Source organism: Nocardia altamirensis NBRC 108246 (genome assembly GCF_001612685.1).
Taxonomy (GTDB): Bacteria; Actinomycetota; Actinomycetes; order Mycobacteriales; family Mycobacteriaceae; genus Nocardia; species Nocardia altamirensis.
Map to the genome: position 1 here is coordinate 113,388 of NZ_BDAY01000005.1, position 57,671 is coordinate 171,058.

At 66.5% G+C, this 57,671-nt stretch carries 53 protein-coding genes (1 of these 53 only partly in view); 36 read left to right on the plus strand and 17 right to left on the minus strand.

The window, feature by feature from the left end; translation table 11 throughout:
* Positions 1–14, plus strand: the 3' end of a protein-coding gene (locus NA11_RS02580) for a response regulator (protein ID WP_069160061.1). It extends 634 nt beyond the left edge of the window; the window shows 14 of its 648 coding nt (coding positions 635–648); the start codon falls outside the window, past its left edge; its stop codon occupies positions 12–14.
* Between the two features lie 21 nt (positions 15–35).
* Here the strand turns inward: NA11_RS02580 and NA11_RS02585 are convergent, their stop codons facing one another.
* A complete protein-coding gene (locus tag NA11_RS02585) occupies positions 36–395 on the minus strand; it encodes a DUF952 domain-containing protein (protein ID WP_069160062.1) in 360 nt (119 codons plus the stop codon).
* Between the two features lie 272 nt (positions 396–667).
* On the opposite strand from NA11_RS02585, the gene NA11_RS46495 reads away from it, so the two are divergent.
* The gene (locus tag NA11_RS46495; protein WP_029903635.1) at positions 668–862 is read left to right on the plus strand and encodes a DUF7455 domain-containing protein; all 195 of its coding nucleotides are present in this window, start codon (positions 668–670) and stop codon (positions 860–862) included.
* 292 nt (positions 863–1,154) lie between these two features.
* Here NA11_RS46495 and NA11_RS02595 read toward each other — a convergent pair whose 3' ends face one another.
* Complete coding sequence (locus tag NA11_RS02595; RefSeq protein WP_245745683.1) at positions 1,155–1,937, minus strand: TetR/AcrR family transcriptional regulator; 783 nt, start codon at positions 1,935–1,937, stop codon at positions 1,155–1,157.
* Between the two features lie 118 nt (positions 1,938–2,055).
* On the opposite strand from NA11_RS02595, the gene NA11_RS02600 reads away from it, so the two are divergent.
* Together NA11_RS02600 and NA11_RS02605 are read left to right on the plus strand one after the other, a co-directional pair.
* Entirely contained in the window at positions 2,056–3,834 is a 1,779-nt protein-coding gene (locus tag NA11_RS02600; RefSeq protein WP_069160063.1) for a DEAD/DEAH box helicase, read from the plus strand.
* Positions 3,835–3,880: 46 nt separating this feature from the next.
* Positions 3,881–4,438: an SWIM zinc finger family protein gene (locus NA11_RS02605; RefSeq protein ID WP_069160064.1), complete on the plus strand. Its 558-nt coding sequence runs from the start codon at positions 3,881–3,883 to the stop codon at positions 4,436–4,438.
* A gap of 202 nt (positions 4,439–4,640) precedes the next feature.
* Here the strand turns inward: NA11_RS02605 and NA11_RS02610 are convergent, their stop codons facing one another.
* Entirely contained in the window at positions 4,641–5,210 is a 570-nt protein-coding gene (locus tag NA11_RS02610; RefSeq protein ID WP_069160065.1) for a class I SAM-dependent methyltransferase, read from the minus strand.
* A 56-nt stretch (positions 5,211–5,266) separates the two neighbouring features.
* Between NA11_RS02610 and NA11_RS02615 the strand changes: the two genes are divergently transcribed.
* Complete coding sequence (locus NA11_RS02615) at positions 5,267–6,034, plus strand: AraC family transcriptional regulator (RefSeq protein ID WP_141717356.1); 768 nt, start codon at positions 5,267–5,269, stop codon at positions 6,032–6,034.
* 148 nt (positions 6,035–6,182) lie between these two features.
* Here NA11_RS02615 and NA11_RS02620 read toward each other — a convergent pair whose 3' ends face one another.
* Positions 6,183–6,923, minus strand: a complete 741-nt coding sequence (locus NA11_RS02620; RefSeq protein ID WP_069160066.1) for an SDR family NAD(P)-dependent oxidoreductase — start codon at positions 6,921–6,923, stop codon at positions 6,183–6,185.
* 106 nt (positions 6,924–7,029) lie between these two features.
* Between NA11_RS02620 and NA11_RS02625 the strand changes: the two genes are divergently transcribed.
* A complete protein-coding gene (locus NA11_RS02625; protein ID WP_069160067.1) occupies positions 7,030–7,629 on the plus strand; it encodes a TetR/AcrR family transcriptional regulator in 600 nt (199 codons plus the stop codon).
* Positions 7,630–8,062: 433 nt separating this feature from the next.
* Here the strand turns inward: NA11_RS02625 and NA11_RS02630 are convergent, their stop codons facing one another.
* On the minus strand, positions 8,063–9,751 hold the full coding sequence (locus tag NA11_RS02630) for a DEAD/DEAH box helicase (RefSeq protein ID WP_069160201.1): 1,689 nt from the start codon (positions 9,749–9,751) through the stop codon (positions 8,063–8,065).
* 260 nt (positions 9,752–10,011) lie between these two features.
* Here NA11_RS02630 and NA11_RS02635 point away from each other — a divergent pair, with 260 nt between their 5' ends.
* Complete coding sequence (locus tag NA11_RS02635; RefSeq protein WP_439957037.1) at positions 10,012–11,196, plus strand: YihY/virulence factor BrkB family protein; 1,185 nt, start codon at positions 10,012–10,014, stop codon at positions 11,194–11,196.
* Here the strand turns inward: NA11_RS02635 and NA11_RS02640 are convergent.
* Positions 11,169–11,414 carry a DUF3039 domain-containing protein gene (locus NA11_RS02640; RefSeq protein WP_167837548.1) on the minus strand — a complete coding sequence of 82 codons (246 nt, stop codon included), beginning with the start codon at positions 11,412–11,414 and terminating at the stop codon, positions 11,169–11,171. The genes NA11_RS02635 and NA11_RS02640 overlap by 28 nt on opposite strands.
* Before the next feature lie 307 nt (positions 11,415–11,721).
* On the opposite strand from NA11_RS02640, the gene NA11_RS02650 reads away from it, so the two are divergent.
* The gene (locus NA11_RS02650) at positions 11,722–12,075 is read left to right on the plus strand and encodes a DUF3099 domain-containing protein (protein WP_069160203.1); all 354 of its coding nucleotides are present in this window, start codon (positions 11,722–11,724) and stop codon (positions 12,073–12,075) included.
* A 21-nt stretch (positions 12,076–12,096) separates the two neighbouring features.
* Here NA11_RS02650 and NA11_RS02655 read toward each other — a convergent pair whose 3' ends face one another.
* On the minus strand, positions 12,097–13,392 hold the full coding sequence (locus tag NA11_RS02655; protein ID WP_069160070.1) for an MFS transporter: 1,296 nt from the start codon (positions 13,390–13,392) through the stop codon (positions 12,097–12,099).
* 150 nt (positions 13,393–13,542) lie between these two features.
* Between NA11_RS02655 and NA11_RS02660 the strand changes: the two genes are divergently transcribed.
* The 3 genes from NA11_RS02660 to NA11_RS02670 all read left to right on the plus strand — a co-directional run bounded on the left by NA11_RS02660 (position 13,543) and on the right by NA11_RS02670 (position 17,457).
* Complete coding sequence (locus NA11_RS02660) at positions 13,543–14,283, plus strand: VOC family protein (protein WP_069160204.1); 741 nt, start codon at positions 13,543–13,545, stop codon at positions 14,281–14,283.
* A 495-nt stretch (positions 14,284–14,778) separates the two neighbouring features.
* The gene (locus NA11_RS02665) at positions 14,779–16,296 is read left to right on the plus strand and encodes a DUF7782 domain-containing protein (RefSeq protein ID WP_069160071.1); all 1,518 of its coding nucleotides are present in this window, start codon (positions 14,779–14,781) and stop codon (positions 16,294–16,296) included.
* A 192-nt stretch (positions 16,297–16,488) separates the two neighbouring features.
* Positions 16,489–17,457, plus strand: a complete 969-nt coding sequence (locus NA11_RS02670; RefSeq protein ID WP_014986732.1) for a sigma-70 family RNA polymerase sigma factor — start codon at positions 16,489–16,491, stop codon at positions 17,455–17,457.
* A gap of 2,634 nt (positions 17,458–20,091) precedes the next feature.
* Here the strand turns inward: NA11_RS02670 and NA11_RS02675 are convergent.
* Positions 20,092–22,770 (minus strand): bifunctional acetate--CoA ligase family protein/GNAT family N-acetyltransferase, encoded by a 2,679-nt coding sequence (locus tag NA11_RS02675; RefSeq protein WP_141717357.1) that lies wholly within the window; start codon positions 22,768–22,770, stop codon positions 20,092–20,094.
* Between the two features lie 69 nt (positions 22,771–22,839).
* Here NA11_RS02675 and NA11_RS02680 point away from each other — a divergent pair, with 69 nt between their 5' ends.
* The 16 genes from NA11_RS02680 to NA11_RS02745 all read left to right on the plus strand — a co-directional run bounded on the left by NA11_RS02680 (position 22,840) and on the right by NA11_RS02745 (position 37,199).
* Positions 22,840–24,465 (plus strand): recombinase family protein, encoded by a 1,626-nt coding sequence (locus tag NA11_RS02680; protein ID WP_084653992.1) that lies wholly within the window; start codon positions 22,840–22,842, stop codon positions 24,463–24,465.
* Positions 24,466–24,593: 128 nt separating this feature from the next.
* Positions 24,594–24,812, plus strand: coding sequence for an XRE family transcriptional regulator (locus NA11_RS44600; RefSeq protein ID WP_141717358.1), 219 nt, complete (start codon positions 24,594–24,596; stop codon positions 24,810–24,812).
* A gap of 882 nt (positions 24,813–25,694) precedes the next feature.
* On the plus strand, positions 25,695–25,958 hold the full coding sequence (locus tag NA11_RS43710) for an HNH endonuclease (protein WP_084653994.1): 264 nt from the start codon (positions 25,695–25,697) through the stop codon (positions 25,956–25,958).
* 463 nt (positions 25,959–26,421) lie between these two features.
* Positions 26,422–26,787 (plus strand): hypothetical protein, encoded by a 366-nt coding sequence (locus NA11_RS02690; RefSeq protein ID WP_069160073.1) that lies wholly within the window; start codon positions 26,422–26,424, stop codon positions 26,785–26,787.
* Positions 26,720–28,144 (plus strand): terminase large subunit domain-containing protein, encoded by a 1,425-nt coding sequence (locus NA11_RS02695; protein WP_218023225.1) that lies wholly within the window; start codon positions 26,720–26,722, stop codon positions 28,142–28,144. The genes NA11_RS02690 and NA11_RS02695 overlap by 68 nt, the downstream gene beginning before the upstream one ends.
* Before the next feature lie 213 nt (positions 28,145–28,357).
* On the plus strand, positions 28,358–29,515 hold the full coding sequence (locus tag NA11_RS02700; protein WP_069160075.1) for a phage portal protein: 1,158 nt from the start codon (positions 28,358–28,360) through the stop codon (positions 29,513–29,515).
* Positions 29,512–29,658, plus strand: a complete 147-nt coding sequence (locus NA11_RS45445) for a hypothetical protein (RefSeq protein WP_167837539.1) — start codon at positions 29,512–29,514, stop codon at positions 29,656–29,658. Before NA11_RS02700 ends, NA11_RS45445 begins: the two co-directional genes overlap by 4 nt.
* Positions 29,655–31,193, plus strand: coding sequence for a phage major capsid protein (locus NA11_RS02705; RefSeq protein WP_069160076.1), 1,539 nt, complete (start codon positions 29,655–29,657; stop codon positions 31,191–31,193). Before NA11_RS45445 ends, NA11_RS02705 begins: the two co-directional genes overlap by 4 nt.
* 12 nt (positions 31,194–31,205) lie before the next feature.
* Positions 31,206–31,541 (plus strand): hypothetical protein, encoded by a 336-nt coding sequence (locus NA11_RS02710; protein ID WP_084653996.1) that lies wholly within the window; start codon positions 31,206–31,208, stop codon positions 31,539–31,541.
* A 3-nt stretch (positions 31,542–31,544) separates the two neighbouring features.
* The gene (locus tag NA11_RS02715; RefSeq protein ID WP_069160078.1) at positions 31,545–31,901 is read left to right on the plus strand and encodes a hypothetical protein; all 357 of its coding nucleotides are present in this window, start codon (positions 31,545–31,547) and stop codon (positions 31,899–31,901) included.
* A 12-nt stretch (positions 31,902–31,913) separates the two neighbouring features.
* Positions 31,914–32,336, plus strand: coding sequence for a hypothetical protein (locus tag NA11_RS02720; RefSeq protein ID WP_069160079.1), 423 nt, complete (start codon positions 31,914–31,916; stop codon positions 32,334–32,336).
* Complete coding sequence (locus NA11_RS02725; protein ID WP_069160080.1) at positions 32,336–32,710, plus strand: hypothetical protein; 375 nt, start codon at positions 32,336–32,338, stop codon at positions 32,708–32,710. Before NA11_RS02720 ends, NA11_RS02725 begins: the two co-directional genes overlap by 1 nt.
* A gap of 2 nt (positions 32,711–32,712) precedes the next feature.
* Entirely contained in the window at positions 32,713–33,006 is a 294-nt protein-coding gene (locus NA11_RS02730; RefSeq protein WP_069160081.1) for a hypothetical protein, read from the plus strand.
* Between the two features lie 129 nt (positions 33,007–33,135).
* Positions 33,136–35,268, plus strand: coding sequence for a phage tail family protein (locus tag NA11_RS02735; protein ID WP_069160082.1), 2,133 nt, complete (start codon positions 33,136–33,138; stop codon positions 35,266–35,268).
* Position 35,269: 1 nt separating this feature from the next.
* Complete coding sequence (locus NA11_RS02740; RefSeq protein ID WP_069160083.1) at positions 35,270–36,610, plus strand: hypothetical protein; 1,341 nt, start codon at positions 35,270–35,272, stop codon at positions 36,608–36,610.
* Positions 36,611–36,797: 187 nt separating this feature from the next.
* Positions 36,798–37,199 (plus strand): hypothetical protein, encoded by a 402-nt coding sequence (locus NA11_RS02745; RefSeq protein ID WP_069160084.1) that lies wholly within the window; start codon positions 36,798–36,800, stop codon positions 37,197–37,199.
* Between the two features lie 61 nt (positions 37,200–37,260).
* Here NA11_RS02745 and NA11_RS43715 read toward each other — a convergent pair whose 3' ends face one another.
* Together NA11_RS43715 and NA11_RS02750 are read right to left on the minus strand one after the other, a co-directional pair.
* On the minus strand, positions 37,261–38,436 hold the full coding sequence (locus NA11_RS43715) for a helix-turn-helix domain-containing protein (protein ID WP_245745696.1): 1,176 nt from the start codon (positions 38,434–38,436) through the stop codon (positions 37,261–37,263).
* A gap of 440 nt (positions 38,437–38,876) precedes the next feature.
* Entirely contained in the window at positions 38,877–40,115 is a 1,239-nt protein-coding gene (locus NA11_RS02750) for an acetoin utilization protein AcuC (protein WP_069160207.1), read from the minus strand.
* A gap of 228 nt (positions 40,116–40,343) precedes the next feature.
* On the opposite strand from NA11_RS02750, the gene NA11_RS02755 reads away from it, so the two are divergent.
* Both NA11_RS02755 and galE read left to right on the plus strand, forming a co-directional pair.
* Complete coding sequence (locus NA11_RS02755) at positions 40,344–41,030, plus strand: iron-dependent transcriptional repressor DtxR (RefSeq protein WP_069160085.1); 687 nt, start codon at positions 40,344–40,346, stop codon at positions 41,028–41,030.
* Positions 41,031–41,033: 3 nt separating this feature from the next.
* Entirely contained in the window at positions 41,034–42,014 is a 981-nt protein-coding gene (galE, locus tag NA11_RS02760) for a UDP-glucose 4-epimerase GalE (protein ID WP_069160086.1), read from the plus strand.
* 362 nt (positions 42,015–42,376) lie between these two features.
* Here the strand turns inward: galE and NA11_RS02765 are convergent, their stop codons facing one another.
* Positions 42,377–44,335: a DUF4192 domain-containing protein gene (locus NA11_RS02765; RefSeq protein WP_245745684.1), complete on the minus strand. Its 1,959-nt coding sequence runs from the start codon at positions 44,333–44,335 to the stop codon at positions 42,377–42,379.
* Positions 44,336–44,616: 281 nt separating this feature from the next.
* On the minus strand, positions 44,617–45,309 hold the full coding sequence (locus NA11_RS02770; protein WP_245745685.1) for a DUF5642 family protein: 693 nt from the start codon (positions 45,307–45,309) through the stop codon (positions 44,617–44,619).
* Between the two features lie 248 nt (positions 45,310–45,557).
* On the opposite strand from NA11_RS02770, the gene NA11_RS02775 reads away from it, so the two are divergent.
* The 4 genes from NA11_RS02775 (at position 45,558) to speD (ending at position 51,534) form a co-directional block, all read left to right on the plus strand.
* Positions 45,558–46,508, plus strand: coding sequence for a proteasome assembly chaperone family protein (locus NA11_RS02775; protein ID WP_069160210.1), 951 nt, complete (start codon positions 45,558–45,560; stop codon positions 46,506–46,508).
* 45 nt (positions 46,509–46,553) lie between these two features.
* Positions 46,554–49,052, plus strand: coding sequence for a DEAD/DEAH box helicase (locus tag NA11_RS02780; RefSeq protein ID WP_069160087.1), 2,499 nt, complete (start codon positions 46,554–46,556; stop codon positions 49,050–49,052).
* Positions 49,053–49,222: 170 nt separating this feature from the next.
* Positions 49,223–50,323 (plus strand): type III PLP-dependent enzyme, encoded by a 1,101-nt coding sequence (locus tag NA11_RS02785; RefSeq protein ID WP_069160088.1) that lies wholly within the window; start codon positions 49,223–49,225, stop codon positions 50,321–50,323.
* 8 nt (positions 50,324–50,331) lie between these two features.
* A complete protein-coding gene (speD, locus tag NA11_RS02790) occupies positions 50,332–51,534 on the plus strand; it encodes an adenosylmethionine decarboxylase (protein ID WP_069160089.1) in 1,203 nt (400 codons plus the stop codon).
* A 350-nt stretch (positions 51,535–51,884) separates the two neighbouring features.
* Here the strand turns inward: speD and NA11_RS02795 are convergent, their stop codons facing one another.
* The 3 genes from NA11_RS02795 to NA11_RS02805 form a co-directional block, all read right to left on the minus strand.
* Positions 51,885–52,088: a tautomerase family protein gene (locus tag NA11_RS02795; protein ID WP_069160090.1), complete on the minus strand. Its 204-nt coding sequence runs from the start codon at positions 52,086–52,088 to the stop codon at positions 51,885–51,887.
* A complete protein-coding gene (locus NA11_RS02800) occupies positions 52,088–52,822 on the minus strand; it encodes an SDR family NAD(P)-dependent oxidoreductase (protein WP_069160091.1) in 735 nt (244 codons plus the stop codon). Before NA11_RS02800 ends, NA11_RS02795 begins: the two co-directional genes overlap by 1 nt.
* Before the next feature lie 76 nt (positions 52,823–52,898).
* The gene (locus NA11_RS02805; protein WP_069160092.1) at positions 52,899–53,489 is read right to left on the minus strand and encodes a TetR/AcrR family transcriptional regulator; all 591 of its coding nucleotides are present in this window, start codon (positions 53,487–53,489) and stop codon (positions 52,899–52,901) included.
* Between the two features lie 823 nt (positions 53,490–54,312).
* On the opposite strand from NA11_RS02805, the gene NA11_RS46505 reads away from it, so the two are divergent.
* On the plus strand, positions 54,313–54,720 hold the full coding sequence (locus tag NA11_RS46505; RefSeq protein WP_245745697.1) for an endonuclease domain-containing protein: 408 nt from the start codon (positions 54,313–54,315) through the stop codon (positions 54,718–54,720).
* Positions 54,721–54,740: 20 nt separating this feature from the next.
* Here NA11_RS46505 and NA11_RS02815 read toward each other — a convergent pair whose 3' ends face one another.
* Both NA11_RS02815 and NA11_RS02820 read right to left on the minus strand, forming a co-directional pair.
* Entirely contained in the window at positions 54,741–55,181 is a 441-nt protein-coding gene (locus tag NA11_RS02815) for a gamma-glutamylcyclotransferase family protein (protein WP_069160094.1), read from the minus strand.
* 56 nt (positions 55,182–55,237) lie between these two features.
* Positions 55,238–56,146, minus strand: a complete 909-nt coding sequence (locus NA11_RS02820; RefSeq protein WP_069160095.1) for a hydrogen peroxide-inducible genes activator — start codon at positions 56,144–56,146, stop codon at positions 55,238–55,240.
* Between the two features lie 124 nt (positions 56,147–56,270).
* On the opposite strand from NA11_RS02820, the gene NA11_RS02825 reads away from it, so the two are divergent.
* Positions 56,271–56,858, plus strand: coding sequence for a peroxiredoxin (locus NA11_RS02825; RefSeq protein WP_069160096.1), 588 nt, complete (start codon positions 56,271–56,273; stop codon positions 56,856–56,858).
* A gap of 164 nt (positions 56,859–57,022) precedes the next feature.
* Positions 57,023–57,562, plus strand: a complete 540-nt coding sequence (gene ahpD / locus NA11_RS02830; RefSeq protein ID WP_069160097.1) for an alkylhydroperoxidase, AhpD family — start codon at positions 57,023–57,025, stop codon at positions 57,560–57,562.
* Positions 57,563–57,671 lie beyond the last annotated feature (109 nt).

The window sequence follows — 57,671 nt, forward strand, 5'->3', positions numbered from 1 at the left end:
CGCGGGAGCGGTAGGTCAGCAGGCCCGCCGAGCGATCACCTGGCGAGCGGGGCGAACACGCCGTCCTCGTCGGGCCGGAACTCTTCGACGGCGATCACCGCTCCCGTCGGCAACGGCCCGTAGAGGTGCGGGAACAGCATCGACTCCGGGTCGGTCGGCACGCCGGGTTCCCACTTGACCGGTGCGCCGAGGCGGGCCGGATCCAACCGGAGCAGCACCAGATCGCGGCGGCCCGCGAACAGGCGGTTGGCGGGCAGGTGCGCCTGCTGCGGCGCGGACAGGTGGATGAACCCGACCTCGTCCAGCGACGGCGCGCGGTATTCACCGGTTTGCCGGGCGGAAAGCCACTCGCTCAAAGTGCATATGTGAACAAGCGTGTGAGTGTCATAGGTCACGGGTAATCTCCCGGTAGACAACTGGATCGGCCTGTTCGAGGTGGTGATCTGACCGAGTTCGAAGCGTGACCTGCGCTGTTCGCCAGTAGCGAAATCCCAGGTCGTGTTATCGAAAACACACAGAATCACTCACGGGAACAAAGCCCCCGTCCCGAACGTCTGACAGAGTAGTCATACCACTGCTGGGAAGTAGCGGTAGCGAGCCCGCGGAGTGACCACGGGCCCCACACCAGGCGAATGGTCTGCGAACCAGGAGCCAGGACGGAGGAGTCATGCCAGGAACCCTGACTAGCACCCCACTGACCGCGGTCGATCGTTGCGACCGCTGCGGGGCGGCAGCACGAGTGCGCGCCGTTCTGCCCGCAGGTGGAGAGTTGCTCTTCTGCCAGCACCACGCGAACGAACACATGGATCGATTGCGCGAGTTGGAAGCCGTGATCGACACGGAGTCCGCACCCGCCCTCTGATCAACTCCTCGCGTCCTGACACAACAGCATCGAACAACAGAACACCGATTTTCCGCAGCGGGCGATCCACGGATCGCCCGCTGTTGGTGTGTTCGGGGGAAGGGTGGATTGCCGCGGATGACCGAAGCGCGGCAGCTCGAGCGTGGCTCGGCAGCTGCACGACGACTCAGGCGCGACACGGCAGCGCACGGCGACCCAGGCGCGACACGGCGGCAGCTCAGGCGCGACACGGCCGCAGCAAGCGCGACACGGCGGCTCAAGCGCGGCGCGAAAGCGAGACCCCGACGAGGGCTCAGGTGTGGCTCGAAGGCGAGTCCATAGTGCGGATCGACAGGTCGCCGAGGATGCCGTCGAGCAGGCGGGCCAGGCCGAACTCGAAGGCGCCGTCCGGGTCGGCAGGGGCCTGATACAGCTCACCGACCGCGGACCCGACTCGCGACGCCAGCGGAAACGACGCGGGCGGGATGGCCTGGGTGAGCAACGGGCCGTGCACTTCCCACCATTGGGCATCGGTCATCACCTGCGTCTCGCGGTGCGCGGCCACCGCCATCCGCGCGTTGCCGGTGGCGAACTCCGTCAGCACGGCGACCACCCTATCCATCTCGACATCCGACAGGCCCATCCCCTCGATCGCTGCCAGCTGCCGTTCGAATCGGCGCATCAGGCCTGGGCCGAGCACCAGCCGCCACGGCGACACCTCGAGCAGCCAGGGATGGGCGAGCAGTTCTGCCCGCGCCTGCCTGGCGATGGCGGCCATCCGTTCGCGCACCGGCAGCTCCGACGGGATGGGCGCGTCCTCGTCGGCAACAGCGTCCGCCATCAAGACCGCGAGGGCTTCCTTGCTCGGCACGTAGGTGTACAGGCTCATCGGGCGTAGGCCCAGCTCTGCCGCGACCGTGCGGATGGACACCTTCGCGTACCCGTCTCGATCCGCGAGCGCGACCGCGGCCTTGACCACCGCGTCGACGCTGACGGTCGGTTTGGGCCCGCGCCCGCCTTGTTTGCGGGGCAGCTCGTGCCGCCACAGCAGGCTCACCAACTGTTTCGCCTGCTCGACGGTGGATTCAGCGGACAAGGGACTCCTCGGAACAAACTCGGTACTCTGTACGTTGTTCAGATACTTCGTACACCATACGCCGATTAAGGGGTTCGCTCTGCCAAGCACACAGGCCACGTATCTGCCCGACCGGCACATGTTCGCGCTGTGGACATGGACCGGGGACGGCCACGGTCCCGCGCCTGCCGAGTTCGGCGACCGGGAAATCGTCGCCCTCGCGGTTCCGGTCGGCGCCGACGGTGCGATCGAAGTCTCGGAGGTCGACTGCGTGTTGATCGATCCGGACAGGTTCGCAGACGCCACGATCGCCGATGCGGGACTGTCCGTCCACCGCTGGCAAGCGGTGCTGCATGCCGACTCCGGCACGGCAGCCACCGAGACGAGCTCGCCCGCCGAGGAACTGAGTGGCGAGATCGTGTTGCCCGTTGCGGCACACGCCGTTCCCGATGCGGTGGGCACCTCGATCCTCTCGGCCGCGCGCGCGGTGCGGGTGGTGCGTGAAACGCAGGGAGCGGCAGCGGAATTGCGATCGGCCCTGAAAGCCGATCTGCGGCCCTATCAGGTGCGCGGGGTCAGTTGGCTACGGGAGACGACCGCAGCCCACGCAGGGGCGGTGCTGGCGGACGAAATGGGGCTCGGAAAGACCGTGCAGACCATCGGTTTCCTGCTCGGGCGCGCGGCGGGCGGTGCACAGCTCGTGGTGTGCCCCACCTCGCTCGTCGGGAACTGGGCGCACGAGATCGACCGGTTCGCGCCAGGGCTACAGGTGCGCGTGTGGCGCGGTGGTGAATTGGACGCGGACGCGGGGACTGTCGTGATCACCGGGTACCCGACGCTGCGACTGCACGGGCACCTGCTCAGCGATCAGCGATGGGCGACGGCGGTTTTCGACGAGGCGCAGGCCCTCAAGAATCCCCGCACGCAGCTCGCCAAGGCGGCGCGCGAACTCGACGCCGAAGTGCGCGTCGCACTGACGGGTACACCGGTAGAGAACCACCTGGAAGAGCTGTGGGCACTGTTGAACCTAGTGGCGCCCAGGCTGTTCGGGCACCGGACCCAATTCCGGCGGCGGTTCGTCCGGCCGATCCAAGAAGGCTCCGCCGCCGCGGCGGCACGGCTGCGCGACGCGATCGAACCCGTCGTGCTCGCGCGCAAGAAGGCCCAGGTGGCCGCGTCGCTGCCCGCGAAGATCCACGCCGACCTGCTCTGCGACCTCACCGACGAGCAGGAAGGCCTGTACGACAAGCTGCTCGACCGGGCCATCGACGACGGATTCGGATCCGGCGCACAACGACAGAGTCGGGTGCTCGCGGCACTGACCGCGCTCAAACAGGTCTGCAATCATCCCGGCCTGATCACCGGCGAGCTCACCGAGCTCGCGGGCCGCTCCGGCAAGCTCGACCTGTGCACCGACATTCTCGCCAACAACCTCGAGATCGGCGCTCCGACACTGATTTTCACCCAGTATCGGCAGACCGGCGAGCTGCTGATCCGCCACCTCGCCGAACAGTTCGACGTCGCGGCACCCTTCTTCCACGGCGGACTGGACCAGGCCGAACGCGCCGCCATCGTCACCGGCTTCCAAGCCGAAGACGGGCCGCCCGTGCTGATCCTCAGCTTGCGCGCCGCAGGCACCGGTCTCACGCTGACCCGCGCCGCCGACGTCATCCACTTCGACCGCTGGTGGAATCCGGCGGTGGAGGCGCAGGCCTCGGATCGGGCGCACCGCATCGGCCAGACCCGCACGGTCACCGTCACCACGCTCACCTCGACCACCACCGTCGAGGAGCACATCGCGCGCATGCACGACCGCAAGTCCGCGCTGTCCGACCTCGGCGACTCCGCGGGCATCGCCGCCCTGGCCCGTCTCGACGACGATCAACTCGTCGAGATCTTGCGCCGCAAACGCGGGTGACACCAGGTCGATCGCAGACCCACCGACTACCAGACAGGGAGAACCCTTGGCAGACAACGAGTTCGGCTACACCGCGTGGGGCATGGGCTGGGTCAGGCTCGCCGAGCCGCTCCGCCAGACCCGGCCCGAGCCGCTCCTCCCCCGCGCGCGCAGCATCGCCCGCAACAACGGCGTGCAGGCGACCATCGAGGGGCGCATCGCGCGCGCCGCCATTCATCGCGGCGGCGAGGCTTCGGTCACGCACCTGGAAGTGGCGCCGCTGCCTCGCGCCTCGATCACCGCGATCGGCGAGATCATCCCGGACACCACCGTGCTCACCGACGAGATGCACCGCGAGGTCGCCGCGGCGGGTGTCACAGTCGCACCAGTTCTGGTCGGCATCGACTGCTCGTGCAAGGCGCGGTCGACGCGGTGCCTGCACGTGCTTGCCACGTTCTATGACATGGCGCGCCGAGTGGACGAGAACCCTCGTCTTGCGCTGGCGGTGCAGGGTTATTTCGAAGCCGCACAAGATGATTCAGCCGTGCAGGTGGAGATTCCCCGCTGGACTCCGATCAACACACTGGACCCGGCCGACTATTTCGGACAACTAACACCCCGGTGACCCACCACCTCGACTATGTCCGTTCGACCTTCGCGGCCCCGGCAGGTCAGGTAGAGGTTCAGCGTGCCGCCGCTACCGTCGGCGCCACCTCCCCCGGTCGTATCACTGGCTCCGCCGCCGCAGACGGTAAGGGCGACCGCCGCGACCGAGTCGCCGGATGTGGCCCGCACCGGCCGCTCACGAGGGCTGCGGTAGGCGCGGCTCAGTTCGGTCGATAGCCGCGGAAGCGGAAACTGCCTGCGCCCACTTCGATTTCGACATCGGCGAAGCCCACCCGCCACAGCCGCTCGACGGCGGTGTCGGGTGGGACGGGGACACAGGTATCGCCGACGTGGACCAGGCGAAACATCCGGCTATCGAGTCCGTCACTACCCGCGAACACGCCACCGGGCCGCAGGACGCGCAGCGCATCGGCGAACAGCGCGTCCTGCAGGTCGGGCGTCGGCACGTGATGCAGCATGGTGAAGCACACCACCGAGTCGAATTGCTTTGCCTCGAAAGGCATGTCGGTGCCGTCACCGTCGACAACGGCGATTTCCGAGCCCCGCTTGACCCGCAACCGTGCGGCGAGATCGGGGTCGATCTCGACACCGGTGAGCGAGGCGGTTCGCGCGCGCAGTGCTCGCACGTTCGCGCCGTAGCCGGGGCCGATCTCCAGGGCCGACGCACCGAGGTCGACGCCGGACAGCGCCCACGGCACGATCCGCGTCGAACTGGCCCGTTCCCACATCGAGGAGCGGCAGCACAGCTGGTGGAAGAGGTTCATCGCCATGCCCCCAACGCTAGGGAGCGGACAAGCGTGACCACGACAAGCTACGGTGACACATTATGTCGCAAAACGGCCACACCTACCTGCAGGCCGCCCCGCCCGGCCCCACCGCGATGGTGTTCGGGGCAGGGGTGCTGCCCGCGCACTTCTGGTTCGGCGTACACGAGCATCCGCAGCACCAGATCGCTTGGGCCGCACGGGGAGTGATCGTCGTCGAGGTCGGTGACGACCGCTGGGTGCTACCGCCGACCAGGGCGTTGTGGATTCCCGGCGGCATCCCGCACGAGACGGGCACCGCCGAGGGCGCCGAAATGCGCGGCATCTACGTCGAACCCGACCGCTGCCCGGTGCATTTCGCCGCGCCCGCGATGCTGCGCGTCACCCGCCTGGTCCGCGAACTGTTCGAACACCTCGGTGCGCCAGGCACCGAGGCCGCCCGTCGAGAACGCGCCGAGGCCTTGCTCTTCGACCTCCTGGAACCGGTCGATGTGATCCCGATCGGCGCACACCCGCCCACCGATCCCCGCGCCAGACAGGTCGCCGACGCCCTGACCGACGACCCGTCCGACCCGCGCACCCTCACCGAATTCGCCGCCGCGACCGCCACCAGTCCCCGCACCCTGGCCCGCCTGTTCGTCGACGAAACCGGAGTCAGCTTCGGCCACTGGCGAACTCAGATCCGCCTGGCCGCCTCGCTCCCCTTGCTCGCCGCAGGCCTCCCGATCGCCCGCATCGCGGGCCGGGTCGGCTACGCCACCCCCAGCGCCTACGTCGCCGCCTTCCGCCGCGCCGTCGGCGTCTCCCCCGGCAAGTACTTCACCGGCTAGTCAGCCGACGAGTGGCACACCACGGAGAGATCTTCTCGACGTTTGCCGCAGCCATGTGCCACTCGTGTTCTGTGAGTGGACCCTTCCGAGGGGATGTTGCCAGTGCCAGGCAGGGATTTGCCCGGATAACGTCCCGGTAGTGGACTTTTCAGGCGTTGGTGCCGCCGTCGACGGTGAGGATCGCGCCGGTCACGCTGCGGCCGGTGTCGCCTGCGAGGAAGCCGACCATGGCGGCCATGTCCTCGGGGCGCGCGAAGTGGCCGAGGGCGGTGAGCCCGACCTGATGGTCGTAGTGGTCGCCGTCGAGCGGATTCATGTCCGTCACAGTCGATCCGGGCTGCAGCAGGTTCACGGTGATGGCGCGCGGGCCGAGTTCGCGCGCGAGCGCCTTGGTGAAGCCGTTCAGCGCCGACTTGCTCAGGTTGTAGAGCGACAGTCCGCCGAACGCGGCGCGCTCGGAAAGGTTGGTGCCGATCGAGATGATCCGGCCACCGTCGTTCATGTGGGCGACGGCCGCCTGAGCGCCGACGAACGCAGCGCGGGCGTGAATGTTCAGTGCGCGATCGACTTCCGCGAGGGTGAACTCTTCGAAGGGCTTGGCCGGGAAGATGCCTGCGTTGTTCACCAGGATGTCCAAGCGGCCCAGATCGGCGGCGGCCTGGTTGACCGCGTGCACCACGTCCTCGGCCGCGCCGCTGTCCGCACGGATCGCCACCGCGCGCCGACCGAGTGATTCGACCTCCGCGACAACGGATTTCGCCTGAACCTCGGCGCTCTGGTACGTGATCGCAACGTCCGCGCCGTCCGCGGCGAGCTTGCGCGCGATCGCCGCCCCGATCCCTCGGCTACCGCCGGTCACCAGTGCCACCTTGCCCGTGAGATCCGACATCGGTCCTCCTCCAATTCTGTGCCGATCAATACATAAATAGCTAAGCGCACGGATGGCGGTGGCGTCAAGGGTTATATTTAACGATCGACACAGAAAGGATCGGGCCATGGCTGAACGGGGACGACCGCGCGCGTTCGACCGCACGACCGCGCTGCGCGCTGCCATGGAGGTGTTCTGGGAGCACGGCTACGAAGGCTCGTCGATGGGCGACCTCACCTCCGCGATGGGCATCAACTCGCCGAGTCTGTACGCCGCGTTCGGCTGTAAGGAGGCGCTGTTCCGCGAGGCCGTCGACCTGTACGGGCAGACCGACGGCAGCTACACCGAGCGGGCGCTCAGGGAAGAACCCACCGCACGGGCCGCGATCGAAGCGATGTTGCGGGACAACGCAATTGCCTACACGGTCGAAGACAAGCCACACGGCTGCATGGTCGTCCTCGCCGGTTCGACCTACACAACGCGCAGCGAGAGCATCCGCGACTTCCTCGTCGAAAAGCGCAGGGAGACAACCGAAGACCTCCGCAAACGACTGGACCGCGGTATCGCGGACGGCGATCTACCCGCCGGAGTCAACACGAGCGCCCTGGCTCGCTTCTACACCACCGTCCTGTACGGCCTGTCCATCCAAGCCAGAGACGGCGCCGCACACAGCGAACTAACCGAATCCATCGATTGCGCAATGGAGGCATGGCCGACAACGGCGTGAGCCGACCCGCGCCAGACCCCATCTCACGCCAAGCCATGACCCGCGCACCAGGCATGTCCCGCACCGGGTCCTCGTCTGGCATCAAGCCTCATCCCGCACCAGGCGCAGGTCCGCACAGGACAGTGCCCTGCATCCAACCCAGCCCCGCCCCGCACCAGATCCCATCTTGCGCCGGGCCTGTCACGCACGAGGCCCGTCTCACGCCAGGGCCCGCAGGAGAGTGCCCGGCATCTCTGGCCCTCCGCACCAAGCCCTGCCCCCACTAGATCTCACGTCGCGCCAGGCCTCGCCCGCGCTGGGCATTGCCCTGTCCCGGAACAGATCTCACCTCGCGCCAGGCCCCACTTGCGCTGGACAGTGCCTGCGCAGCGTGAGAGCGCGCTGTGCGCCAGGTCCGTCCGCGTCCGACGCCTCATACCGCCAGCGCAGAGTTCTACATCCGACGCAGCGCGGCGATGCGCTCGACCAGCTGGTCGGCCGAGGCCAAAGCTGTTGGCGGGCCGCCGCATTCGCGCCGCAGTTCACCGTGGATCACGCCGTGTGGCTTGTTGGTCCGGTGATGATGCATGGCGACCAAGCTGTTGAGCTCACGCCGTAGCTCGCCGAGGCGATCGGCGGTCGCGACCCGCTCGACCGCGCTGGCAACCTGCGGGCCGGGATCGGGGGCGGCCGCCGCCTCCCCGCGATCGGCGATCTGACGCGACTGCCGTTCCCGCAGCAACGCACGCATCTGATCGGCATCGAGCAACCCGGGAATCCCGAGATAGTCGGCCTCCTCGTCACTGCCGGCGAAAGTGGCGGTGCCGAAGGAAGATCCGTCGTAGATCACCTGATCGAGCTCGGCGTCGGCGGCCAGCGCGACGAAGGACTTCTCCTCTTCGCCCGGCTCGTCCTGCTGCTTGTTCGCGTCGATCAGCAGCTCGTCGTCGAGCCCGTCCTTCTCCCGGTGCGCCTTGCCGATCACGTGGTCGCGCTGCAACTCCAACTGCGCGGCCAGATCGAGCAGCACCGGCACCGACGGCAGGAACACGCTGGCGGTCTCGCCGGCTCGCCGCGCACGCACGAACCGGCCGATGGCCTGCGCGAAGTACAGCGGGGTCGAGGCACTGGTCGCATAGACCCCGACCGCGAGACGCGGCACGTCGACGCCTTCGGACACCATGCGCACCGCGACCATCCACGGCTGGTTGCTCGCCGCGAATTCGCCGATCCGGTCCGAGGAGCTCGGATCATCGGACAACACCAGCGCGGGCTTCTCGCCCGAAATGTGTTCCAGCAGTTCGGCGTAGTCGCGGGCCCGGTCCTGGTCGGTGGCGATCACCAGACCGCCCGCGTCCGGCATGCCGGTGGTGCGCAGCTGGCGCAGCCGCATGTCGGCGGCGCGCAACACGGCGGAGATCCAGTCGCCTGCCGGGTCGAGCGCGGTGCGCCAGGCACGCGCGGTCTGTTCGGCGTTGAGCGGCTCGCCGAGGCGGGCGGTGTGCTCCTCACCCGCGCTGTCGCGCCAGTGCGCCTCACCGGAGTAGGCAAGGAACACCACGGGCCGGACGACACCGTCGGCGAGCGCCTCGGAGTAGCCGTACGCGTGGTCGGCGCGCGAGCGCGGGAAGCCGGACTCGTCGGGTTCGTAGGTGATGAACGGGATCTGGCTGTCGTCGCTACGGAACGGCGTGCCGGTCAACGCGAGGCGGCGGGTCGCGTCGCCGAACGCGTCCGCGGTCGCCTCGCCCCAGCTCTTCGCGTCGCCCGCATGGTGGATCTCGTCGAGAATGACCAGGGTCCTGCGGTTTTCGGTGCGCACGCGATGCCGGGACGGATGCGAGGCGACCTGAGCGTAGGTGACGACGACGCCGTGATAATCGCCGGAGGTGCCGCCGGTCGCGTTGGAGAACCGCGAGTCCAGCTGGATGCCCGAACGGGCCGCGGACTGTGCCCACTGATGCTTGAGGTGTTCAGTGGGGGCGACGACGGTGATCTGGTCGACGGTGCGGTCGGCGAGCAATTCAGCAGCGACCCGCAGCGCGAACGTGGTCTTACCGGCGCCCGGTGTAGCCACCGCGAGGAAGTCGCGCGGCTTCGACGCGAGGTATTTGGTCAGTGCCCGACGCTGCCAGGCTCGCAGCGTTCCGCTGCTCGATGAACCGGAGCTGTTCGGTCTCCCCGAGGCATCGGGTGTTACCGAATCGCCCGGTGTCTCCGCTTGTCCCGCCACAGCGGCGCCACCCGACCCAGTCACTCTGACGACCATACTTGGCCGCACCGGCGTGTTGCCAAACCGACGCGGCGTTGGCGATAGGCGTCACATGTTCACTCGGCGACTCGCCGTAATTCACGTGTTGCCCGACGACACGTCGCCCCCGGAATCCAGTGCGGTAGCTGTCCGTGAGCAATGCTGTAGTCACGATGAACGACGAGAACACCCTGCCGAGCGCCCCGCCGCCGCCCGACTTACCGTCGCTCAGCGGTGGACTCGCCGCGCGCAGGCTGACGTGGGCGCAGCGGGTGCTGCTGTGGTTGCGGCGTATCCGCAGGCAGAGCGTTCGGCTGGTGGTGCGCGTCGCCGTGAAGGCCTGGGACGACTCGATCTTCGCTAAGTCGGCGGCCGCGGCGTTCTGGCAAACGCTGTCGCTGGCGCCGCTGCTGCTCGGGGTGCTCGGCAGTCTCGGTTACGTCGGCGGGTGGTTCGGGCCGGACACCGTTGACATCGTCGAATCCAAGATCATCTCGTTCAGCAAGGACCTGTTCAGCTCGACCGTGGTGACGGATCTGATCGAGCCGACCGTCAAGGACGTGCTCGGGCGCGGACGCGGCGCAGTGGTGTCGTTCGGTTTCGTGCTGTCGCTGTGGGCCGGGTCGTCGGCGATGGCGACGTTCGTCGACGCGATCGTGGAAGCACACGACCAGCAGGACGCGCGACACCCGGTGTGGCAGCGCATCTTCGCGCTGCTGCTGTATGTGGCGTTCCTGGTGGCCTCGGTGTTCATCCTGCCGCTGGTTGCGCTCGGGCCGGCGCTGATCGGGCGGGTGCTGCCGGACCCGTGGAAGGCGACCGGGATGCAACTGCTGGACTTCTTCTACTACCCGGGTGTCGGGCTGCTGCTGATCGTCGTGCTGACGACGCTGTACAAGCTGGCGCTGCACACTTCGCTGCCGTGGCACCGGCTGTTCCTCGGTGCGCTCGTGGCCGCGGTGTTCTTCATGGCGGCCAGCGAAGGGCTGCGGCAATACCTGTCGTGGATCACGAAGACCGGCGTGAGTTACGGCGCGCTGGCGACGCCGATCGCGTTCCTGCTGTTCACGTATTTTCTCGGTTTCGCGGTCGTGCTCGGCGCGGAATTCAACGCCGCGGTGCAGGAATTCTGGCCGGCGCGGGCGACCAGGATGGAGCAGGTGAAGGAGTGGCTCAGCAATCAGCTGAGCGGTGACTCGACCGACGAGGACGAGCCGAAGACAGCAGCCGACGAGACGGCGGAGGCGTCCCCGCCGTCGGCGGTCGACACCCGTTCAGGCGCGGCGCCCGCACAGACGCCGCAGCCACCTCAGTCGCCCTTTTTCAGCCCGTCGTAGATCTTCTTGCAATCCGGGCACACCGGAGAGCCGGGCTTCGGGGACCGCGTCACCGGAAAGACCTCACCGCACAGCGCGACCACATGAGTGCCCATGACGGCGCTCTCCGCGATCCGGTCCTTCTTGACGTAGTGGAAGAACTTGGGGGTGTCATCGCTCGTCGACTCATCGGTGGTCGAATCCGGGCGAACCATGGTGTCGGTGCTCACCCGTTCCATGATGCCGCATCGGCGTCCCGGAAGCGGTATCGGTGTGATCACCTGCCCGCGGGTCTGTCGCACCGACCACAGCGTGCGCGCCCAGACATCACCCTGGCACACGGTCCGCGGACGTCTGACCATCCGCCTACGGTGCCTGCGGGTCTATCGCGCAGACCACAGCGTGCGCGCCTCGGCCGCACCGGTGGACGTCTGACCACCCTGTGTGCACTGGCGCTCCGACAATGGAAGACTCGACCTTATGCAGCAGCACGGCGACTCCTCCAACGCCGACGACATCGGCCGTGGCGAGGGCCCGGACGTGACGATGCCGCCCGCTTCCCCCAAATCGTCCGGCTACTTCCCCGGCTCCGATGACAAGCATCCGGTGTTGATCACCGAGGCCCAGCCGTCGCTCGAGGACCAGCACCGTTCCCGGGTCCGCCGGTACACGATCATCATGGCGTTCCGCATCCCCTGCCTCGTGCTGGCGGCGATCGCCTACAGCTCCTTCGGCAGTGCCCTGCTGTCGATCCTCATCATCGCGGTCTCCATCCCGCTGCCGTGGATCGCCGTCCTCATCGCCAACGACCGTCCGCCGCGCCGCAAAGACGAACCGAGCCGCTGGGACGAGCCGCGCCCCGCCCTCGAATCCCGGCCGCACAAGGCCATCGACAGCTGATCGTCGCTCGTCCGTTGTGGCTCAATAGGTTTGGGCCAGCGTCATGCGACGGATGAACGCCGACATCACCGCGGCGATGCCGCAGAGCGCACCCGCCAGGTACCAGGCGAGGTCGTAATTGCCTTGGACATCGCGGATTACGCCAGCGCCGGTGGCCGCGACCGCCGAACCGATCTGGTGGGAGGCGAAGACCCAGCCGAACGCGACCGGGCCGTCGTTGCCGAACAGTTCGCGACAGAGCATGACGGTCGGCGGCACGGTGGCCACCCAGTCCAGGCCGTAGAAGATGATGAACACCCACAGGCTCGGCTGGGTGTGCGGCCCGAGCAGCGACGGCAGAATCAGCAGCGACAGTCCGCGCAGCGTGTAGTAGCCGATCAACAGGAATCGCGGATCAACGCGGTCGGTCAGCCATCCGGAAGCGATGGTGCCCGCCACATCGAAGATGCCGACGACGGCGAGCAGACTTGCCGCAGCGGTCGGCGGCATGCCGTGATCATGTGCGGCGCTGACGAAATGGGTGCCGACCAGACCGTTGGTCGAGGCGCCGCACACCGCGAAACCTCCTGCCAGCAGCCAGAATCCGGGGGTACGCGCGATCTTCGCCAGTACCGTCACCGCGCGGGACGCACCGGCACCCGCCGACGTGCGCACGCCGACAACACTCCCCTGCTCCGCGCCATAGGCCAGCACACCGACATCGCTCGGAAAATCCCGAATAAACAGCAGCACCAACGGCACAACGGCCAGCGCCGCTCCGGCGACGATCAGCGACGGCAGCCGCCACCCGTGCGCGTGCGCGAGCATCGACACCAGCGGCAGGAACACCAGCTGACCGGTCGCGCCTGCCGCGGTGAGTATTCCGGTGACCAACCCGCGCTGCGCCACGAACCACCGTCCGGTGATGGTCGCCACGAAGGGCATCGACATCGAGCCGACGCCAACGCCGACCAGCAGACCCCAGGTCGTCATCAGCTGCCACGGCTGCGTCATGAACACGGTGAGTCCACTGCCCGCCGCGACAAGCAGCAGCGCGCACGCCACCACCTTGCGGATCCCGAACCGGTCCATCAGCGCCGCGGCGAACGGCGAAATCAGCCCGTACAACAACAGATTCAGCGAAACAGCCGCACCGATCGTGCCGTGCGACCACCCGAACTCCGCGTGCAGCGGATCCATCAACACACTCGGCACCGAACGGAACGCGGCGGCCCCGAGCAGCGCGACGAAGCCGACCCCGGCAACGATCCACGCGGGATGCACACGGCCGCCAGGCGTCACGCTCTTCGCCCCTGCCGGCGTCTGCAGTTCTGTCACCCGACGAGCGTGCCGGAAATTTGCTTCGCCAACGAGTGGCCGGAATGCCACAAAGCGTCAGTATCGTGCCAACCCGCGCGACACGCGAATATTCTCGACAGCGCGCGAGGCATTCCCTAGGGTGTCCCCGGGAACACGACAGGAGTGAACATGATTCGGTGGATGTGGGCGTTCCTGGACCGCCCCACACAGCGATTCGACGACTGCGCCAAGTTCTGGTCGACGGTCACCGGAACCGAACTGTCCGCGCGCCGCGGCGAGAACGACGAATTCCTCACGCTCCTCCCCGATCCCGCGCTCTTCGCCGCCGCAGGCGTGAAGATGCAGGCCGTCACCGGCCTCGGCGGCGTGCACCTCGACCTCGACGTCGACGACATCCCCACCGCTGTGCGCACCGCACTCGACCTCGGCGCCGAACTCGTTGCCAACCACCCCGACTACGCGGTGCTGCGCTCCCCCGGCGGCCAAACCTTCTGCTTCACCCCGAGCGGCCGCGCCACCAGCACCCCGGCGCCCGCGGTGGCCGCCCCCGACGGCACACTCACCCGCCTCGACCAAGTCTGCCTCGACATCGGCCCCACCGACTACGCCACCGAGACAGATTTCTGGAAGTCGTTGACCGGTTGGCCCTTCCACCAGGCCAGGCTGCCCGAGTTCGCCCGCCTGAAGTCCACCGAGCCACTCCCCATCCACCTGCTGCTGCAACGGCTCGGCGAGGACCGCCCCACCAGCGCACACATCGACATCGCCGCCGCCGACATCGACGCCTCCGCTCTCTGGCACGAATCCCTCGGCGCCACCATCGTCGACCGCCACGAACACTGGATCGTCATGAGCGACCCCGCCGACGCCCCCTACTGCCTAACCAGCCGCACCCCAACCCCCAACTGACCATCCAATACCGTTCAACACCAACGACACCGGAGCGGAAGCGCAGCAGTCCGCGTCCCAGAGTCGGCGGCGGGTGCATCCACAGAGACTCAGCACTGTTCACAGAGGTTGCAGCGCCTGTGAACAGTAGACACGGTATGTGGACGTCGAGAATGGGCGTGGGCACAGCAGCTTTGGACTGAGCGCACCGGATGGGATCGGCTCAGCGTCGGTGCAATGGCGGCGATGCCGAGAAGGAGCCGATGCCTAGGTTGTATCGGCGAGGACGACAACACAGCCCGACTGCGATCCGACCCCAGGGGCGCCAGCGGGCCTTCGACACAAGCACTGACCGCGCGACGGTGACACCGCCGATGCCGGGGATGTATCGGCGACAACGAGAACGCGGCCAGGCGATCCAGCCTGGAGGCGCAAGCTGAGGCTTCGACACAGGTCCTGACCGCGTGACGCCGACACCCGGCGGGTGCTGATTGGTTGCGGTGGCAGAGTACCGATGTGCCTACGACATCGACGACGACCGGATCGCTGCTCACCGCGCTGTGCCCGGAACTGCGGGCTGCGCTGACACGGGTCGGCTATGACGCCGACAACCTGCTCGAGGTTCTCGGCGCGGATGTGCACGCGGCGCTCGGCCGCTCGGAGCCGGTGCCGGTGCGGCGGATGGCCAGGACCGCGGGCGAGCTCGGCACCCTGATCCGGTTGCTGTTGCTCGGGGACGCGCTGCCCGAAGGGGACGTCGCGGCCGCCCTCGCGCCGGTGCGCATCGACCGTGCGATCGCCGCTGGACTGTTGGAACGCGACGGCGACTTGGTCCGCGCCGCCCTCGATCTGCGCCCGCTGGACGCCGGGGCAGGCACCCGCTGGATCCTGTCCGATCTCGACGATTCGATGCGCAGGCGCACCTTGACCGAAGAGCACGTGCTCGGCGTCGGCCATGCCTCCCTGTCCCTCTTGCGCGCCACCCCGACCCGCCCGGTCGGGTCCGTACTCGATCTCGGCACGGGCTGCGGCGTCCAGGCCGTCCACGCCGCTTCCTATGCGAACCAGGTGACCGCGACCGACGTGAATCCGAGGGCGCTGTGGCTCGCCGAAGCCACCGCCGCGCTCAACGGGCTCGATATCGAACTCGTCGAGGGCTCCTGGTTCGAGCCGGTGGCCGGACGTCGCTTCGATCAGGTGGTCGCCAATCCGCCGTTCGTCGTCGGCCCGGCCAGGATCGAGCACACCTACCGTGATTCCGGGCTCGCCCTCGACGGCGCGAGCGAATTGGTGATCGGGCAGGCGGCGGACCTCCTCGCGCCGGGCGGCACGGCCGCGATGCTGGCGGCCTGGGTGCACGTCGACGGCGAGGACTGGCGGCATCGCGTGTCGTCCTGGCTGCCGACGGACGGGGTGGATGCCTGGGTGGTGCAACGCGACGTCGCCGATCCCGCGCTCTATGTCGGCACCTGGTTGCGCGACGCCGGCCTCGACCCGCGCGATCCCGCCGCCCAGGCACGCGCCGAACAGTGGCTCGACGCCTTCACCGCGGCCGACGTCGATGGCATCGGCTTCGGCTTCGTCTACCTGCGCGCCATCGACGGCCCGACCGAACTGCTCGCTGAGGACCTCACGCACGGCTTCGACGATCCGCTCGGCGACGAGGCGAGCCGCTATTTCGAACGCTCGGCCTGGTTGCGCGCCGTCGCGCGCGACGAAAAGCTGGCTTGGACTTCACGTTTCGTGGTCGATCCGGCCACCGCCCTGGAACGCGTCGCGCTGCCCGGCCCTGACGGCTGGACTGAGCGAGTGGCCCGGCTACATCGTGGCGACGGACCGCGCTGGCAGCACGAGGTGGACGAGACAACTATCTCTCTGCTTGCGGGAATGCGCGCGGATGGCCTCCCGTTATACGAGCTGATCGAACTGCTGGCGGTTGCCTACGGATCTGATGAAGTGACCACGGAGTTCGCGGCCGATGCGTTGGCCGTGGTGGCCGGACTGGTGCAGCACGGGTTGGTGCGGCCGGTGTAGTTGGGCAATCGCGGGTAGGTCGGTGCAGAGCATCGGACAGGGTCGGTTCCATGGCACGGCGCTTCTCAGGAACTTCTCAGACGAGAGTGATGAAAACCGCACGTCAGAGCGGTTTATCTGAGCCGTGGCGGGGAACTTTTACCCTGTCGGGTCCGTTGTTCGGAGTGAGACACCACCGACAGGAGGCAAGTCATGACAAGCCCCGCCACCACTCGTGTGCGCACCAGCGATCAGGACCTCGACGCCCAGAGCCCCGCAGCCGACTTGGTACGCGTGTACCTGAACGGAATCGGCCGTACCGCGCTGCTCACGGCTGCCGACGAGGTCGAGCTGGCCAAGCGTATCGAGGCGGGCCTCTACGCCCAGCACCTGCTGGAGACCGGCAAACGATTGTCGGCCACCCGCAAGCGTGATCTGGCCCTCATCGTTCGCGAAGGCCAGGCCGCCCGGTCGCACCTGCTGGAAGCCAACCTCCGCCTCGTCGTCTCGCTCGCCAAGCGCTACACCGGCCGCGGCATGCCGCTGCTCGACCTCATCCAGGAAGGCAACCTGGGTCTGATCCGCGCTATGGAGAAGTTCGACTACGCCAAGGGCTTCAAGTTCTCCACCTACGCCACCTGGTGGATCCGTCAGGCCATCACCCGTGGCATGGCTGATCAGAGCCGCACCATCCGGCTGCCAGTCCACCTGGTCGAACAGGTGAACAAGCTGGCCAGGATCAAGCGGGAACTGCATCAGCAACTCGGCCGCGAAGCCACCGACGCGGAACTGGCCAACGAGTCCGGCATCCCGGTCGACAAGATCTCCGATCTGCTCGACCACAGCCGCGACCCGGTAAGCCTGGACATGCCGGTCGGCAACGACGAAGAGGCACCGCTCGGCGACTTCATCGAAGACTCCGAAGCCACCTCCGCCGAGTCCGCCGTCATCGCAGGCCTGCTGCACCACGACGTGCGCAGCGTGCTCGCCACCCTCGACGAGCGCGAACAGCAGGTCATCCGCCTGCGCTTCGGCCTCGACGACGGCCAGCCACGCACCCTCGACCAGATCGGCAAGCTCTTCGGGCTCTCCCGCGAGCGCGTCCGCCAGATCGAGCGCGAGGTCATGTCCAAGCTGCGCAAGGGCGAGCGGGCCGACCGTCTCCGCGCCTACGCCAGCTGATCGACTGCGTCGGGTGATCGACGACGCCAGCTGATCGACCAGGCCGGGCGATGGAGCGCGTCAGGTGGATCGAGCAAGACAGGTGATCGACCATGTCAGGTGGATCAACCGGGCCAGGTGGATCGACCAGGCCAGGTCATTGACCACGCCAGGCAAATCAACCGGGCCAGGCGGATCGACCACACCAGCTGACTGAGCACACCAGCCGATCGACCACGCCGGGTGATTGAGCGACTCTGTGCCGGGTAACTCCGGCACGCGACGCCGGACCACAACCCCGAAGTCAGTCCGGCGTCTGACCGGGTGCCCCTCGGGGTCACCTGCCACGCGGCTGGTCGACCAAACCAAGTGCTTGAGCAGGCCAGGTGATTGAGCAACTCTGTGCCGGGCAGCTCCGGCACGCGACGCCAGACCACAACCCGAGGCCAGTCCGGCGTCTGACCCGGTGCCCCTCGGGGTCACCTGCCACGCGGCTGGTCGACCACGCCAAAGGCTCGAACAGGCCAGCTGATTGAGCAGGTCAGGTCGTCGACCAGGCCAGGTGATTGCGCAACTCCGTGCCGGGCAGCTCCGGCACACGACGCCAGACCACAACCCGAGGCCAGTCCGGCGTCTGACCCGGTGCCCCTCGGGGGGCCACCTGCCACGCCGGCTGGTCGACCACGCCAAAGGCTCGAACAGGCCAGCTGATTGAGCAGGTCAGGTGATCGACCGCACCGGGTGATTGAGCAACTCCGTGCCGGGCAGCTCCGGCACACGACGCCAGACCACAACCCGAGGCCAGCCTGGCGTCTGACCAGATGACCCTCGGGGTCACCCGCCGCGCCGGCCGGTCGCCCAAGCCAAGTGCTCGAGCAGGCCAGGTGATCGACCACACCAGGCGATCGACCAGGCCAGGTCGTCGACCAGGCCGGGCGATTGACCAGGCCAGGTGATTGAGCCACTTCGTGCCGGGTAGCTCCGGCACACGACGCCAGACCACAACCCCGAGGCCAGTCCGGCGTCTGACCGGGCGCCCCTCGGCTCACCTGCCACGCCGGCTGATCGACCAAGCCAGGTGCTCGAGCAGGCCAGGTGATCGACCACACCAGGTCGTCGACCAGGCCAGGTGATTGAGCAACTCCGTGCCGGGTAACTCCGGCACACGACGCCAGACCACGACCCGAGGCCAGCCTGGCGTCTGACCCGATGGCCCTCGGCTCACCTGCCACGCCGGCCGGTCGCCCAAGCCAAGTGCTCGAGCAGGCCAGGTCATCGACCACACCAGGGGATTGCGCAACTTCGTGCCGGGTAACTCCGGCACACGACGCCAGACCACAACCCCGAGGCCAGTCCGGCGTCTGACCGGGCGACCTTCGGCTCACCTGCCACGCCGGCTGATCGACCAAACCAAGTGATTGAGCAACTTCGTGCCGGGTAACTCCGGCACGCGACGCCGGACCACAACCCTGAGGCCAGTCTGGCGTCTGACCCGGTGACCCTCGGGGTCACCTGCCACGCCGGCCGGTGCCCGCGCGCCCCGCCCCCTCCGGGGCTTGCGCGACCCGGTCGGCGTAATCCGTATGCGACCCGCGTTCCCTGCCGGACGTACGAATTCCGCTCGTGCCGCACGCTTCACCATGCAGGACGAGCGTGCTGTGTACGCCGAGAACGTGCTGTGCACATCGAGAAGTGACAGCACGAGCGTGCCGCGCACATCAAGAAGCGCCAGGGCAGGAAGCGCGAGCGACGGGAAGCGTTGTCAAACTCCAACATTCAATGCATTGACCGTCAATCTAGAACCCCCTTCCGTGGATCCGCACCGGTTCTGCAGTTGGTCGGTTGATCACCGGGCACTGGTGGCGGCATCGCCCGAGAAGCCCCCGCCACCAGTTCCCACTCGGCACGAAACCACCCTCCTCCATCCCACATACCGGGATCACCGGCGGCCCCTGAGACCGACAACCGCGGCCAGCCCCGGCGCAACGCCGAAATCCGCACCCCAACTGGGGATCAGCACCGGTTCCCGAGCTGGTCGGTTGATCACTGGGAACTGGTGGCGGCATCGCCCGAGTAGCCCCCGCCACCAGTTCCCACTCGGCGCGCAACCACCCCCTACGACCCCACATACCGGGATCGCGGGCACCCCCGTGACCGACAACCGCGGCCAGCGCCGCCCGAACGCCGAAATCCGCACTCTAACTGTGGATCCGCACCCCTTCTGGACGCCCAGAACCAGTGCGTATCCACAGAACGAGTGCGGATCCGATTCATCGATCGTGTAACCTCTGAACCTGCACACCTTCTGCCCTCCCACACACGATTTCGTCGGTGATTCGCTGTGCGGGGAACTCGAAAAGTATGCGAGACAGCGTCTTCGATCCGGTCCAAAGATCGGGAAGTGATCTTGGGAAGTTGACGGGAGAGAAATGGTGCGTGTCGCAGGGCGTGTTGCAACCATAAGACTCCGCTCAACGCGGATCAGCAACCATTAGACTCCCGTCAACGAAGCTCAGCAGGCGGCCAGTCGGAAATGGTTGGGCGGCGCGACTACCGGATTCGCGCCGCAAACTCGACTGGACCGAGCCCAGCTCACCGTCGAGCGCAATCAGCACGTCCACGACTACGACCTCCGCCCGGTCCACCACACCGACCTCAGCCGAGGCGGCGGGGGCCGGTGTCGAAGCGGCTCGGTTCGGGGCCGATTCGACCTCGGGCGTAGAGGATTTCGGCGGAGTTGGTGGAGACCAGGACGGGGTCGAAGGAGAGTTCGCGCATTTGTGGGAGGTCGTCGAAGAGAGCCGAGATGCGTTGGGCCAGTTCGGCAAGCGCTGCTTTGTCGACCGCGGGACTGGCCGGGGTGCCAGATAGGAGTGGGGCGGCGCGGGGCGCGTCGATGAGGGCGGTTGCTTCGTCGGCGGTGAGCGGGAGGGCGCGGTAGGCGCGGTCGCCGAGAAGTTCGATGATCAGGCCGGAGAGTCCGAACTCGATGACCGAGCCGAACGACGGGTCGTCTTGGACGCGCAGCACACAGCCGACGCCCTTGGTCGCCATCTTCTGGATGTGCAGCACCGGGTCACCGCACAGTTCGGCCAGGTCCGCATACCCCTGACGCACCGCCTCCGGACGCCACAGATCCAGTCGCACACCGGTGAGGTCCGGTCGGCGACGCCACATTTCGCCGGTCGCCTTCGCCGCCACCGGATAGCCGAGTTCCTCGGCGGCCGCGACGGCCTCGTCGGCGTTGCGCACCTCCCGGAACTCGACCACCGAAATGCCGTAACAGTCGAGCAGGTCGACGGTTTCCAGATCGGTGAGCCTGCGGCCGCCCGCCGAACCGGCCATCCACTCCCCCACCAACCGCCGGGCGCGTTCGGTGTCGATCCCGTCCGGGCGCCGCACCGGCGATACCGGCCTGGTCCGCCACTCCGCATAGCGTCGAACCCTGGCCAGTGCCCGCGCGGCCCGCTCCGGATCGGGATACGACGGGATCGACCCGCGCACAGCGCTCGCGCCAATACCGCGAACCGCGAGCAGGTTCGGAATGCCTTGCTCGGCAATGAATGTCGTCAAGATCGGCTTGTCGACCTCGGGGACAGCAGCGGCGGCGGACCGGATGGCATCCGCGAAACCCGCCATCGGCAGCGGCACCGGCGGTGCGAAAACCACGATGACCGAGTCGATGTCATCCGACCGCAAGGCCGCCACGGTCGCGTCGAGGTAGTCGCCTGGCGTCGCCTGCGGCCCCAGGTTCACCGGGTCGCCGACCGCCAGCCCCTCCGCTCGCGCCGCGTCGACGGCCAGCCAGTTCAGCGCCGCACTGTTGCCGACCACGGACAGCCGGGAACCGCCTGGCAGCGGCTGGTAGCCGAGCAACGCGGCGCAGTCGAACAGTTCCGAGATGGAGTCGACCTGCACGATCCCCGCCTGCGCGAACAGGTCTCGCACGATCGAGCGGTCCATGTCGTTGCTCGGGTCGGTGGCGTGCCGTCCGCTGCTCACCGCGACGATCGGCTTGGTCCTGGCCACTCGACGCGCGATCCGGGAGAACTTGCGCGGATTACCGAAGCTCTCCAGGTAGAGCAACACCACCTCGGTATCCGGGTCGGTGTCCCAGTACTGGAGTAGATCGTTGCCGGACACATCGGCACGGTCGCCCGCCGAGACGAACGTCGACAACCCCAGATTCCGCGCGGCTGCCTCGCCGAGGATCGCCGCGCCCAACGGCCCGGACTGACAGAAGAATCCGATCCGCCCCCGGCCGGGCAGCACCGAGGCCAACGTCGCGTTGAGCGCCACCGCCGGGTCGGTGTTCGCGATGCCCAGGGCGCTCGGCCCGACCACTCGCATCCCGTGCCCTCGGGCGGCGGCAACCAATTCCCGTTCGGCGGTCCCGCCGCCGATGCCGGTCGCGTCGAACCCAGCCGTGAGCACGACAAGTCCCTTGACGCCCTTGGCCATACAGTCGTCGAGCACCGAGGCGATCGCGCCGGGCGGCACCGCGACCACCGCGAGGTCGACCTCGTCCGGGATCTCCCGCACTGTCGCGTAGGCCCGCACCCCACGCACCGACCGCCGATTCGGGTTCACCGGGAACACCGGGCCCTGAAACACCCCGGACAGCAGGTTGTTCAGCACCGCGCCGCCCACCCGGCCCGCGCTCGGCGTCGCGCCGATCACCGCAACGGAGCGCGGCGTGAGCAGATTGCCCACGCTGCGCGCCTCCGAGGCGCGCTCCCGCGAATCCCGCACCGACAGCAGGGCTTCGGTGGGGTCGATGGCGAATTCCAGATGCAGCACCGACCCGTCCCTGCTGCGCTCCACCTGATAGCCGGCGTCCCGGAAGACCGTCACCATCGTGGTGTTCTCGGCCAGCACCTCGGCGACAAAGGTATCGATCTTGTTCTCGGCGGCGGCACCGGCCAAGTGCTCCAGCAGGATCGAGCCGAGCCCGCGCCCCTGATGCTCGTCGGCCACCACGAAGGCGACCTCCGCCGAGCGCGGCCCGACTCGGTCGAGGAGTTCGTACCGGCCCACCGCGACGATCGCGGTCCCGAGCACCAGCACCAGACCGACCCGGTCGTGATAGTCGACGTGCGTCGTCCGGTACTGGTCCTTCGGCGAGATCCGCGGGTAGGGACCGAAATAGCGCAGATACCGGGTGCGGTCGGACAGCGCGGCGTGGAACTCCTGCAACGATTCCGCGTCATCAGGCGTGATCGGTCGCAGCCGGACCACACCGCCGTCGGAGGCGAGTATGTCGGCGAACCAGTGCTGCGGCGGGGGCGGCGGCACAGCGGGGGTGTCCGGAGTGTCGACGGGGTGACTATTCACTAGTATCACCTCTTGTTACATAGGCTGACATGGGGATTCAGCCTACCTATATGGAGGAGGCCCGACACGATGGGCGCAACAGCGACACCGACCCGACTATCCGAAGCGATTGAGGCTATCGAGGGTGACCGGATCACCACCGATGCCGAACTGTCGGCGTTCCTCGACCGTGCCCGCGCGATAGTCGCGGCGTACCCGATCGAACCCAGCGGCGATATCGCCTCCGCCGCAGTCATGCTCCGCATGTCCAAAGACACCGCCCGCACCAGCGCAGGGGTCGCCCGCGACGACGCGACCAACGGCCAAGCCTGGGGTGTGAAACGCCAGCTCGTGATGGGTGTGCGCACCGCCGAAAATCTGAGGTGGGGAATCGGCGAAATATACTGTGACAATTCGATAACCGCCTCCCGTGACGCCAAGGGACGACGGAAGAAGGCGCGTCCCGAATACGATCGGCTATTGGAAGATATCGCAGCTGGGGATGTGCACGCGGTCATCATGCAGGATCAGGACCGTCTGCAACGTGACCGCGCCGATTACATTGCGTTCGAGCAACTGTGTCGGGTATCGAATTGTCGCTATCTGGTTGGCACCAGTGGTGCGCCGACCGATTTGCACGACATGGACGGCCAGATCATGGCTACGATCAAAGCCGCATTCGCCGAGAAGGATTCACGCCTGAAAGCGAAAAAACTCCGCGAGAAGTACGAGCAGCGGGCGCGAATGGGTGAACCCAATATGGGGGGCACCCGCGCGTACGGGTGGGAGGCCGACAAGGTGACGATGATTCCTGAAGAGGCCGATTTCATTCGTAAGGGCACGCGCCGGTCCCTGGCCGGAGAGTCCTGGCGTTCTATCGCGCAATGGTTGACCGAGAGTGGGGCAACCACGGTCACCGGGGCACGGTGGCGGTCCGCGACAGTGAAACAAATTCTGACCTCGCCACGAAACGCGGGACTTTGCGCGTATCAAGGAGAAATCGTTCGCGCGGCGACATGGGACGCAATCATCACGCCCCAGGATCGGGAAAAGTTGCTTGCGAAGATTGAGGGCAACAAACACAGCAACACCCGCGCGCCGCAGCGCTATGTGCTGGCGGCTCGACTGCGGTGCGGACGATGCGAGAGTCGTTTGTACTCCAAAATCAAATACGTCAAGGGCAAAGATAATCGCCTCAAGAGTGTGCGCCGGTATGTGTGCAAATCCGGCCCGGATTACGACGGATGCGGTCGACTGACGGTTGTTGCCGAACCGGTGGAGAACTTGTTGGCCAATGCCGTATTGGATCGGCTGGATTCGGTGGAGCTGGCCGACGCTGTCGCCGGAAAGGTCGAAGCGGATACGAGTTTGGCGGAGTTGTCCCGGCAAGTGGATGAGGATAAGGCCGAACTCGAGCAGTTGGCGCACATGAAGAAGGCGCGCCGGATCACCATGGCGGAGTGGCTTATTCTGCGCGATGGGATCGAGTCGCGGCTGGACGGCAACCGACGCAAAATAGCGCAGGCCACGGAGACGAGCGAGATTGCCGAGCTCATCGGCCGTGGTGAGGCCCTGCGCAAGGAGTGGCCTGACCTGAGCATCGACCGGCGGCAGTCGATCATCAAGGCAGTGCTTGAGCATGCGGTGATCCTGCCCGGCAAGTCGGGTGCGCGCTCACTCGACGTCGATCGCGTCGACCCGGCCTGGCGATACTAACGCACCACCTCAAGAGGGCCGACCCGAAGCTTTCGGGTCGGCCCCTTCTCGTTTCCAGCTAGCAGACTTCACTCTCAGAGGTCCATACCGAGTTGCAACAGGTCCGAACGGACCTTACAGTGCTCCGTATGGAGCAGATAGATCGGTTGGTTTCCGAGCGGGTGCGGCGCGCCATGTCCGAGGCGGGATTGTGTCCCGAGGACCTGGCCGCGCGTTCCGGGCTTGCGGCGGCTGACCTGCGCGGCCTGCTTGCCGCGCACGGCTCGTTCACGGTCCACGACCTCGGCCGGATCGCTGCGGTAGTGGATTGCCATCTCGTCGACCTCTTTCCTGTGGAGTCGAAATGAGCGGGCTGCCCCCTCTTCCGTGCGACGAGGACGTTTACCGAGCGTGGTTGGCCAAAAGCTGTGCCCGCCACGGGGTTCCGCTCGTCGTGCGCGATCCAGAGACTATCGCCAAGGTGGCCGCGTTACTCGGCGCGCCTGCGCCTCGGCGTCGCTCACGCGCAGCGAAGCCATGACACCCCGGCGGGTTACCCGTACCGCTCCGCTCCCACGTTGTCCTGTGTGCCTGCGTCCGTATCACCCGGACACGCGTGTTCCGCGACTGCCCACGGGCGCGGTATGGCGCTGCGTGGACTGCCGCAACGATCCCGACTTCTCGCCGCTACCGGCCGACGCCGGTAGCGGATGGGCACCCACCACCCGATGGGGTGATGCCGCAGCAGGCTGACCCCCGTTCGACGGCGCTATTAGGCGGGTCCGCCGTAAACCGACCGCCCCCGGTGTGTGCTCACTCGACTAATTCCGTGCGAACCGGCGTACGGCTCACCCCCTTGGATTGATCCCCCAGTGAGGGGTGGGACATAACGAAAAGCCTTGCGTCCCAATGGACGCGGGGCTATCGGCGCTGGGGTAGCAGGCGGTGAGCGGAAAAACTGGGAGGCAAGCGCTGGGAGGCTACCCGGCAAGGCTTGATCTCTAACCATCACCTGAATGTCTATGCACCACAACGGAAATGAGCCAAAACATGAGCACTGACCATCTACTGAATCCACCTCCTGACCTGACGCCAGCACCGAACATGGCCCGCCCCGATCTACTGGCCCCGGCTGATCGGATCGTGGAACGGGGCCGGATCGTTGTAGTCCCGTCCCGTCCCGGCCCGCCGTCTGCTCACCTGGGCCCGCCGCCGGTTGCCCTGGACCCACCCGTCCCGGCGGTGAGTTCGTGAGTTGGTCGGGCCGCCGGGCGCAGGCATTGCGGTTGTTGTGCCTGGCTACCTACGGCAGCACCTGTCATCTGTGCGGGCGGCGCGGCGCGACCACCGCCGACCACGTCATCCCCCGCAGCAAGGGGGGCACGGATGCGCTGGAGAACTTGCGCCCGGCGCACAAGTCCTGCAACAGCTCACGTGGGGACATGTGGTTGCACGAGTGGTACGCCACCCGCCGGTACCAGGCCACTACATCGGCCCCATCTCGAGAGTGGTAGTGCGGCAATGGAACTCGATACCGAAACCTACTGCCGTGGCTGTGGCGCACCACTGGCATGGCGGTTGACCCGCACCAGTGCGCGACTGCTGCCCCTGGACGTGTGGCCGTGCGAGCAAGGCCGCGTGCGGGTGTATGACGACAACTCCGCAACCGTGCTGTCAGGTGGCGAACTGCTGCTCACTCGCGCCCAGGGTGTAGCCCTCTACGCCCACCACGTCGCCGGGCAAGGATGTCCGGACGTGTGGCCCGCCGACGCGGGCCGCGTCGCAGCGGCACGGCTGACCAGATCTTTTGACGCGCGTTCACGTGGACGCCCCGCGCCGGGTTGTCTTTTTTCCCAAGGACGCCTACCCCATGGGGGTAGGAACACCTACCCCGGAGGGGTAGCAGAACCGACAGTGAAGGAACCATGACCAATGCCACGACGACACTCGAAATCACCTGAGCAAGGCCAAGATTCGATGTTCACCGAGTTGCCCGCCACCGATGTGGTGGTGCGGACCGAACCGGGGCGGCACGCCAAGGCCGTTCAGGTGGCGATCGATGCAGCGCGCCGCGATCAGGCGCTGTGTGATGCCGACGAAGCGGCGCTGACGCTGATCCGGTCCGGCGCTTGGGCGCTGGACTCGTTCGAATCCCAGAACAAACCCTACGGCCCCAGCAAACTTCTCGGCCCGGTGCTGGACGCGCTCAAGGAGTTGCGGATGACTCCGGCGACGCGGGCCGCCGCCCAAACAGACACGCTCGAGGAGTTGCTGCGTGACCTCGCCACCCCCGCTACCGCCGACACCACCGCCCCGGTACGCGACACCCCGCGACCCGAGTAGGGCGACGTTCGGCCCTGCTGTCGCGAAAGTCAGTGCGGCACTGGGGCAACCACTCATGCCGTGGCAACGCCAAGTCGCCGATGTCGCTTTGGAGGTGGACGAGCGAGGGCGTTTCGTGCATTCGCTGGTCGTTATCTCGGTGCCGCGCCAGTCCGGAAAGACCACGCTCGTGTTGTCGAATGCGGTGCACCGCTGCCTGTTTCGGCCGAATCAGCGTGCCTGGCATACCGCCCAGACCGGGCAGGACGCACGCGATCAATGGCGGGAGATGGCGGGCCGGTTGTTGCGTTCACCGCTCGAACCGCTGGTCACGGTCAAATGGGGTGCCGGAGATAGCCGGATGATCTTCGCTACTGGGTCGGAGTTGCGTCCACACCCTCCGACTATCGACGCGTTGCACGGAAAACAGTCCGACCTGAACAACATTGACGAATCGTGGACCTTCGATGACGCCCAGGGCGCGGCGCTCATGCAAGCGATCGTGCCGACACAGGCCACCCGCCCCGGTGCTCAGACGATCGTCTTGTCGACCATGGGAACTGCGAATTCCACTTGGTTCCACGCGCTTTCGGACCGTGGCCGCGACCGCGATCCCGGCATGGCGTATTTCGAGTGGTCGATACCCGAGGACGCCGACCCGCTAGACCTCGACGTGGTGGCAGGCTGTCATCCCGCCTACGGGCACACCATCGATATGGATGCTCTGCGGCGGGCGCGAGATCAGTTGGGCGACAAGCCCGGTGAGTTCGCGCGCGCCTACGGCAACCGGCGCACCGGTGCCGGGGAACGGTTGTTTCCGCGCTGGGAGGAAGCCCAGACCAGGGAGCCGTTCCCGGCCGATGTGCGCCCGGCGTTCGGGGCAGCGGTGGCGATCGATCGCAGCGAAACCGCCATCGTGGCCGCCGCGCACGTCGACGGGCTACCGGTGGTGGAGTTGATCGAATGCCGCCCCGGAACCGCGTGGGCGGCACCCCGGTTGCGTCAGCTGGCCGCTACCCACCTCCACCACGGGCTAGCGGTGGACCGGGCCGGACCTTCGGTCACCCTGGCCGATGAGCTGGCGCGTCTGGGGGTGGAGTTGATGCCGATCGTTACCCGTGACATCACCGCCGCCGCCGGGAACCTCCTGGACCGGTTAAACCCGCGCGACGGCGGGCCGATCCGGCTGCGGTTCCGTGCCGATCCGGCGTTCTCGGCCGCCGCCGAGATTGCCGCGTTGCGCCCGGTCGGCGACGCGGTCGCGCTCTCGCGCCGTGCGCCGGGATCGATCGCCAGCCTGGAGGCTGCCGCGTTGGCGGTGTACGCCTTGGAGCATCAACCGCCCCCGGCGGCTGTTCCGGTGAGCGTGTTCGGATGAAGATCCGTACCGATGCGACCGCGCACATGGTGTTGTCGGTGTGTGAGTGCGGGTGGCGCTTCGCTGGCGACTCACACGCCCAGAACGCGCGAGCCGCGCTTGCTCATGCACACGCAGGACACGGCGACGACGGGCGCGCCGTGAAGCGCGCCGCCGACGCGGCCCGTGTCGCGTCGTTTCGCCAGAGTCGCAGATCTCCGCAAGATCGTATGCATGGGAGTCCTGTCCTCACTCAAAGCGATTCGCTCGCTGCCCGATCTCGCAGCAGCAGCGCGTAATTCGCCGAATACGTACCAGGTTTCCTCTCCGTTCTCCCGCTACCCGAACCACCTGAACGACGTGGTGTGGCCCGATTTGGTGGGGCTGGACAACGTCTTGCCGATGACGCGCCTCGAGGCTATGAGCGTGCCCGCGATGGCACGGGCCCGGCGCATCATCGTCGGGTCTATCGCGCGAATGCCGTTGCGCGCCTATCGCGCTGATGTCCTGCTCACCTCCCAGCCGTTGTGGTTGGACCGCACCGACGGCCCCGTGTCGCCGTTTCACCGGATGCTGTGGACGGTGGATGATCTCCTGTTCTACGGGTGGTCGTTGTGGGCACTGACGCGTGACAGTTCGGGTCTGGTGATCGAAGCTGGCAGGATTGCTTGGGAGCGTTGGGAATTCGATACCGCTGGGCGGATCGTGGTGGACGGGGAACTGGCCGCCGACGCCGATGTATGCCTGATCCCTGGCGTGGACGAGGGTGTGCTGTGGTTCGGTCAGCGTGCGATCCGCCACGCCTCCAAACTCATTCGGGCTGCTGACAAGGTTGCCGACACCCCCGCCGCGAACCTGGAACTACACCAGACCACTGATGCGCCGATGACGCGCGAGCAAATTAATGCGCTGGTCGCTGATTGGGCGGCTGCTCGGCGTGGCGCGAACGGTGGCGTCGCCTACACCAACAGCGCTATCGAGCTCCGTGAGCACGGCGCACCGGACGGGCATCTGTTGATCGAGGGCCGCAACGCGGCGGCCGTCGATATCGCGCGTGCCGCCGGAATTCCGGCCGCTTCGATCGATGCGACCGGGCCCACGGCGTCGCTGACCTATGAGACCACCCAGAGCAGAAATATCGAGCTCGTGGATTACGGGTTGGCCCCGTACATGTCGGCGATCTCCGCACGCCTGGGCATGGACGACATGATCCCGCGCGGTTGCCGGATCGCCTTTGATGCAGAGGATTTCGTCGGGCCCACGACACGCGTGCAGGTACCCGACGACGGCGGACCAGGCCCCGCCCGATCCGCCCCGGCTGCTCCCGGTGCTCCTACCCCGGCTCCGGGTTCTGCCACCCCTGCCACTGCTTCGGCGGGAGTGCGGTCGTGATGTGGCTGAGCGTGCTGGCCCTCGTTATAGCGTCCACGGCCCTAGTGGCGGTCGGTGCGGTGGTGGTGGTGCTGTCGTGGATCGTGCAGGTACTGGCCGCCGCTGACACCCCCGATCGGCACGACCAGGAGGGCACCCAGTGAGCCAAACACTGTGCACCCTGGCCAAGGTCGCTGACCTGTCCGCCGACGCGGCGCGGCGGGTGATTACCGGGCTGGCGCTCCCGTATGGCGTGGTGGGGCGTACCGATCGCGGTCCGGTCACGGTGGAGGCGGGCGCGGTCACGATTCCCGCTGATCTGCGCTGGGTCAAGCTGTACCGCGACCACCGCAACCCCGACGGCTCCGGGACCCCGGTCGGCTACGTCAGCGCCGCCACCGACACCCCCACCGGGCTCGCGCTGACGTTCCGTGTCGGCTCTGGCGCCGACGGTGATCTAGCGCTCTCCGATGCCGCCGAAGGCATCCGCGACGCCCTGTCGGTCGAACTCTCGGCGGTGCAGCTGTCCCCGGACGGATCGCGCGTCGTCTCCGCCGTCCTCGAAGCCGTCGCGCTGGTCGCCATCCCCGCGTTCGCCGATGCTCGCGTGCACAGCGTGCAGGCCGCCCGCCCCGGACCTGATGAAACCCCCACTCTCGCAACGAAGGAACCCACCATGAACGCACCTGCCACCGATTTCCCCGCCGACAGGGTCACCGTGGATTCGACCGCCGGGGCACTGCCGGCCGAATCGCCTGCCCGGTATGCCGGCACCGAACCTGCCCTGTCGGCCACCGCCGCCGCACCGTACGGGTTGCACGCCGCACGCACCCAGCCACGCCCGATGTCCTGGGCGCAGGTGTGCGACACCCTGCACGCTGCCCGTCACGGCGATGCCACCCTGTCGGCCGCGCTGGTCGATATCACCCGCTCGGCCAACCCGTGGGTCAGCCCCGACGGATGGGTTGGGGAGGTGTGGTCCGGTGTCGCCTACGAACGGGCCGTAGTCCCGTTGCTCAACCCCGACGTACTCACCCATTGGAAGGTCACCGGATGGCGGTGGAAGACCCGCCCGGTGGTGAAGGATTACGCGGGCGACAAGACCGAGGTCCCTTCGGGTCCGGCCGTGACCGAAACCGTTGCGGTGGAGGCCAAACGGCTTGCCGGGGCACACGACCTCGATAGGAAGTTTTTCGATTTCAATGATCAGGCGTTCATCGCGTCGTATTTCCGGGCTATGGCCGAGTCGTATGCGTATGAATCCGACCAGCGCGCAGCAAGTTTCGTCATGAGCTCGGCGACGGCGGCCGGTAGCGCGCCGAGTTTGTTGAAGGCGGTGGCCAAGGGCAAGACGTTCCTGAAACTCCAAGCGCGCACCCGCGCGTCCTACGTGCTGGTCAGCCCGACCGACCTCGAGGCGCTGATCGATGTCACGCGTGACAACTTGCCCGCCTACCTCGAACTACTCGGCATCGATCCCCGAAACTTCGTCGACAGCGAATTCGTGCCTGCGGGAACGGTTGTCGTAGGCGCACGTCCCGCCGCGACGTTCTACGAACTGGCGGGCTCACCGATCCGGGTGGAAACCGTCGACATCGCACGCGGCGGCCGCGACGGCGCTTTGTTCGGCTACTGGGCCGGACTGCTGCACAGCGCCAAGGGCATCGCCAAGGTCACCATCACTGCGCCGACGGCATAGGAGCCCTGGGCCGTGACTACCCCGATGCAGACGCCAGCGACCGAAGCGGCGGTGAAAACCTATCTACGCCTTGCCGATCCCAGTGACGACGCGGACGTGACGACGGTCGTCAACGCCGTGAATTCACTTATGGTCCAGTGGTTTTCGGCACCGATACCGCCGCAACTGTGGCCCGAGTCCAAACGCCAGGGCGCGGTGATGTTGGCCGCACGATTGTTCCGTCGTCGCAACAGCCCCGCCGGAGTCGAAAGTTTCGGGGAGCTGGGTCCGATCTACGTGCAGCGCAACGACCCTGACCTGGCCATCCTTTTGGGATTGGGTAGCTATGCGCGTCCGGCGGTGGGCTAACCGATGACTGAGCTCGATATCACCGCAGTACTCGGCGGTGTCGTTGCCGCGCTCCGTAGGGCTGGCGTGCGGGCAGGAGTCGACCCGCGCGACCTCAACCCTCCGTGCGCGTGGGTCACCGGCCGATCCATCGCCCATGACCTACTCGGCGGTGGCGGCACGGTCACCGCCGACGTGTACCTGATCGCCCCGGATACCGGTGCAGCCCAAGCTCTCTGGGCGCTGTCCGGGATGCTCACCAAGGCGTTGACCGTGTTGGAACCGGATGGGGATACCTCGCTGTCCGAGCGTGTCACCTTGCCCGGCGGTGGCGGGCCCTTGCCTGCGTTCCGTCTCACCCTCGACATCGAAACCTGTTAGGAGACAACACCTATGCCCGCTAGATCCTTCAAGATGGGCCCCGGCACGCTCACCCTGGGAGCGACCGGCACCCTGATCGATATTTCGTGCCAGATCACCAGTGCCGTGCTCAAGCCCGACAAGGACAAGGAGGACGATTTACGCACGCTCTGTGGTGATGTGGTGCCCGGTGAGATCACCTACAGCTGGACGCTCAACGCGACCATCGTGCAAGACCTGTCCACGGGCGGCATCAACGAATGGTCACTGACCCACGCGGGTGAACAGCAGCCGTTCAAGTTCGTGCCGAACACGTTGCTGGACAGAGGATTTCAGGGGACATTGACTGTCGACCCGTTGTCGATCGGTGGGGAAGTCAAGACCAGGCCGACCGCTGAGGTGGAATGGTCGCTGGTCGGGCAACCCACTCCCTACGACCCGACTCCCACCCCGTAATGCCCTCGGTACACGTGCAGGGCGCGGCACGGCTCGAGGCCACGCTGCGCCGCGCTGCGGCGGGTATGGACGAGCTACGTCAGGTGCACCGGGCCGCCGCCGCGATGGTGGCGGTGCGGGCCCGCTCGCTGGCACCGCACCGCAGCGGCCGACTCGTCGGCACCGTGCGGGTATCGGGTACCCGACGCGGCGGGATGGTGCGCGTCGGCGACAACACCACCCCGTACGCGGGCCCGATCCATTGGGGCTGGCCCGCCCGCGCCATCGCCGCTGATCCGTTCGTGGCCCGTGCCGCGCAACAGAGCGAACCGGGGTGGGTGGGGCTGTATGCCCGCCACCGCGACGAACTACTAGACCAAGTCAAAGGACTCTAGAAATGGCTGTATCCAGGATTGTTGTCGATATCGCGATGCTCGACGGCACCGAACACCACGGCATCGAAACCACCGTGGCCGACCAGATGGCCTACGCCCGCACGCGGCGCACCCACAACTGGGACACCCCCCAAGACGACCCGCTGACGTTCCTCAACTTTCTCGGCTACGCCGCGCTGCGCCGACTCGGGTTGTTCCCCGGCAGTTGGGACGAGTTCGTCACCGCCGCCGCCGCTGTGTCGGAGGCAGGACAACACGTGGTGGACCCTACGAACCCGGCTCCGTCGAACGACTGATAGTCGAACTCGCCATTGCCACGAAAACCATGCCGTCGCAATGGCTTACGGAGCCAGACGAGATCATCGCCACCGCCATAGCCGTGCTCGAAGAGTCGGCCGAACGAGCCAGAGAAGGAGGGTAAGCCGATGGCCAATCGCACGGCGATATTGTCGGTGCGCATCCTCGGCGACGGGTCGGCCGCGCGCCGCGAACTCGACCGCACCGCCCGTGCCGTCGCCGGATTCGCCACCGCCACAATAAAACTCGCCGCCCTCACCTCCGCTATCGGGTTCGCCGTTGGCGCGGTCGGCAACCTCGGCGTCGGCCTGGTCGGACTCGGGCTGCTCGCCGCCCCTGCCCTGGCTGCGGTCAAGGTGGGCATGGAGGGTATCAAACAGGCCGCCCAGACAGCGGCCCCGGCGCTGGCGCGATTACGTGAGGCCGTCTCCGCGACGTTCGCGCGTGAGATGGCCCCGGCGTTTGCCCAACTGTCCGGGCTGCTCGACCGGATCACCCCGGCAATGACCGGAATCGCCTCCGCCGTGTCGGGGGTGTTCCGGGCTGTCGTTGCCCAGCTGACCGGTCCCGGTGCCGCCGCGATCGATCGAATCCTTTCTGGTGCAAAGACATTCGTCGCTAGCCTGACCCCCGGTCTGACGAAACTGACCCAAGGCTTACTCGACCTCGGCGCGTCCGCCGCGTCGGTCGCAGGCCGGATCGGCACAGCGTTCGGGGGTGTGCTCGGCGCGATCGGCGCGGCGTTCTCCCGTCTCGCCGCCGACGGCACCCTGACCAGACTGTTCGCCGGGTTCGCCCAAGCACTCTCGGGTCTGGGCGCGCTGATCGGACCCGTGGTCGTGTTGTTCGCTCGTCTCGGCGCTGTCGTAGGCCCGGCCCTGGGGTCCGCATTCGCCAGCATCGGACGCGTAATCACCAGTGTCACACCATATTTGGAGAAGATGGCCGCCACCGTTGGTGGCGCGCTGACCGGCGCGCTCAACGCATTGATCAGCACCGGCGCGCTCCCGCAGATCGCCCGTGCCCTCTCCGCTGTGACGGCGGCCGTGGCCCCACTGGTGCCGCCATTGGCCCGGTTGGCGGGCATCCTCGCCGCCGGACTGGCACAGCTGGTGTCGGCACTGGCCCCGTCCTTCGCTGCCGTGGTCAAATCACTTGCAGGAGGCCTTGTTTCGATCCTGCCGACCGTGGCGGATCTGTTCGCCCGCCTGGTGCCCGTGGTGGCCCAGATTGCCGCCGAGATCGCCGGATCGCTCATGCAGGCGATCAAGATGTTGGTCGACAGTGGCGTGCTGACGCTGATCGCTCGCGCGTTCACCGATCTCTTACGGGCCGTCGCCCCGCTGCTCCCGCACCTGGTCCGCCTGGCGGGCATCCTGGCCGCCGGACTGCTACAAGCAGTCTCCTCGCTGGCCCCGCTGTTCGTGGCACTGGCGAAATCCCTTGCCGGAGGACTCGCTTCGATCCTGCCCACGATCGCTAACCTGTTCGCGCGGCTGGTGCCCGTGGTGCAGCAGGTTGCTACCGAGATCGCCGGATCGCTCGTGGCAGCGATCAAGATGTTGGTCGACAGTGGCGTGCTCCCGGTACTGGTCGGCGCATTCTCTGATCTGATCGTGGCCGTAGTCCCGCTGGTACCGCCCCTGGTGCGGCTGGCCGCCTCGATCCTGCCGCTACTGGCCAAAGCCATGATCGCCGCCACTCCGGTGGTCGTGACCGTGGTCAAGGCCCTCACATCGCTAGCGAACATAATTGTCAGCCAAGCCAATCCGCTGATAGAAAAGTTCACCGCGGGAGTGGCCCGCGTGCCCGAGGTGCTCTCGAAGATGGCGGGCCCGGCCCGCTCGGCGTTCGAGGCGATCCGCTCGGCGATCACCGCCGTCGTGAACGCGGTCCGGTCGCTGCTGAGCGTCCTGGGCTCATTGCGGTGGCCCTCCCCGCCCTCGTGGCTCAAGAAGTTTTTCGGCGGGCGCGCTGCCGAGTTGACCGCAATACCCACCGGTGCCGACGTGGTGCGGTTCCTGCCCACCGGGTTCGACGCCTTCGCCGCGCCGGGGCCCGAGCTCCGTGCCGCCGCGCCGACGCTGGCGGGGTGGGTCGGAGCCGTCGCGGCCGCGCCGCCGCCGCAGGTCACCAACATCCACATCACCATCAACGGCGCAGTCGACCCGCAATCGACCGCCCAGCAAATCCAGCGGGTTCTCCGCGCCCGCAACATCACCGTGGGCGCGTCGGCCGCGATCAACCTCAAGGTGGCATGACATGGCTTTCGATCCCACTCCCTATCTCCTCATCGACGGCGAACGCGTGGAATGTGCAGGCGCGCAGGCTGATACGGCCCCACTCGCATTGGACGGGATCACGGTCGACTGGGGCAGAAGCGAATACCTCTCCCACGCCCGACCCGCCACCGCGCAACTGTCCATCCTCGACCGGACCGGAACCTGGGCCGAGAAGTTCGCGACAACGACCGTGATCGGCCGCCGGATCGAACTGTGGTGGGAACACCCCGAACCCGCGTCGCTGCGCTGGTTCGCCGGACGCATCACCGCCGCCACCGCCACCCCGCAAGGCACCCACGGATGGGTGCTGGCGATCACCGCCGCCGCCCGTGACGCAGACCTGGGCAACGTCGTCATGTCGACACCGGGCACCTGGCCCACCGAAACCATGATCACCCGCGCCAACCGCATAGCCCAAGCAGCCGCACCCGCCGAGATCGATGCCTTCTACATCTACCCCGGCGCGACCGAGCACCCCTGTTCGCCCCTGGATGTAGGCGACCGGGACCTGCACGGGCTCGTCGACGAAATGTACATGTCCGCAGGCGATACCTACTCCTATCAGCCCCACACCAACGTCATACGTCACCTCTACCGCCGCAACCACGACGTAGCCGCCTACCTGGTCCAGATGCCCGACGGACTGATCTACATCCAGACCGGCGATATCGCCTACGACGGGCAAACCTACAAAGGCACCGGACTGCCAGGACACCAGACCAGCACCGACGACGGCATCCAACTCGCCCCCAACTCCGTCATCAACCGAGTCCAGGTCAACTGGAAAGACACCGACGGTGGCGACCGAACCACCTTCGCCATCACCGCCGACGGCGACACCCACGGCCGCCGCACCCTCCAATTCGCCTCCTGGTTCAACAACGACGCACACATCGAACCCATGGTGACCGAAGTACTCAACCGAGCCCAATACGAAGGCGCACTACCCCCACACCCACCGATCACCTGGGATACCCGCCGCACCAAAGGATTTCACACCCGCACCGAAGCTGAGCAATTCACCCTCGCCGCCGAAACCCAAGCGGTGACCTATGTTTCGTCTTCCCTCTACACCGCGTGGCTGCCCCAGCTGTGGCCCGTGTTCGCCATCATCGGCGGCACCATCACCTACGACCACGGATGGATCATCACCACCACACTGCAACACGTGTGGAAAACCAACCCCACGCCCCAAGTCACCTGGGCAGACCTCGACAAAAACCTCCCATGGTCCACCGGCGCACCCCGACAACTATCGGAGTCCGTCAGCTGGAACGACCTGCGTTACCTCACCCACCCCGGCGTCTACACGCCCTCCTAGGAGCCTGACCGTGCCCGGCGAAACACCCCGTTACCGCTTCCCCTACCCGGACGAAACCGACGCCATATGGCAAGGTGCACAACAAATCCGGTCCCTCGCTACCGCGATAGAGTCGACCCTTTCCCAGACCAGCATTCCGCCCGGTTCCGGCGCGCCGCCGTCGGTGTCGGCAGTACGCACGACAGCCATGAACATCAACAACGGCGTCGACACGACCGTGACCTGGCAAACCGCCGAATGGGACACCCGGCCAGGCGGACAAGCCCAGTACTCGACAAACGGGCTCACCTGCCGGGTGGCAGGGCTCTACCTCATCGAAGCCGTATGGACCTGGGCCGCCAACACCAACGGACGCCGCGCCGTCAAGATCACCAAGAACGCCGGGAGCGCTGGAGCCGTCCTCGCCCGCGCCGACAACGCCAACGCCTGGGACAACATCACCACCTGCACCGGCACCCGCCGACTCGCCGCCGGAGACGAACTCCGCCTACTCGTCACCCAAGACAGCGGAGCCGTCCTCACCGGCGGACAAGCCATGTTCGACCTACGCGGACGACTCACCATGACCTACCTACGCGCCGCACCGTAGCTGCGAGCCTGTGCGACGCGCACTGGTCAGCATGATTGAACCTGGGGCGAAGTAGACGAGGTCAAGCCTTGCCGGGGAACCTTCGATCCATTGCCTGATACAAATCCCGCATATAAGCAACCAAACGTGAACCGGGCGTACCCTTCCCCACATTCATTACCCGTTGCGCTAACGTTGATGCTTTTTCGGGCTCACCGATACCGGCATACGACCACGCCAGTTCGGCCAGGTACCAGGTGGCCCATTCAGATTCCATCGTTTTCGTATCGAACCCTTTGAGACCGTGTTCCAAAGCTCTGACAGCTTTACCCCATTGCCTTGCATGTCGGTAAGCCATACCGCGTTGCATGTGGATAAACGAATCGCTGTAAAAGTATTGAGCATCCGGTTTATCCGGGTCACCCAACAGGATTAGATCCGTCGCGGCATCCAACCGGGATTCCATCCCGTCGATGTCGCCCTCCATGCCTAAACCGCGTGCTTCCTGCTGTACCGCAAGAGCCAATACTGTACGGGACAAGTTCTTCGGGTTTCGTTGAGCGGCCCGGGATAAACCCACGGTTGCCCCGATGTCACCAGCCATCCACGCCACATGTCCACGCATAGCTAACGTGGTTGACACCATATCCGGATTCCCTGCCTCTTCGGCTAATTCCAGAGCTTCCCGATAGTGATGGATTGCGGCATCGTGGTGTCCTAGTGATGCGTTTAACCAGCCATGGAACTGTGCCCAGCCGCTCGCAGTATCAACTAGGGGTATACGGGCCGTAGAGGTGGCCTCCCGGGCAAGGGCAGCACTAATCTTGGCTTGACGAATCGTCACGGGAAGTACCAGTTTGGACCCTATTTCGTCCTCTAACCGTCTGGTGTCGGATAAAAGAGTCTGTAAATCGGTGGCAAGTTCCCCGTCCGCATAGCGACGATTCTGGAGTGCTGCTGTCTCGTGAGGCGTAAACGGGTCCGGTTCGATCAAGGACTCGAACAGTGCAAATAGTGCACCGTCGGCGTTCAAGGCGGCATCCAACCGTGTGACGATATCGGCCGGGGGTTTCCGTCTCCCGTTTTCGAATCGCGACAGGGCGGACGGGTCGTACAGGATTTGTTTGCCGAGTTGGCGAACGGACAAGCCCTGCTGTTCCCGGAGACGGCGAAGTTCCGCCCCGAATGCGCTCCAATCCCCAACGGTCACAACAGGTTTTACCCCTTCTGATCTGTGTTGCAACGGGTTTGGCCACATGCTGGCCACACGTTAAGGGTATAAGAGATTGCCTGCTCAGAGCATGATTTGTGTCATGAGCGAAGGAACGCAAGCGGAAGTGGATGCGGTAGCCGATGCTTGGCGGCGGAAACGCCAGAAGGGGGCGAAGATGTCCGAGGAATGGTCAGCATCGGTTCAGGCTGCGATCCAGCGAGCGGCTAGCGCCGGGTACATGTTGGCACCTCGGGGGGTGCCCCCGTTTGGGTGGGTGTTGGCGAATACGGCTGATGAGACCGTGGCGGAGGGTCACTTGTCTGTGTGTGAGGCTGAGATGGACCGTCGAGGGCTTTGATGCGGTTGATCGCCACATGATCTCCACCACCAGCTTCTTGAGGTGGTGGGGATCATTCGTTTGTGCGTCGCCTGCCGGTCGTACGCTGCTACTTCCCAGAGGGTCTACTTAGAACTTGTCTCGGGGGTCAGTCACGGGGGTCCTCCGGGTCTAGGCCGAGCAATCCGAAAGTGGCTCGGCGGGTGGCCAGCACGGCCGTGTCGATGGCGCGTTCGGCGCGGTCGAGTTGCGGGTCTCCAGTTTCCCCGGTGCCGCCGGGACCGTCCCACGGGCGGTAGGCGATGTCGCCGCCGTCACCCATGGTGCGTGGCGGATCCACCTGTGGCGCCGCCGCCCTGACCTGATCGATCCACGCCTGCGGGATCGCGGTGTCCGGCGCGATGGTGCGATCGAGGGCGGTGGCGAGCAAATGGGTCCACGCGCGTGGCACCACCCGGACCAGCCCGTACCCGCCGCCGCCGACCGCGAGCCAGCGTCCCTCCGCGTATTGATCGGCGAGGTCGCGCATGGCGCGGAACGCGGCGCGCTGCCCATCGACGGTCAACGCCAGATCCGCCAGCGGGTCCTCACGGTGGGTATCCACCCCGCACTGGCTGACCACGATCTGCGGCCGGAACGCCGCGACCGCGCCGGGCACCACCGCGTGGAAACCGCGCAGCCACTGCGCATCTCGCGTGCCAGGCAACACCGGCAGATTGATCGCGGTGCCTTCCGCCGCACCAGCTCCGGTCTCCTCCGGCCAGCCGGTGCTCGGCCAGAGCGTCGCCGGATGCTGGTGCACCGAGATCGTCAGCACCCGAGGATCGCCGTAGAACGCGCGCTGCACGCCGTCGCCGTGATGCACGTCGACATCGAGGTAGGCGATGCGGTCGAAGCCGTGGTCGAGCAGCCAGGAAATGGCCACGGCCACATCGTTGTAGACGCAGAACCCGGACGCCGAAGCCGCCATCGCGTGATGCATGCCACCCGCGATGCTCACCGCGCGCCGCGACCGCCCCTCCGCGATCGCCTGTGCCGCCGCCAAAGTGCCACCGACGATCACCGACGCGGCCTGGTGCATTCCGGGGAATACCGGATTATCGGGCGACCCCAAGCCGAACGGCGGCGCCTGCGGTGCGCCGACCGGTTGCCTGGCGTGCTCGACCGCCTCCACATAGTCCGCGGTGTGGATGCGCAACAGGTCGGAGCGGTCGGCCGCGGCGGGTGCCAATAGCTCGACACCGTCCAGCAATCCGAGACTTTCCGCGAGCGCCATGGTGAACTTCAGACGCGCCGGTTTCATCGGATGCTCCGGAGTCCAGGTGTAGTCGAGGAACCGGTCGGTCCAGACGACGGTTCCCGGACCGCGGTGATCGCCAGGTGGCATCGAGTGTTCGCTGCGCGGTGCAGTGGCCATGCTCGCAACGCTACGCGGGAAGGTACCAACACCGTTGAACGTTGCTATGCAGTAGAAATACAGACAAGTGCGATCACGGCCGCATGCCGTGCGCCGACAGGATTCCCGCATTTCCGCGCCGAACGCGGTGCGACACCGTCCGGCACACGGTGGTGTCGTCGTGCGTAGGTAGAATTTGTGCCGACGAAGGGGTAACAGGTGAAGGATCTGGTCGACACCACGGAGATGTATCTCCGTACCATCTACGACCTCGAGGAGGAGGGCGTGGTGCCCCTGCGCGCTCGCATTGCCGAGCGCCTCGAACAGAGTGGACCGACGGTGAGCCAGACCGTCGCGCGGATGGAACGCGACGGGCTGCTGCTCGTCGCGGGCGACCGCCACCTCGAACTGACCGAGAAGGGCCGCAGCATGGCGGTCGCGGTGATGCGCAAGCACCGGCTCGCCGAGCGACTGCTCGTCGACATCATCGGGCTCGACTGGCAGAACGTGCACGCCGAGGCCTGCCGCTGGGAGCACGTGATGAGCGAGGACGTCGAGCGGCGTCTGGTCGAGGTGCTCAACCACCCGACCACCTCCCCCTACGGCAACCCGATCCCCGGCCTCGACGAGCTCGGCATCTCGGCGCCTGCCCACGCCGAAGAGACGCTGGTCCGGCTCTCGGATCTGTCGCACGGTCAGGTGCACGCGGTCGTCGTGCGCAGGCTGGCCGAGCACATCCAGACCGACCCCGAAGTGATCGGTCAACTGCGTGAGGCGGGCGTGGTGCCCGACGCGCGCGTGACGGTCGAAACCAAGCCGGGTTCGGTGGTCATCACCGTGCCGGGTCACGACGGATTCGAACTGTCCGATGAGATGGCGCACGCCGTCCAGGTGAAGCTGGTCTGAGGCGTGAAACTTCTCGTCACAGGTGGCGCGGGCTACGTCGGTGGTGTCTGCGCGCAGGTGCTGATCGAAGCGGGTCATGAGGTCGTCGTCGTCGATGATCTGTCCACCGGCAACGCCGACGGTGTTCCTGCCGACGCCCGTTTCGTCGAGGGTGATGTGGCTGCGGCCGCGCCCGCGTTGCTGGCGGCCGAAACCTTCGACGGTGTCATGCATTTCGCCGCGCAGTCGCTGGTCGGCGAGTCGGTGCAGCAGCCGGAGAAGTACTGGCACGGCAACGTGGTGAAGACGTTCGAACTGCTGGAGGCGATGCGGCACGCGGGCACGCCACGGCTGGTGTTCTCCTCGACCGCGGCGGTGTACGGCGAGCCGGAACAGGTGCCGATCACCGAGGATGCGCCGACCCGGCCCACCAACCCGTACGGTGCGTCGAAGCTCGCCATCGATCACGCCATCACCTCCTACTCGATCGCGCACGGGCTGGCGGCGACCAGCCTGCGCTATTTCAATGTCGCCGGCGCCTACGGTGGCCTCGGCGAAAACCGGGTGGTGGAAACGCATCTCATCCCGCTCGTGCTGCAGGTCGCGGCCGGGCATCGCAAGGCGATCTCCGTGTTCGGCACCGACTGGCCGACGCACGACGGCACCGCGGTCCGCGACTACATCCACATCCGCGACCTCGCCGAGGCCCATGTGCTGGCACTGGCCACCGCCGAGGCCGGTGCGCACCGCGTCTACAACCTCGGCAGCGGCACCGGATTCTCTGTGCGCGAAGTGATTTCGGCCTGCGAGCGCGTCACCGGCCTACCTATCGCCGCCCAGGACGCACCGCGCCGCCCCGGCGACCCCGCCACCCTCATCGCCTCCAGCGACCGCGCCATCGCCGAACTCGGCTGGCAGCCGAAGCACAACGACCTGGACGAAATCGTCTCCGACGCTTGGGGTTTCCTCCAGTCCCTCGGCTCCCGGGCGCACAGCGCGCCCTGAACCGTCCTCGTCCGGGTCATCTGGCTGTGACCGGTTCAAAGAGCTTTCAAAGCGATCTTGAAGTGTTGGCGTGAGAGAAATGGTGCGTGTCGCAACACGTGTCGCCAACAGATGACTGCCGCTCAATGAGGGGTAGCAACCATTTCTCTCACGTCAGCACAGCCAGCAACCAACCCCGACACAGCCCGGCCGGGCCGTCGGCTTGTGGTCCGGTCCAAAGATCCTCGGGAAGTGATCTTGGGAAGTTGACCGGAGTCTTATGGTGTGTGTCGCGCTGCGTGTTGCAACCATATGACTCCGCTCAACGGTGGTCAGCAACCATTTCTCTCCCGTCAATGGATCCCGAACCGTCTAGCTGGCGGTCACATGATGGGCGCGCCGAGGTCTATGCCGAGGTCGGCGGCGGCGTGATAGCCGCTGCGGGCCAAGCGGCGCAGTTGTTCTGGGCGCATGCCGAGATTGAGTGAGGCGTCCAGGAGCAGCGCCAGTGGGTGGTCTGGTTCGGCATCCAACGCAGCCTCCAGGGCGATGCCTGCCATCGGTCCGTCGCCGCGGGCGTAGGCGCTGTAGCCGAGTAGCGCGGCGGCCTCGGCGCGGTCGCCACCGGACAGTGCGCGGGTCAGCGTGGCCCACAGGGCTTCGGCCGCTTCGGCATGTTCGCCGACCGCGAGCGCGAACATCGCGTCCCGAACCGATCGATCACGCAGTGCCGCAGCGAGTTCCGCGAGCTCCGGCGCCATGAGATCGACATCGGACTCGGTGTTGGCGATCTGCCACAGCACGTACTCCAATGCTTGCCTGCTGTAGCTGATCGGATCGCCGTGTCGCACGGCACGCGCGTACCGATCGCGCGCGACGCTCAGCGCGCTGTCCAAGAGCGCTGCCACTTGCTTCTGCAGCTCGACGTCGACCCGCACCAATGCCGTCAATTCCGCACGGGTGCCGCGAATTCGCCGACCGTCCAGCACATGGGACAACGCGACCGCCGAGCTAGCCGGATCCGGCACCGTCCCACGCCGATTCGCGCCGAACAAGGTCCACCAGCGCTCGTCCGGATCGATGTCGCGCACCGCCCACGCGCCTGCGAGCGCGATATCCTGCGTGGCCAACCGTCGACCGATCGCGTCGATCAATACCTCGAATCGCCCAGTGCCACAACGTTCTCCGATGTCGGCGGGGCGGCGATCGGACTCCACCGCCCGGTCGTCCACCACCACCGCGAGCACCTCGGCCACATCGTCGTGCGCACACACCTGTGCCACGCACCGCGCCACCGTCCCCGCCCGCAATCGCCGCTGCCCGTCTTCTTGGTCCAGATCGAATCGCAGCACCGCGTCGACGACCGCCCGATCTTCGATGTCCACCGAAGCCCGCAACACCAACACCACCAGCGAACGCTCCGGGGTAAACCCGATCATCGCAGGCACCGCCGCGATCAATTCCCCCGGATCATCCACGTGCACCGCACAATCCGGCGCCTCCGCCGCCCCGAACACAGGCGCCTGATCAGCGCAGAACACCCCGCCGGCCCCAACCAGTTCACGATCGTGCCGACCCACCTCAGCCGGCCACGCCGCATCGTCCAACAGCCCGGTATAGCCCAGGGACACCGCGTCGCTCGACTGCACCGTGCTCTCGACGTGCGCCACCGACACCGCGTCGTCCAGCCGTACCGCACTATCGAGCTGGACCGTATCGTCCAGCGGCACCGCACTATCGGACCGAACCGCATCGTCCAGCGACACCGCACGATCAAGCCGGACACCATCGTCCAGCAGCACCGCATCATCGGGCCGAATCGCTGCCCCCGGCAGCGCCACGTCATCCTTCCCTGCCGAGCCGTTCTGGCCGAGCAGGTGGTCAGGTGGCATCACCTCATCCGAAAGCGCAGCTCCTGTTTCCCGTTCAGTGCCGTTCATCCGCCCGGCATCGCCTGACGGCACGGCACCAGCTGCCCGTTCGGTGCCGTTCATCCACCCGGCATCCGCCGACGGCACGGCACCATTCGACCCGGTGCCGTTCACCCACCCGGCATCCGCCGACGGCACGGCACCATTTGACCCGGTGCGGTTCACCCGCCCGGCATCCGCCGACGGCACGGCACCATTTGACCCGGTGCGGTTCACCCGCCCGGCATCCGCCGACGGCACGGCATCATTCGACTCGGCGTGGTTCACCCACCCGGCATCACCAGACGGCACAGCATCCAGCACGGTGTCGTTCAGCAGCACGGCGTCGCCGGGAGCCGCGCGCTCCGCGGACGGTTCCCGATAGCGGTGTCGCGCCAAACCGCACTCGCGCATCGCTACACCGAGACTCACGGGGGCACGGGATGTGGAGCTACTGCTACGCACGGACGGGCGGGCGCAGAATCGGTCGTCCGCCGCAGCGGTGTTCGAGTCGACGAGTTCGGCGTCGGGCTGTACGGCAGCGCGACGGGCTGGCTGGTTCGCGGGAGTGGTCATGGCGTCGAGCTTGCCGCCTGACTCCGCCGAGGCTCCGCCGCTGACCAGGGCATTCTCTTACCCTGGGGAATTCTTCCCACCTGTGGACAACCGAACGCCACGACCGATGCACTCCACCCGGTTGTCGGCGCGCCCTGCTACCCCTTCTTGACCCGCTGCACAGCCTTCGTGAACAGCTCGTCCAACGCCGCCGTATCCGGCTTCGCCCCGGAAAATGTCATATAGGTCACGGTGATTCGCACATCGTCGACCTGCCCGGCCAATGTCTGCATCGACTGCGTCAACCCGGCGCCGCCCACGTCCGGCGTCACGGTCCGCCGCAGCGCCAACGTGTCGTCCGCGTCGATCGGTGGCGGCGGATCCAGTTCTGTCGTCACGGTTGTCGCCGCACCACCCCGGTTCACCCGCACCGACCCGCACTGTTTCAGCTGACTGCGCCACGCGCCGAGCGGCTGCCTGGTCCGCATCAATTCGACCGTGACCGTGGCCCGCGTCGCATCGTTGGTGCCGACGGCGATCGCGGTCAGATCCGCCCCGAACTTCTGTTCCGGCGGGCTGCACACCTCAGGTTGCACTTGCGCTCCGCGCCCGGCACCCTGCAAATCTCCCGCCGCCTGCGCGGCCGCCTCAGGTGGCAAAACCACGGCCGGATATCGGGCCGGAAACTGCGAAACCTCAGGCAGCAGCGTCGACAACGGCGCGCTGATCTCCCGCGTCACCGCCGTCTGCTCGGCCGCAATCGGACGCCCGTCCACCGTCGACCCGCACCCGGCGAGTACCGCCGCGCACGCGACTGGCAGCGCAATCCGCGCCCAATCCGCCACAGTCACCTGCCCCACTGTGCCAAACTCCCGGTGCCCGTCTGCGATGCCACGCCGCCGGGTGCGGGAATGCGCGGGGCGCCGTCGCTGTTGCCTCGTCGTATGGGTCGGTGTCCGGCCGTGCGCGGTCAGGTCACCGGCATGGGGGACAATGGACATGGTCCCCCGTCTCGGATGACTGCTCATCTCGAATGACCTAGGGGTCGCACGACCGAGCATGACCCGTGCCGGCGGAGCCGCGCAGGAAGGAGTACGCGATGGACCACGAGTCGCGAATGTACGAACTGGAGTTCCCCGCTCCGCAGCTGTCATCCGACGACGGCTCGGGTCCGGTCCTGGTGCACGGACTGGAAGGCTTCACCGATGCCGGGCATGCGGTGCGGCTGGCCACGACGCACCTGCGCGAGAGCCTCGAAAGCGAACTGGTCGCCTCGTTCGATGTGGACGAGCTGCTCGACTACCGTTCCCGGCGCCCGCTGATGACGTTCAAGACCGACCACTTCTCCGAGTACGCGGAGCCGGAGCTCAACCTCTGGGCGCTGCGCGACACCGCGGGCACGCCGTTCCTGCTGCTCGCGGGCATCGAACCGGACTTACGCTGGGAGAAATTCACCACCGCCGTTCGCCTGCTCGCCGAACAGCTCGGCGTCCGGCGCAGCATCGGCCTGAGTGCGATCCCGATGGCGATCCCGCACACCCGCCCGCTCGGGGTGACCGCGCATTCCTCCGACCGCGACCTCATCTCCGAGCATCAGCGCTGGCCGGGCGAGCTGCAGGTGCCGGGAAGCGCCTCGTCGCTGCTCGAGTTCCGGATGGCACAGCACGGCCAGGAGTCCGTCGGTTTCTCCGTGCACGTGCCGCACTACCTGGCGCAAACCGCGTATCCGGAAGCCGCCCAGACCCTGCTGGAGAACGTCGCGGACAACGCGGGCTTGGAGATTCCGCTCGCCGCGCTCGGCGAGGCCGCGGCACGGGTCCGCGAACAGGTCAACGAACACATCGCGGGCAACTCCGAGGTGGAGACCGTGGTGCACGCCTTGGAGCGCCAGTACGACAGCTTCGTCAGCGCACAGGAACGCCAGTCGAGCCTGCTCGTCGGCGACGGCGAACTGCCGAGCGGCGACGAACTCGGCGCCGAGTTCGAACGGTTCCTCGCTGAGCAAGGCGGCTACGACGGCGACGGCACCGAGCGGGGCGACCAGCGCTGACCTCCGTCCGAAGACGGGCTCCGGCATGCCCGTAGGGTGTGCGGAGTGGATCTGACCGAGCTGCTGGAGATACCGGGCACCGACGCCGACGCGCTGTACGAGTCCTTCGGGACATGGGCGGCCGAGCAAGGTACCCCGCTGTATCCGGCGCAGGACGAGGCGCTGCTGGAATTGGCCTCCGGATCCAACGTAATCCTCGCCACACCAACGGGTTCCGGTAAATCACTGGTCGCGGTCGGCGCGCACCTGATCGCACTCGCGCAGGGCAAGCGCACCTACTACACCGCCCCGATCAAGGCGCTGGTCAGCGAGAAGTTCTTCGCCTTGTGCGAGGTGTTCGGCGCCGACCGTGTCGGCATGGTCACCGGTGACGCGGCGGTCAACGCGGACGCACCGATCATCTGTGCCACCGCCGAAATCCTCGCCAATCTCGCGCTGCGCGAGGGTTCGGCTGCCGACGTCGGCCAGGTCGTGATGGACGAGTTCCATTTCTACGCCGACCCGGATCGTGGCTGGGCCTGGCAGGTCCCGCTGCTGGAGCTCCCGCGCGCCCAGTTCCTGCTCATGTCCGCCACCCTCGGCGAGGTCGACTTCTTCGCTGCCGATCTGGAGCGGCGCACCGGCCGCTCGACCGCGATCGTCGCAGGCACCGAACGCCCAGTCCCACTGACCTTCTCCTACGCGCGCACCCCGATCACCGAAACCTTGGAAGAGCTCGTCACCACCCACCAGGCCCCGGTGTACGTCGTGCATTTCACCCAGGCCGCAGCTCTCGAACGGGCCCAGGCGTTGACCAGCGTGAACTTCGCCACCCGCGCCGAAAAGGACGCCATCGCAACGGCATTGGGCGAATTCCGGTTCGCCTCCGGCTTCGGCAAGACCTTGTCGCGGCTGATCCGCCACGGCATCGGCGTGCACCACGCCGGAATGCTGCCGAAGTACCGCCGCCTGGTGGAACGCCTCGCTCAGGAGGGTCTGCTGAAGGTGGTCTGCGGCACCGACACCCTCGGCGTCGGCATCAACGTGCCGATCCGCACCGTGCTGCTCACCGGCTTGACCAAGTACGACGGCGTGCGCACCCGCAGGCTCAAAGCCCGTGAGTTCCACCAGATCTCCGGCCGCGCGGGCCGGGCAGGCTACGACACCATGGGCACTGTCGTCGTGCAGGCTCCCGAGCACGAGGTGGAGAACACCCGCCTGCTCGCCAAGGCGGGCGACGACCCGAAGAAGCAGCGCAAGGTGGTGCGCCGCAAGGCGCCCGAGGGTTTCGTCTCGTGGAGCGAGGAGACCTTCGATCGCCTGGTCGCGGCCCAGCCGGAGCCGATGGTGTCACGATTCACAGTGACGAACTCCATGCTGCTCAATGTGATCGCCCGCCCAGGCAATTGCTTCGACGCCATGCGGCATTTGCTGGAAGACAACCACGAGCCGCGCGCCGCCCAGCGCAAGCACATCCTGCGTGCGATCCGCCTCTACCGGGCGCTGCGCGACGCAGGCGTGGTCCAGCAGCTGCCCGAACCCGACCACCAGGGTCGACGGGCCCGCCTCACCGTCGATCTGCAACGCGACTTCGCCCTCGACCAGCCGCTGTCGCCCTTCGCGCTGGCAGCCTTCGAGCTACTCGACAAAGCGGCGCCGACCTATACCCTCGATGTGGTGTCCCTCATCGAATCGACCCTGGAGGATCCGCGCCAGCTGCTCATGGCCCAGCAGCACAAGGCGCGCGGTGCCGCCATCGCCGAGATGAAGGCCGACGGGATCGAGTACGACGAGCGGATGGAACTGCTCGAAGAGGTGACCTGGCCCAAACCGCTGGCCGAGCTGATCGACCCCGCCTTCGAGACCTACCGCGGCGGGCACCCGTGGGTGTCGGAGTTCGCGCCGTCACCCAAGTCGGTGGTCCGCGACATGATCGAGCGCTCGATGACCTTCGCGGAGCTGATCTCGTTCTACGAGCTGGCCCGCTCCGAGGGCGTGGTGCTGCGCTATCTCGCCGACGCCTACCGTGCGCTGCGCCGCACCGTGCCGGATTCCGCGCGCACCGAGGAACTCGAAGACATCACCGAATGGCTGGGTGAGCTTGTCCGCCAAGTCGATTCGAGCTTGCTCGACGAGTGGGAGCAGCTCACCAACCCCGGCGCGGAGATCGACGCCGACCAACTCGCCTTCGGCGCCGAGACGGTGCGCCCGATCTCGGCGAACGAGCGCGCGTTCCGGGTGATGATCCGCAACGCGATGTTCCGCCGGGTCGAACTGGCTGCGCTGCATCGCTGGGATCTGCTGGCCGACATGGGCACCGGACCGGACTGGGCGAGCGAACTCGAACCGTATTTCGCCGAGTACGAGCGCATCCTCACCGGCCAGGACGCCCGAGGACCGCAGCTGTTCCAGATCGAACGAAGACCCGGTTTCTGGCAGGTGCGCCAGGTTCTCGACGATCCGGCGGGCGACCATGGGTGGTCGATCGTCGGCGTGGTCGACCTGGCCGAGTCGGATGCCGCAGGCGAGGTCGTGTTCGACGAACTCACTGTGTCCGCAGGCTGATCCGCACCGCCGAACGGCGCGATCTCTACAGAATCCATACAGGTCACCGACCACTTCGCGTCACTTTTTTGACGCCTGGTGACGGTGCTCTCGTCACGAGGTTTGACGGATTCGTTTCTGGGTAGGGGCCGCTGATACTCTCTCCGCTGCTGCCAAGCGAAAGATCAACTATGCCCGAATCACCGTTTCTTGTCATCTATCCCGAACGAGTGCGCGAAAACTACCGCGCACTCGATGCCGCCATGCCCGCGGCACGCATTCGCTTCGCGGTCAAGGCAAGTCCGGTGCCGGAGATCATCCGTTCACTCGACGAGGAAGGCGCCGAGTTCGATGTCGCCAGCATCGGCGAGATCGAACTGTGCCTGGCGCTCGGCGTCGAGCCGGAGACGCTCTGCTACGGCAACCCGATCAAGAAGGCCGCCGACATCGCCCGCGCCTACGCGTTCGGCGTGCGCCGGTTCGCCTTCGACACCGAGGACGACCTGCTGCGCATCGTGGAGCACGCGCCGGGCTCGGAGGTCGAATGCCGGTTCCTGGCCTCGGCTCCCGAGTCACGCACCCCGTTCGGCACCAAGTTCGGCTGCACGCCTGGCGAGGCGTTCCGACTACTCGTGCGCGCCCGCGACCTCGGGCTGCGGGTGGCAGGGCCGTACTTCCACGTCGGGTCGCAGCAGCTCGATCCGAACGCGTGGCGGATCGGCATCGAGCAGGCAGGGCGGATCGCGGAAGCGTTGGCCGACAAAGATATTCACGTCACATCGGTGAATATCGGTGGTGGTCTGCCGATCGCGTACGCGGATCAAGCCCCCGCGCTCGACGAGATCGCGACGGTGATACGCACCGCCGCGACCGAATTCTTGCCCGAAACCGCCGCCATGGTGGTGGAACCCGGCCGCGCACTGGTCGGTTCCGCGGGCATCATCCATGCGGAAGTCATCGGCGTGCGCGTTGCGCCGGACGGCCGACGCTGGGTGTATCTCGACATCGGTCGCTACAACGGAATGGCCGAGACCGAGAACGAGTACATCGCGTATCGGTTCGTCACGGATCGGGACGGTGACCCTGTCGACGAGGCAGTGGTGGCTGGTCCGACCTGCGACGGAGACGATGTACTGTATCAACGCACGCGAGTCCTCCTACCGACCACGTTGCGAGCCGGTGATCGCATCCAGATCCTCGACACCGGCGCCTATACCGCGAGCTATTCGTCGGTGTCCTTCAATGGTTTTCCGCCCTTGACCGTTCATGTCTCGGGCGCTGAGCGAGAGTGAGTTTGCCCATGACGGCGGATTTCACCGGCTGGCACGTGCTGGCCGAGTTCGGTGGTGTCGACGCGGCCCTTTGCGACGACCTCGAACAACTCGAATCGGCGTTGCGCGAGTCTTTGATCGCCGCGGGCGTCACCATCTGCGATGTCGTACACAAGAAGTTCGATCCGCAGGGGGTGACTGTCCTCGCGCTGTTGTCGGAGTCTCACGCCTCGATTCACACTTATCCCGAGTCCGGCGACATCTTCGTCGACGTCTTCACCTGCGGCAGTATCGGCGCCGGTGCGTCGAAGGCTGTCGAACTACTGCGAGACAAGTTGTCTCCCAAGGACGTTCGAATGCAGGTGATCCGCCGCGGGCATAGCTCGCAGCGGATCGAGGAGCCGGTCGGCGCGGGCCTGACCCGCATCTGGGACCTGCACGAGGTGATCGTCGACACCCGTACTCCGTTCCAGCACATGGTGATCGCGCGGACCGAGCAGGGCATCAGCCTGTTCTCCGACGACGATCGCCAGTCCACCGAGTTCTCCCAGTTGACCTACCACGAGGCCATGATGGTTCCGGCCTTCGTGCTGGCCGAGAAGCTGGACAAGGTCCTCATCATCGGCTCCGGTGAAGGTGTGGCCAGCCAGATGTCGGTCGCCGCAGGCGCGACACTGGTCGACCACGTCGACATCGACCAGCTCGAGGTCGAGCTGTGCGCCGAGCACCTGCCCTACGGCTACACCAGCGACGAGCTGGCCGTCGCCGTCAAGGGTGAGGGCCCGATCAAGGTGCACTATGCCGACGGCTGGGATTTCCTGGCCAACGCCGCCGAGGCGGGCACCCGCTACGACGTCATCGTGATCGATCTGCCCGACGAGCGGGTCGAAGACGCGCAGCACAACCGCCTCTACGAGTCGGAGTTCCTGTCCCGATGTCGGGCTCTGCTCGCACCCGGCGGTGTGCTGAGTGCGCAGGCCGGTTGCGCGACGATGTGGCGGAACGAGACGTTGAAGCGGTCGTGGAACCGTTTCCACGAACAGTTCGGCACTGTGGTGCAGTACGGCAGTGACGAGCACGAGTGGACGTTCCTGTTCGGGTTGAACGAGCGGATCAATGATCCGGTCCAGGCGATGACCGATCGTCTGGTCACGCTGCCCTACCGCCCGGAGACCGTCGATGCCCGCGCACTCGTGCGTGGTGCGATCGAACCGCACGCCCTGCGCGTGTAATCCGACCCCGAACGCACCGACTCCCCTGAAACCTTGTGGGAGCCGGTGCGTTCGGCGTTTCCGGGTCCTGACACCGTGACCGCCCGGGACCGAGCGGCCTTGCGGATCCAGCCAGGTCCAGGTGCGACGATCCCGCGCACAGACCCCCGCGAGTCACTTGGGATGCAGTGCGTTCGGCGTTTCGGATCCCAGCACTGTGACCGAATCGGACCGAGTCCGCTTCTGGATTCAGCAATGCTCAACGGCGCCACGCCCTCCGAGTTCGAGCACGACGAGGCCCCGGAATCGGCCGGCACTCCTTGCAGGCGCCAAGCCAAGGCTGCGCATCCCAAGCCCGAACGCACTCCCGCTCAGGATTGCAGGCGACGATATTCCTCGACATTGACGCCGCCCACACCCCAGTCGGAGAGCTCGACCTCGTCGATGACGACGAACGTCGTGGCCGGGTCCTTGCCGAGGACGTCCTGCAGTAGGTCGGTCACGCCTTTGATCAACTGGGACTTCTGTTCTCGGGTCACGCCTTCGTTGGTGACCTTGATGTTCACGTACGGCATCAGGCAGCCCTCCCCGAGATGAACCCGCCGTCGACGGGGAAGATGTGCCCGGTGGTGAACTCCGCGTCCGCGAGATACAGGACAGCGGCGGTGGTTTCGGACACCTCGCCGATGCGATTCAGCAAAGCCAGTCGGCCCGAGGCTGTTTCATCGCCGTCACCGAACAGCGGGGTACGGATGATGCCGGGAGCCACTGCGTTGACCCGGATGCGGTCCGCCGCGAGTTCGGCGGCAAGGCTCGTGGTCAGCGCGTGCACGCCGCCCTTGCTGATCAACGCCGCCGACGCGGGCAATCCGGCCAGCGCGTGATTGACCAGCACCGTGCCGATGTTGACGATGCTGCCGCCTCGCGCCTGCCGCTGGAGCTGTCGCACCACCGCCTGCGTGGTGAAGTAGGTGCCCTTGAGGTTGCCGCCGAGGTAGCTGTCCAGGTCCGCTTCGGTGACGTCCACGAACGGCTTCGCGCCGAAGATGCCCGCGTTGTTCACCAGGACGTCCACGCCGCCGAACCGCTCGACCGCCGCCTGCACCAGTGCGGAACCCGTTGCGGGAGAACCGATATCTCCCGCAAAGGTGGCCACTTGCGCCAGCGCACCGAGCTCGGCCGCCACCTCGGCGAGCTTGTCTGCGTCGCGGCCGTTGACCACCACGTTGTCTCCGCGCGCTACGAACGCGCGGGCAATATCGCGTCCGATCCCGCTGGAGGATCCGGTCACGATCACCGTCTTCGTCATAGTTCCCTCTCTCCTTGATACGACCGGTCGTCTTGGAATAGGTAAGCGAAACGACCGGGCATGGCCAAGCCCCTGCTCAGGGCCGGAAGTAGTCCCCCAGCAGACGATTCAGGCACTTCTCCAGCGGTTCGAGCGTCCGGTCGATCTTCATCCGGATCACCGCGCCCTCCCACGATTCGAGCAGCAGATCCGCCAGATCGGTCGCGTCGATATCGCCTCGGATCATCCCCGCCGCCTGCGCCGCACGCAGCTGCTCGGCCACCCGATCGCGCCACGCACCCCACGCACTCGACAACGACTCCCGAAGCAGCTCACTACCTTCCAGCTCACCACCGAGATTCGCGATCAAACACCCGCCGGTGAAATCCGCCGCAACGAAATCGTCCATCAGCCGCCCGAAGAACGCCCGCAGCCCACTCACCGGATCGGCGGCCGCCTCGAACGCCTCCGTCAGATTCCGCTGCACGCACAGCGAGTGATGCTCGATCACCGCCTGCCCAAAACTCTCTTTGCTGTCGAAGTAGTTATAGAACGACCCCTTGGGCACCCCGACCTTGTCCAAGATCTGCTTGATCCCGGTCCCGTGATACCCACTGCTCAAGAACCCAGCAGCCCCCTCCTCCACGAGCAGCTGCTGGGTATCCCCACTCCGTCGAGGTCGCGCCATGCGCCCAATATACGACCGGTCGTCTACGAATAGCAACCCGAGCCCCTCTCGGCCCTCTATCGAACTGGACGAACGATCACGAGGTACTGGTGCAGGCAACGGTCGAGAGCCGACCTGCACCAGTACCCGCTCGGCCAACCATGTCAGTACCTCCGGGCATAGTCGGGGCATGGGGGTCTTGGATGAACCGTTTCCGGGGTCTTGGGCCAGGGCAGCGGGGTTGGTCACGCGATGGGAACTTCAGCACAACTTCGTGCGGCTGTTCCCCGACGTCTACCTGCGCAAGGGGTGCACGCTCGACGCAGGGGGACGCGCACGCGCCGCGGCGCACTGGGCAAAAGGCACTGGAGTGCTGATCGGCCACTCGGCAGCCGCCATGCATGGCACCCGCTGGCTGGATCCAGACCAACCAGCGGAGATCGCGCGAGCGGAACATTACAAGCCGCCCAGCGGGATTCGCGCTGTGATCACTTGCATCGATCCATCCGAATGCTGCGACGTCGATGGTTTCCGGGTGACAACACCCGTTCGAACCGCGTTCGATCTCGGTCGACGGTTGCCCCGCGACCAAGCCGTACCGACCCTGGACGCGTTGTGCGCAGCCACCGGATTCGATCCGCTGAAAGTAGCGGACTTGGCCCGCGAACATCCAGGGCTGCGCGGAGTGGCCCGCCTGCCCGCGATCCTCCCACTGATCGACGGAGGCGCCGAGTCACCTCAGGAATCGCGCACCCGACTCCTCCTGATCGACGACGGATTACCCAGACCCACAACCCAACTCGTGATCCGCGACGGCTGCGGCGGATTCGTAGCCCGTGTCGATATGGGTTGGGAACCGTGGCGCGTCGCCGTCGAATACGACGGTGCCCACCATTGGACCGATCCGACCCAGCGCACAAAGGACATCGACCGGATAGCCACCCTGGAATCTCTGGGTTGGCGAGTCATCCGCGTCAACGCCACCCTCCTCCACCGCCGCCCGCACGTAGTCCTCGACCGAGTCCGCGCCGCCCTCCACGCCAACGGCTGGACGAATGATCATGAGGTACTGGTGCAGGCAACGGTCGAGAGCCGACCTGCACCAGTACCCTCTCACCCCGGACAGCTCAGCGAGAATCGGCACCGAGGAGGTGCCACATCTCGCTATCGAAATTCGCATTGCCCGAATTCGGGCGTAGGCACAGTATCTGGGCAGGGGCGGGGTGGATCGTTGACGGATCGGGCGCAATGACGGCGTGGTAGGTTTCGCCGCTACAACCCGCGCCGCCATTCGGCAGCGCGGGTCACGAAGTGGTGGAGGTGGTCGGTGGCGAAGTGTTGGGGGCGCCAATTGTGTTGTGCGGCAGGGGCTGTCCAGATGTAGGAATAGGCTTGCAGAGGTTTGTCGGCTAGGGCGATCGGCCGCAGGTCGTATTCGTCGTCTTCGAAGGCGTCGAGGATTGCCCACTCCCCTGCGGTGAGGCCGGAGAGTAGGACGCCGTGCGCCACACTGTCAGTGCCGGGGACAAGGCCCGGATACACCCTGTCCGGCAGCGCGGCGACTCGCCAGCCCGGCGCGGTGGTAGGGCTGAGGTCCGGTACGCGATCGAGTAGTACCTCGAGCACCTCCGGGAATTGCAGCGTCCCGTACGCGAACAACGAGTGTCCGATACCGTCGGAATGTCGACCGATACTGTTGTCCGACAATCTCATTCGCTACTCCTCTCCGACTATCGGTACCACACTGGGCATTTCGCCGCTGGGCGCGTTCAAGCCGGGCGCTGGGTGCGGATGATGGCGGCGAGGTATTCGTAGTCTTCGGCGCGGGCGGTGGAGGTGCGGTAGGCGAGGCCGATGGTGCGGCCGGGGGCTGGGGTGGCGAAGTGGGCGGTGTCAAGGGTGCCTCGGGCGGTTTCGGCGGCGACGGCCATTTCCGGGATCAGGGTGACGCCGAGACCCCCTGCGACACACTGCACTACGGTCGCGAGGGAGGCCGCGCGGGTGTCGCCGACGCCGGCGGGATGGACCTCGGCTGAGCGGCACAGGTCCAGTGTTTGGTCGCGGAGGCAGTGGCCCTCGTCGAGCAGGAGCAGCGGGAGCGCGTCGAGAACCGACGGGGCCAGGTCGGTGCGTCCGGCCAGCTCGTGCCCGCGCGGGGTCACCAGCACGAATTCCTCTGTGTAGAGCGGTATTTCGACGAGACCGGGGACGTCGGCAGGCAAGGCGAGCAGTGCGACGTCAAGCACGCCGGTGCGCAGACCGTCCAACAGTCGCGCGGTCTGATCCTCGACCACCTGCGGGTGGAGCGCGGGTAACTTCTTGTGTAACTCCGGAAGAAGACCTGGCAGCACATATGGAGCAACCGTCGGAATGATGCCCATCCGCAGCGTCCCGCCGAGGCCGTCACCGGTCGCCGACGCGACGAAACGATCGGCCGCTTCGAGGGTCGCCATCGCCTTCGGCAGCAACCGCATCCCGGCCGCGGTCACCAGAACCCGGCGCGTGCTTCGCTCGATCAGTTGCAGCCCCAACCCGTGTTCGAGTGCGGCGAGCGCCTGCGATAGCGTGGGTTGGCTCACACTGAGCCGCGCTGCGGCAGTGCCGAAGTGGCGGTATTCCGCGACCGCCACGAACGCACGCAGCTGCGACAGGGTCGGCTGATAAGTCTGATCGGTCACGGCTATCAGTGTAGTGCGACTGATCACCTTTACCTTTCACCAGCCCTTCCGGCAAGATCGGCGGGGAGCTTTTCTGCTTTTCTGCACAGTCTTGGCAAACCCACACAGAACGAGGAGATTAGGCATGGCCTTGCTGACCATCGGCGACCAATTCCCGGCATACAACCTCACCGCAGTCATCGGTGGTGATCTGTCGAAGGTCGACGCTCAGCAGCCTGACGATTACTTCACCCAGATCACCAGCGACGATCACGCGGGCAAGTGGCGGATCGTCTTCTTCTGGCCGAAGGACTTCACCTTCGTGTGCCCGACGGAGATCGCTGCGTTCGGCAAGCTCAACGAGGAATTCGCGGACCGCGACGCGCAGGTGCTCGGCGCCTCCGTCGACAACGAGTTCGTGCACTTCCAGTGGCGCGCCCAGCACGAGGATCTGAAGACCCTGCCGTTCCCGATCCTTTCCGACCTGAAGCGCGAATTGGCCACTGCCACCGGCGTTCTCAACGCGGACGGGGTTGCCGACCGCGCGACCTTCATCGTCGACCCGAACAACGAGGTCCAGTTCGTCTCGGTCACCGCAGGTTCGGTCGGCCGCAACGTCGACGAGGTGCTTCGGGTGCTCGACGCACTGCAGTCCGACGAGCTGTGCGCCTGCAACTGGAAGAAGGGCGACCCGACCATCAACGCGGGCGAACTGCTCGCCGCGAGCGTCTGAGTCGAAAAACGCTGCGTCACTACATGAACGGCCAGTATTCACCGTTCCCCGCGCAGGCGGGGACGATCCGATCCGAGGATACGAAGAATGAGCGAGCGTAGCGAGCGAATCATGCCTGCAGCGCCCATGGGCATGACGGAGCCGAGCGCCAGCGAGGCGCAGTCATGAGCATTGAGAACCTGAAGAACTCCCTCCCCGAGTACGCCAAGGACCTCAAGCTCAATCTGTCATCGCTCGCACGCACCACCGTGCTGAACGAACAGCAGCTGTGGGGCACCCTGCTCGCCTCGGCGGCCGCGTCCCGGTCGGCGACCACGCTGCGCGAGATCGCGGACGAAGCCGCGAACGTCCTGTCCGAGCCTGCCTACAACGCCGCGCTCGGCGCCGCCTCGATCATGGGCATGAACAATGTGTTCTACCGGGGCAAGGCGTTTCTCGGCGGGCGCTACGACGACCTGCGGGCGGGTCTGCGCATGCAGATCATCGGTACGCCCGGGGTCGACAAGGCCGATTTCGAACTGTGGTCGTTCGCGGTCTCGTCGATCAACGGTTGCCAGCATTGCTTGGAGGCGCACGAGCACACGCTGCGTGAGGCGGGCGTGTCTCGTGAGGTGATCTTCGAGTCGCTGCGTGCGGCCGCGATCGTCGCCGGTGTCGGGCAGGCCGTCGAGTCGACCGAGGCACTGGCCGGCGTCACCGTCTGATCCGTCAAGGTCCGAAGAGGCCGCCACCGCTCCTCGCGAGCGGTGGCGGCCTCTTTTGTGAACATTGACGAACCCGAGGTGGGCCACACCGCTCGCTGCTGCGCGGCAT

Excerpts from the sequence above, each read along its gene's own strand:
- NA11_RS46495 (WP_029903635.1), top strand. The coding sequence starts at position 668 with ATGCCAGGAACCCTGACTAGCACCCCACTGACCGCGGTCGATCGTTGC.
- NA11_RS02600 (WP_069160063.1), top strand. The coding sequence starts at position 2,056 with ATGTTCGCGCTGTGGACATGGACCGGGGACGGCCACGGTCCCGCGCCT.
- NA11_RS02610 (WP_069160065.1), bottom strand. The coding sequence starts at position 5,210 with ATGGCGATGAACCTCTTCCACCAGCTGTGCTGCCGCTCCTCGATGTGG.
- NA11_RS02615 (WP_141717356.1), top strand. The coding sequence starts at position 5,267 with ATGTCGCAAAACGGCCACACCTACCTGCAGGCCGCCCCGCCCGGCCCC.
- NA11_RS02620 (WP_069160066.1), bottom strand. The coding sequence starts at position 6,923 with ATGTCGGATCTCACGGGCAAGGTGGCACTGGTGACCGGCGGTAGCCGA.
- NA11_RS02625 (WP_069160067.1), top strand. The coding sequence starts at position 7,030 with ATGGCTGAACGGGGACGACCGCGCGCGTTCGACCGCACGACCGCGCTG.
- NA11_RS02640 (WP_167837548.1), bottom strand. The coding sequence starts at position 11,414 with ATGGAACGGGTGAGCACCGACACCATGGTTCGCCCGGATTCGACCACC.
- NA11_RS02650 (WP_069160203.1), top strand. The coding sequence starts at position 11,722 with ATGCCGCCCGCTTCCCCCAAATCGTCCGGCTACTTCCCCGGCTCCGAT.
- NA11_RS02660 (WP_069160204.1), top strand. The coding sequence starts at position 13,543 with ATGATTCGGTGGATGTGGGCGTTCCTGGACCGCCCCACACAGCGATTC.
- NA11_RS02670 (WP_014986732.1), top strand. The coding sequence starts at position 16,489 with ATGACAAGCCCCGCCACCACTCGTGTGCGCACCAGCGATCAGGACCTC.
- NA11_RS02680 (WP_084653992.1), top strand. The coding sequence starts at position 22,840 with ATGGGCGCAACAGCGACACCGACCCGACTATCCGAAGCGATTGAGGCT.
- NA11_RS44600 (WP_141717358.1), top strand. The coding sequence starts at position 24,594 with ATGGAGCAGATAGATCGGTTGGTTTCCGAGCGGGTGCGGCGCGCCATG.
- NA11_RS02690 (WP_069160073.1), top strand. The coding sequence starts at position 26,422 with ATGTTCACCGAGTTGCCCGCCACCGATGTGGTGGTGCGGACCGAACCG.
- NA11_RS02700 (WP_069160075.1), top strand. The coding sequence starts at position 28,358 with ATGGGAGTCCTGTCCTCACTCAAAGCGATTCGCTCGCTGCCCGATCTC.
- NA11_RS02715 (WP_069160078.1), top strand. The coding sequence starts at position 31,545 with ATGACTGAGCTCGATATCACCGCAGTACTCGGCGGTGTCGTTGCCGCG.
- NA11_RS02720 (WP_069160079.1), top strand. The coding sequence starts at position 31,914 with ATGCCCGCTAGATCCTTCAAGATGGGCCCCGGCACGCTCACCCTGGGA.
- NA11_RS02725 (WP_069160080.1), top strand. The coding sequence starts at position 32,336 with ATGCCCTCGGTACACGTGCAGGGCGCGGCACGGCTCGAGGCCACGCTG.
- NA11_RS02730 (WP_069160081.1), top strand. The coding sequence starts at position 32,713 with ATGGCTGTATCCAGGATTGTTGTCGATATCGCGATGCTCGACGGCACC.
- NA11_RS02735 (WP_069160082.1), top strand. The coding sequence starts at position 33,136 with ATGGCCAATCGCACGGCGATATTGTCGGTGCGCATCCTCGGCGACGGG.
- NA11_RS02740 (WP_069160083.1), top strand. The coding sequence starts at position 35,270 with ATGGCTTTCGATCCCACTCCCTATCTCCTCATCGACGGCGAACGCGTG.
- NA11_RS02745 (WP_069160084.1), top strand. The coding sequence starts at position 36,798 with ATGAACATCAACAACGGCGTCGACACGACCGTGACCTGGCAAACCGCC.
- NA11_RS43715 (WP_245745696.1), bottom strand. The coding sequence starts at position 38,436 with ATGTGGCCAAACCCGTTGCAACACAGATCAGAAGGGGTAAAACCTGTT.
- NA11_RS02750 (WP_069160207.1), bottom strand. The coding sequence starts at position 40,115 with ATGCCACCTGGCGATCACCGCGGTCCGGGAACCGTCGTCTGGACCGAC.
- NA11_RS02775 (WP_069160210.1), top strand. The coding sequence starts at position 45,558 with ATGGACCACGAGTCGCGAATGTACGAACTGGAGTTCCCCGCTCCGCAG.
- NA11_RS02785 (WP_069160088.1), top strand. The coding sequence starts at position 49,223 with ATGCCCGAATCACCGTTTCTTGTCATCTATCCCGAACGAGTGCGCGAA.
- speD (WP_069160089.1), top strand. The coding sequence starts at position 50,332 with ATGACGGCGGATTTCACCGGCTGGCACGTGCTGGCCGAGTTCGGTGGT.
- NA11_RS02795 (WP_069160090.1), bottom strand. The coding sequence starts at position 52,088 with ATGCCGTACGTGAACATCAAGGTCACCAACGAAGGCGTGACCCGAGAA.
- NA11_RS02800 (WP_069160091.1), bottom strand. The coding sequence starts at position 52,822 with ATGACGAAGACGGTGATCGTGACCGGATCCTCCAGCGGGATCGGACGC.
- NA11_RS02805 (WP_069160092.1), bottom strand. The coding sequence starts at position 53,489 with ATGGCGCGACCTCGACGGAGTGGGGATACCCAGCAGCTGCTCGTGGAG.
- NA11_RS46505 (WP_245745697.1), top strand. The coding sequence starts at position 54,313 with ATGGGTTGGGAACCGTGGCGCGTCGCCGTCGAATACGACGGTGCCCAC.
- NA11_RS02815 (WP_069160094.1), bottom strand. The coding sequence starts at position 55,181 with ATGAGATTGTCGGACAACAGTATCGGTCGACATTCCGACGGTATCGGA.
- NA11_RS02825 (WP_069160096.1), top strand. The coding sequence starts at position 56,271 with ATGGCCTTGCTGACCATCGGCGACCAATTCCCGGCATACAACCTCACC.
- ahpD (WP_069160097.1), top strand. The coding sequence starts at position 57,023 with ATGAGCATTGAGAACCTGAAGAACTCCCTCCCCGAGTACGCCAAGGAC.